Source organism: Mesorhizobium yinganensis, from assembly GCF_040081985.1.
Taxonomy (GTDB): domain Bacteria; phylum Pseudomonadota; class Alphaproteobacteria; order Rhizobiales; family Rhizobiaceae; genus Kumtagia; species Kumtagia yinganensis.
Map to the genome: position 1 here is coordinate 1 of NZ_JBEBMH010000017.1, position 57,189 is coordinate 57,189.

47 protein-coding genes and 16 pseudogenes are annotated in these 57,189 nt (G+C 61.8%); 27 read left to right on the forward strand and 36 right to left on the reverse strand.

What is annotated here, in order from left to right; genetic code table 11:
* Positions 1–260: 260 nt before the first annotated feature.
* The 7 genes and pseudogenes from ABMA59_RS24710 to zigA form a co-directional block, all read left to right on the forward strand.
* Positions 261–473 (forward strand): annotated as a pseudogene (locus tag ABMA59_RS24710) (DDE-type integrase/transposase/recombinase); the annotation flags it as partial.
* An 11-nt stretch (positions 474–484) separates the two neighbouring features.
* Positions 485–940, forward strand: coding sequence for a gp436 family protein (locus ABMA59_RS24715; RefSeq protein ID WP_349008168.1), 456 nt, complete (start codon positions 485–487; stop codon positions 938–940).
* A gap of 335 nt (positions 941–1,275) precedes the next feature.
* Complete coding sequence (gene aztA, locus ABMA59_RS24720) at positions 1,276–2,085, forward strand: zinc ABC transporter ATP-binding protein AztA (protein WP_349008066.1); 810 nt, start codon at positions 1,276–1,278, stop codon at positions 2,083–2,085.
* Positions 2,085–2,957, forward strand: coding sequence for a zinc ABC transporter permease AztB (aztB, locus tag ABMA59_RS24725; protein ID WP_349008067.1), 873 nt, complete (start codon positions 2,085–2,087; stop codon positions 2,955–2,957). The genes aztA and aztB overlap by 1 nt, the downstream gene beginning before the upstream one ends.
* A gap of 23 nt (positions 2,958–2,980) precedes the next feature.
* Entirely contained in the window at positions 2,981–3,919 is a 939-nt protein-coding gene (gene aztC / locus ABMA59_RS24730) for a zinc ABC transporter substrate-binding protein AztC (protein WP_349008068.1), read from the forward strand.
* A 70-nt stretch (positions 3,920–3,989) separates the two neighbouring features.
* Positions 3,990–5,783 (forward strand): zinc metallochaperone AztD, encoded by a 1,794-nt coding sequence (aztD, locus tag ABMA59_RS24735; protein WP_425475980.1) that lies wholly within the window; start codon positions 3,990–3,992, stop codon positions 5,781–5,783.
* Positions 5,784–5,862: 79 nt separating this feature from the next.
* Positions 5,863–7,086 carry a zinc metallochaperone GTPase ZigA gene (gene zigA / locus ABMA59_RS24745; RefSeq protein WP_349008069.1) on the forward strand — a complete coding sequence of 408 codons (1,224 nt, stop codon included), beginning with the start codon at positions 5,863–5,865 and terminating at the stop codon, positions 7,084–7,086.
* A 219-nt stretch (positions 7,087–7,305) separates the two neighbouring features.
* On the opposite strand, the pseudogene ABMA59_RS24750 reads toward zigA, so the two are convergent.
* From ABMA59_RS24750 to ABMA59_RS24765, 3 genes and pseudogenes are all read right to left on the reverse strand, one after another.
* Positions 7,306–8,614, reverse strand: a pseudogene (locus ABMA59_RS24750) (IS701 family transposase).
* 12 nt (positions 8,615–8,626) lie between these two features.
* Positions 8,627–9,486 (reverse strand): annotated as a pseudogene (locus ABMA59_RS24755) (site-specific integrase).
* 512 nt (positions 9,487–9,998) lie between these two features.
* Positions 9,999–10,229, reverse strand: coding sequence for a hypothetical protein (locus ABMA59_RS24765; protein WP_349008070.1), 231 nt, complete (start codon positions 10,227–10,229; stop codon positions 9,999–10,001).
* Positions 10,230–10,288: 59 nt separating this feature from the next.
* Between ABMA59_RS24765 and ABMA59_RS24770 the strand changes: the two are divergent.
* The 8 genes and pseudogenes from ABMA59_RS24770 to ABMA59_RS24805 all read left to right on the forward strand — a co-directional run.
* Positions 10,289–10,426: pseudogene (locus tag ABMA59_RS24770) on the forward strand (IS630 family transposase); the annotation flags it as partial.
* A 603-nt stretch (positions 10,427–11,029) separates the two neighbouring features.
* Positions 11,030–11,779, forward strand: a complete 750-nt coding sequence (locus ABMA59_RS24775) for a FadR/GntR family transcriptional regulator (RefSeq protein ID WP_349008071.1) — start codon at positions 11,030–11,032, stop codon at positions 11,777–11,779.
* Positions 11,780–11,859: 80 nt separating this feature from the next.
* Positions 11,860–13,032 carry a galactonate dehydratase gene (gene dgoD / locus ABMA59_RS24780; protein ID WP_349008072.1) on the forward strand — a complete coding sequence of 391 codons (1,173 nt, stop codon included), beginning with the start codon at positions 11,860–11,862 and terminating at the stop codon, positions 13,030–13,032.
* A 33-nt stretch (positions 13,033–13,065) separates the two neighbouring features.
* Positions 13,066–13,191 carry a hypothetical protein gene (locus ABMA59_RS24785; protein ID WP_349008073.1) on the forward strand — a complete coding sequence of 42 codons (126 nt, stop codon included), beginning with the start codon at positions 13,066–13,068 and terminating at the stop codon, positions 13,189–13,191.
* A gap of 363 nt (positions 13,192–13,554) precedes the next feature.
* Positions 13,555–14,532, forward strand: coding sequence for a phosphotransferase family protein (locus ABMA59_RS24790; RefSeq protein ID WP_349008074.1), 978 nt, complete (start codon positions 13,555–13,557; stop codon positions 14,530–14,532).
* Positions 14,525–15,820: a phosphopyruvate hydratase gene (gene eno / locus ABMA59_RS24795; protein ID WP_349008075.1), complete on the forward strand. Its 1,296-nt coding sequence runs from the start codon at positions 14,525–14,527 to the stop codon at positions 15,818–15,820. The genes ABMA59_RS24790 and eno overlap by 8 nt, the downstream gene beginning before the upstream one ends.
* An 11-nt stretch (positions 15,821–15,831) precedes the next feature.
* Entirely contained in the window at positions 15,832–16,695 is an 864-nt protein-coding gene (locus ABMA59_RS24800; protein ID WP_349008076.1) for a fumarylacetoacetate hydrolase family protein, read from the forward strand.
* Entirely contained in the window at positions 16,692–17,441 is a 750-nt protein-coding gene (locus ABMA59_RS24805; protein WP_349008077.1) for an SDR family NAD(P)-dependent oxidoreductase, read from the forward strand. Before ABMA59_RS24800 ends, ABMA59_RS24805 begins: the two co-directional genes overlap by 4 nt.
* An 807-nt stretch (positions 17,442–18,248) precedes the next feature.
* Here the strand turns inward: ABMA59_RS24805 and ABMA59_RS24810 are convergent.
* From ABMA59_RS24810 to ABMA59_RS24870, 13 genes and pseudogenes are all read right to left on the reverse strand, one after another.
* Positions 18,249–18,647, reverse strand: a pseudogene (locus ABMA59_RS24810) (phage integrase N-terminal SAM-like domain-containing protein); the annotation flags it as partial.
* Positions 18,648–18,864: 217 nt separating this feature from the next.
* The gene (locus ABMA59_RS24815) at positions 18,865–19,782 is read right to left on the reverse strand and encodes an SMP-30/gluconolactonase/LRE family protein (protein WP_349008078.1); all 918 of its coding nucleotides are present in this window, start codon (positions 19,780–19,782) and stop codon (positions 18,865–18,867) included.
* A gap of 10 nt (positions 19,783–19,792) precedes the next feature.
* Positions 19,793–20,803, reverse strand: coding sequence for a sugar ABC transporter substrate-binding protein (locus ABMA59_RS24820; protein WP_349008079.1), 1,011 nt, complete (start codon positions 20,801–20,803; stop codon positions 19,793–19,795).
* The gene (locus ABMA59_RS24825) at positions 20,800–22,359 is read right to left on the reverse strand and encodes a sugar ABC transporter ATP-binding protein (RefSeq protein ID WP_349008080.1); all 1,560 of its coding nucleotides are present in this window, start codon (positions 22,357–22,359) and stop codon (positions 20,800–20,802) included. Before ABMA59_RS24825 ends, ABMA59_RS24820 begins: the two co-directional genes overlap by 4 nt.
* A complete protein-coding gene (locus tag ABMA59_RS24830; RefSeq protein ID WP_349008081.1) occupies positions 22,356–23,306 on the reverse strand; it encodes an ABC transporter permease in 951 nt (316 codons plus the stop codon). Before ABMA59_RS24830 ends, ABMA59_RS24825 begins: the two co-directional genes overlap by 4 nt.
* A 5-nt stretch (positions 23,307–23,311) precedes the next feature.
* The gene (locus ABMA59_RS24835) at positions 23,312–24,289 is read right to left on the reverse strand and encodes an ABC transporter permease (protein WP_349008082.1); all 978 of its coding nucleotides are present in this window, start codon (positions 24,287–24,289) and stop codon (positions 23,312–23,314) included.
* Entirely contained in the window at positions 24,286–24,735 is a 450-nt protein-coding gene (locus ABMA59_RS24840) for an SDR family oxidoreductase (RefSeq protein WP_349008083.1), read from the reverse strand. Before ABMA59_RS24840 ends, ABMA59_RS24835 begins: the two co-directional genes overlap by 4 nt.
* 61 nt (positions 24,736–24,796) lie before the next feature.
* Complete coding sequence (locus ABMA59_RS24845) at positions 24,797–25,936, reverse strand: enolase C-terminal domain-like protein (protein ID WP_349008084.1); 1,140 nt, start codon at positions 25,934–25,936, stop codon at positions 24,797–24,799.
* Positions 25,937–26,173: 237 nt separating this feature from the next.
* Positions 26,174–27,184: a hypothetical protein gene (locus tag ABMA59_RS24850; protein WP_349008085.1), complete on the reverse strand. Its 1,011-nt coding sequence runs from the start codon at positions 27,182–27,184 to the stop codon at positions 26,174–26,176.
* Positions 27,185–27,208: 24 nt separating this feature from the next.
* On the reverse strand, positions 27,209–27,991 hold the full coding sequence (locus ABMA59_RS24855) for a GntR family transcriptional regulator (protein WP_349008169.1): 783 nt from the start codon (positions 27,989–27,991) through the stop codon (positions 27,209–27,211).
* 96 nt (positions 27,992–28,087) lie between these two features.
* Positions 28,088–29,035 carry an ABC transporter permease gene (locus ABMA59_RS24860; RefSeq protein WP_349008086.1) on the reverse strand — a complete coding sequence of 316 codons (948 nt, stop codon included), beginning with the start codon at positions 29,033–29,035 and terminating at the stop codon, positions 28,088–28,090.
* A gap of 101 nt (positions 29,036–29,136) precedes the next feature.
* Complete coding sequence (locus ABMA59_RS24865; protein ID WP_349008087.1) at positions 29,137–29,919, reverse strand: ATP-binding cassette domain-containing protein; 783 nt, start codon at positions 29,917–29,919, stop codon at positions 29,137–29,139.
* A gap of 43 nt (positions 29,920–29,962) precedes the next feature.
* The gene (locus ABMA59_RS24870) at positions 29,963–30,922 is read right to left on the reverse strand and encodes an ABC transporter substrate-binding protein (RefSeq protein WP_349008088.1); all 960 of its coding nucleotides are present in this window, start codon (positions 30,920–30,922) and stop codon (positions 29,963–29,965) included.
* Between the two features lie 268 nt (positions 30,923–31,190).
* Between ABMA59_RS24870 and ABMA59_RS24875 the strand changes: the two are divergent.
* Positions 31,191–31,932 (forward strand): annotated as a pseudogene (locus tag ABMA59_RS24875) (IS481 family transposase); the annotation flags it as partial.
* Between the two features lie 188 nt (positions 31,933–32,120).
* Here ABMA59_RS24875 and ABMA59_RS24880 read toward each other — a convergent pair.
* Positions 32,121–33,272 (reverse strand): IS110 family RNA-guided transposase, encoded by a 1,152-nt coding sequence (locus ABMA59_RS24880; RefSeq protein ID WP_425475983.1) that lies wholly within the window; start codon positions 33,270–33,272, stop codon positions 32,121–32,123.
* A gap of 267 nt (positions 33,273–33,539) precedes the next feature.
* Between ABMA59_RS24880 and ABMA59_RS24885 the strand changes: the two are divergent.
* Positions 33,540–33,752 (forward strand): annotated as a pseudogene (locus ABMA59_RS24885) (integrase core domain-containing protein); the annotation flags it as partial.
* A 127-nt stretch (positions 33,753–33,879) separates the two neighbouring features.
* On the opposite strand, the gene ABMA59_RS24890 reads toward ABMA59_RS24885, so the two are convergent.
* From ABMA59_RS24890 to ABMA59_RS24905, 4 genes are read right to left on the reverse strand one after another with little or no spacing between them, the layout of a single operon-like run.
* A complete protein-coding gene (locus ABMA59_RS24890) occupies positions 33,880–34,668 on the reverse strand; it encodes a transporter substrate-binding domain-containing protein (protein WP_349008089.1) in 789 nt (262 codons plus the stop codon).
* Positions 34,665–35,417: an amino acid ABC transporter ATP-binding protein gene (locus ABMA59_RS24895; RefSeq protein WP_349008090.1), complete on the reverse strand. Its 753-nt coding sequence runs from the start codon at positions 35,415–35,417 to the stop codon at positions 34,665–34,667. Before ABMA59_RS24895 ends, ABMA59_RS24890 begins: the two co-directional genes overlap by 4 nt.
* The gene (locus tag ABMA59_RS24900; RefSeq protein ID WP_349008091.1) at positions 35,404–36,045 is read right to left on the reverse strand and encodes an amino acid ABC transporter permease; all 642 of its coding nucleotides are present in this window, start codon (positions 36,043–36,045) and stop codon (positions 35,404–35,406) included. The genes ABMA59_RS24895 and ABMA59_RS24900 overlap by 14 nt, the downstream gene beginning before the upstream one ends.
* Before the next feature lie 2 nt (positions 36,046–36,047).
* Positions 36,048–36,713 (reverse strand): amino acid ABC transporter permease, encoded by a 666-nt coding sequence (locus tag ABMA59_RS24905; protein ID WP_349008092.1) that lies wholly within the window; start codon positions 36,711–36,713, stop codon positions 36,048–36,050.
* Between the two features lie 185 nt (positions 36,714–36,898).
* On the opposite strand from ABMA59_RS24905, the gene ABMA59_RS24910 reads away from it, so the two are divergent.
* Positions 36,899–37,675 (forward strand): SDR family oxidoreductase, encoded by a 777-nt coding sequence (locus tag ABMA59_RS24910; RefSeq protein ID WP_349008093.1) that lies wholly within the window; start codon positions 36,899–36,901, stop codon positions 37,673–37,675.
* A gap of 84 nt (positions 37,676–37,759) precedes the next feature.
* On the opposite strand, the gene ABMA59_RS24915 is transcribed toward ABMA59_RS24910, so the two are convergent.
* From ABMA59_RS24915 to ABMA59_RS24930, 4 genes and pseudogenes are all read right to left on the reverse strand, one after another.
* The gene (locus ABMA59_RS24915) at positions 37,760–38,749 is read right to left on the reverse strand and encodes an IS5 family transposase (RefSeq protein ID WP_349008094.1); all 990 of its coding nucleotides are present in this window, start codon (positions 38,747–38,749) and stop codon (positions 37,760–37,762) included.
* Between the two features lie 21 nt (positions 38,750–38,770).
* Positions 38,771–39,311: pseudogene (locus tag ABMA59_RS24920) on the reverse strand (Mu transposase domain-containing protein); the annotation flags it as partial.
* Positions 39,312–39,371: 60 nt separating this feature from the next.
* Positions 39,372–39,932: pseudogene (locus ABMA59_RS24925) on the reverse strand (IS3 family transposase); the annotation flags it as partial.
* A pseudogene (locus tag ABMA59_RS24930) lies at positions 39,922–40,216 on the reverse strand (IS21 family transposase); the annotation flags it as partial. The pseudogenes ABMA59_RS24930 and ABMA59_RS24925, both read right to left, overlap by 11 nt.
* A gap of 65 nt (positions 40,217–40,281) precedes the next feature.
* On the opposite strand from ABMA59_RS24930, the gene ABMA59_RS24935 reads away from it, so the two are divergent.
* A complete protein-coding gene (locus ABMA59_RS24935; protein WP_349008095.1) occupies positions 40,282–41,172 on the forward strand; it encodes an FAD-dependent oxidoreductase in 891 nt (296 codons plus the stop codon).
* 32 nt (positions 41,173–41,204) lie between these two features.
* On the opposite strand, the pseudogene ABMA59_RS24940 reads toward ABMA59_RS24935, so the two are convergent.
* The 5 genes and pseudogenes from ABMA59_RS24940 to ABMA59_RS24960 all read right to left on the reverse strand — a co-directional run.
* Positions 41,205–41,462 (reverse strand): annotated as a pseudogene (locus ABMA59_RS24940) (transposase); the annotation flags it as partial.
* Between the two features lie 170 nt (positions 41,463–41,632).
* Positions 41,633–42,787: a dihydrodipicolinate synthase family protein gene (locus tag ABMA59_RS24945; protein ID WP_349008096.1), complete on the reverse strand. Its 1,155-nt coding sequence runs from the start codon at positions 42,785–42,787 to the stop codon at positions 41,633–41,635.
* Positions 42,729–43,511: an IclR family transcriptional regulator gene (locus tag ABMA59_RS24950; RefSeq protein ID WP_349008097.1), complete on the reverse strand. Its 783-nt coding sequence runs from the start codon at positions 43,509–43,511 to the stop codon at positions 42,729–42,731. Before ABMA59_RS24950 ends, ABMA59_RS24945 begins: the two co-directional genes overlap by 59 nt.
* A gap of 17 nt (positions 43,512–43,528) precedes the next feature.
* Positions 43,529–44,719, reverse strand: a complete 1,191-nt coding sequence (locus ABMA59_RS24955) for an enolase C-terminal domain-like protein (protein ID WP_349008098.1) — start codon at positions 44,717–44,719, stop codon at positions 43,529–43,531.
* Positions 44,716–45,105 (reverse strand): hypothetical protein, encoded by a 390-nt coding sequence (locus ABMA59_RS24960; RefSeq protein ID WP_349008099.1) that lies wholly within the window; start codon positions 45,103–45,105, stop codon positions 44,716–44,718. Before ABMA59_RS24960 ends, ABMA59_RS24955 begins: the two co-directional genes overlap by 4 nt.
* A gap of 479 nt (positions 45,106–45,584) precedes the next feature.
* Here ABMA59_RS24960 and ABMA59_RS24965 point away from each other — a divergent pair, with 479 nt between their 5' ends.
* The 6 genes from ABMA59_RS24965 to ABMA59_RS24990 all read left to right on the forward strand — a co-directional run bounded on the left by ABMA59_RS24965 (position 45,585) and on the right by ABMA59_RS24990 (position 51,951).
* Positions 45,585–47,213 carry a peptide ABC transporter substrate-binding protein gene (locus ABMA59_RS24965; protein ID WP_349008100.1) on the forward strand — a complete coding sequence of 543 codons (1,629 nt, stop codon included), beginning with the start codon at positions 45,585–45,587 and terminating at the stop codon, positions 47,211–47,213.
* 71 nt (positions 47,214–47,284) lie between these two features.
* Positions 47,285–48,256, forward strand: coding sequence for an ABC transporter permease (locus ABMA59_RS24970; RefSeq protein ID WP_349008101.1), 972 nt, complete (start codon positions 47,285–47,287; stop codon positions 48,254–48,256).
* Positions 48,253–49,161, forward strand: a complete 909-nt coding sequence (locus ABMA59_RS24975) for an ABC transporter permease (protein WP_349008102.1) — start codon at positions 48,253–48,255, stop codon at positions 49,159–49,161. The genes ABMA59_RS24970 and ABMA59_RS24975 overlap by 4 nt, the downstream gene beginning before the upstream one ends.
* A 2-nt stretch (positions 49,162–49,163) precedes the next feature.
* Positions 49,164–50,168, forward strand: a complete 1,005-nt coding sequence (locus ABMA59_RS24980; protein WP_349008103.1) for an ABC transporter ATP-binding protein — start codon at positions 49,164–49,166, stop codon at positions 50,166–50,168.
* Positions 50,165–51,133, forward strand: a complete 969-nt coding sequence (locus ABMA59_RS24985; protein WP_349008104.1) for an ABC transporter ATP-binding protein — start codon at positions 50,165–50,167, stop codon at positions 51,131–51,133. Before ABMA59_RS24980 ends, ABMA59_RS24985 begins: the two co-directional genes overlap by 4 nt.
* Positions 51,134–51,204: 71 nt before the next feature.
* On the forward strand, positions 51,205–51,951 hold the full coding sequence (locus tag ABMA59_RS24990; protein ID WP_349008105.1) for an SDR family NAD(P)-dependent oxidoreductase: 747 nt from the start codon (positions 51,205–51,207) through the stop codon (positions 51,949–51,951).
* A gap of 87 nt (positions 51,952–52,038) precedes the next feature.
* On the opposite strand, the pseudogene ABMA59_RS24995 reads toward ABMA59_RS24990, so the two are convergent.
* Both ABMA59_RS24995 and ABMA59_RS25000 read right to left on the reverse strand, forming a co-directional pair.
* Positions 52,039–52,248, reverse strand: a pseudogene (locus tag ABMA59_RS24995) (DDE-type integrase/transposase/recombinase); the annotation flags it as partial.
* A 247-nt stretch (positions 52,249–52,495) separates the two neighbouring features.
* Positions 52,496–53,197, reverse strand: a complete 702-nt coding sequence (locus tag ABMA59_RS25000; protein WP_349008106.1) for an IS6 family transposase — start codon at positions 53,195–53,197, stop codon at positions 52,496–52,498.
* A gap of 53 nt (positions 53,198–53,250) precedes the next feature.
* Between ABMA59_RS25000 and ABMA59_RS25005 the strand changes: the two are divergent.
* Both ABMA59_RS25005 and ABMA59_RS25010 read left to right on the forward strand, forming a co-directional pair.
* Positions 53,251–53,709, forward strand: a pseudogene (locus ABMA59_RS25005) (oxidoreductase); the annotation flags it as partial.
* A gap of 234 nt (positions 53,710–53,943) precedes the next feature.
* A pseudogene (locus ABMA59_RS25010) lies at positions 53,944–55,020 on the forward strand (ISL3 family transposase); the annotation flags it as partial.
* Positions 55,021–55,577: 557 nt separating this feature from the next.
* On the opposite strand, the pseudogene ABMA59_RS25015 reads toward ABMA59_RS25010, so the two are convergent.
* The 4 genes and pseudogenes from ABMA59_RS25015 to ABMA59_RS25025 form a co-directional block, all read right to left on the reverse strand.
* Positions 55,578–56,015 (reverse strand): annotated as a pseudogene (locus ABMA59_RS25015) (zincin-like metallopeptidase domain-containing protein); the annotation flags it as partial.
* 68 nt (positions 56,016–56,083) lie between these two features.
* Positions 56,084–56,233: pseudogene (locus ABMA59_RS37280) on the reverse strand (DUF3991 domain-containing protein); the annotation flags it as partial.
* Between the two features lie 222 nt (positions 56,234–56,455).
* A complete protein-coding gene (locus ABMA59_RS37285; RefSeq protein WP_425475981.1) occupies positions 56,456–56,605 on the reverse strand; it encodes a hypothetical protein in 150 nt (49 codons plus the stop codon).
* A gap of 216 nt (positions 56,606–56,821) precedes the next feature.
* A complete protein-coding gene (locus ABMA59_RS25025) occupies positions 56,822–57,004 on the reverse strand; it encodes a hypothetical protein (protein WP_349008107.1) in 183 nt (60 codons plus the stop codon).
* Positions 57,005–57,189 lie beyond the last annotated feature (185 nt).

Genomic DNA, 57,189 nt, shown 5'->3' on the forward strand with positions numbered 1-57,189 from the left:
AGTCCGGTTCGGCGCGAGATGTCGCGGATCGAAAGATGGTCTCGGTAGTGCCAGCGTCGGATGACGCTCAATAACTCCATGTCGATCACTCCGATGTCCCCCACACAATCCGTGTGGGAGGAGCTTCAAACATGGGTCAATTCTCGATGGAAAAACCTCCGTCGACTGGGTCACTTCTCAGTGGAAATCAACAATCATCGCCTGCGACGGTGAAAGCCGGCTACGGGACCGCTCGCGGCGGCTCAAGCCGATCCGCATCCCGCCGGAGCCGATACCTCAACAACCGGATCGAGCAGGATCACCGGCGCATCAAGCGCCGCATCCGATCCATGCTCGGCTTCAAGTCGCAGACGAGCGCCGCCATCATTTTATCCGGCATCGAGATGATCCACATGATGCGCAAACGACAGGCGAGGTATGCCTACAATCCCAGGCCGTCGATCGCCGAACAGTTCGAAATCCTCGCCGCCTGAACGGCCCAAGTCTGCGCCGAGCGCATCTCTCGTGTGGGTTTGCGACAGAACCCGACCGGTTCGGTGAGTTGGAGTTGCTCCAGCTCACCGACCGTACCAACATGCCGCCGTCGACGGTCGACGATGTTGTGGTCGGCCGCGCGCTCACCGACGCCGACGCCGTGATCAATGGCTATGTCGGCAAGAAGTACAGCCTGCCGCTGTCGCCGGTGCCGGAAGTCCTGACAAAGGTCGCCTGCGATCTCGCCCGCTACTACCTGCATGGCGAGGCCGCGACGAAGGACGGCATCGTTGCTCGCGCCCATGATGCCGCAATCTCCTGGTTGAAGGACGTGGCGAAGGGCCTGGTCGCCATCGACCAGGACGGCGAAGAGGCGGCGCCCGCCGGCGGCGGCTCGATCCAGGCCAATCCCTCGACCCGCGTCTTCAGGCGCGACACGGTCAGCGTTCACCATCCTGAAAGATGAAGATCGCCTCGGGCTTGGTGTCCAAGAAGACGGCGCGGCGTGGCTTACCGAAGCGCAACAGATGCTCGACTTCAATCTGAAGCGCCTGGCGCATAGGGCACGATCCGGGAAGCTCGACGGTGTTCGTCTCGAACGTATTGGCCTTTGGGCTTGCGCCAAAGCCTCGCGCACGAGCTGACGATTCCGGCCGCGTCGCCGGTTCGTTGCTTCTCTAGGGGTGGTGACGGAATCATTCATGGCGTTACAGTATAACATTTTCTATTGACGAACGTAATAACATAACGTACCTCGCCCTCAACAGTGAAAGCCAAGCGGCTCCCCAAGGGTTGCATCGAATGACTGCATGCGTGAATCTTGAGAACCTGACGCTGGGCTACAACAGCCACCCGGCGGTGCATCACCTGAATGGTGTGGTGCGCAAGGGATCTCTGACCGCAGTGGTCGGGGCCAACGGGTCGGGCAAGTCGACACTGCTGAAGGGCATCGTTGGCGTCCTGAAGCCGATGGCCGGGGCGTGCACAATCGCGCCAGGCGTGAAACTCGCCTATCTCCCGCAGCAATCGGAACTGGATCGTTCCTTTCCGGCACGCGTCGTCGATCTGGTCTCGCTCGGCCTGTGGCCACGGCGTGGTCTGCTTGGTCGCCATCGCTCGGAAGATCGCGAAGCGGTCTCGCAAGCCCTATCGGCGGTCGGGATGGAAGGGTTCGAGAAGCGGGCTATCGACACGCTTTCGGGCGGACAGTTGCAGCGCGCCTTGTTCGCCCGCGTGCTGGTGCAGGACGCCGAACTCATCCTGCTCGATGAGCCCTTCAACGCCATTGACGCAAGGACGGTCACCGACCTGATCGACCTCATCAAACGCTGGCATGGCGAGAAGCGGACGATCATGGTCGTGGTGCACGACCTCGACCTGGTCCGCCAACATTTCCCGGAAGCACTGCTGCTCGCCCGTCAGCCGGTTGCATGGGGTGAAGCCCGCGAAACCCTCACACCAGACAATCTCCTAAGAGCGCGGCAGTTCCACGAAGCATGGGACGAAAACGCGCCATGGTGTGCGCCCGAAGAGGCCCACAACCACGATGGTCCGGTTCCTGTAAACAGCCGTGACCATGTGGATCGCGCCGATTGCAGGGGCGCCGCCTGATGCTTACGCTCTTTGACTACGTGATCGCGCCGATTGCAGAATTTGCCTTCATGCAAAGGGCGCTCGCGGGGGCGCTGATGCTGTCGGTCAGCGCCTGCCCGGTCGGCGTCTTCCTGATGCTGCGCCGCATGAGCCTGACTGGCGACGCAATGGCGCACGCGATCCTGCCGGGGGCTGCTGCCGGCTTCCTGCTCTCCGGCCTGCAGATTGTGCCGATGACTATCGGCGGGCTGATCGCCGGCATCGTGGTGGCGCTCGGCGCAGGTGCGGTGGCGCGGCTGACGATCCAGAAGGAAGACGCGTCCATGGCCGCCTTCTATCTGATCTCGCTGTCGTTCGGCGCCTTGATGGTGTCGCTGCGCGGCTCAAGCGTCGATCTGATGCACGTATTATTCGGCACGGTGCTCGCGCTCAACAACGACGCGCTGACGCTGATTGGTCTGGTGGCAGCCCTCACGCTCGGCATACTCAGCATCTTCTGGCGCGCGCTTGTCGCTGAATGCCTTGACCCTCTCTTCCTGCGCTCAGTGTCGCGGCTCGGCTCGCCTGTGCATTTCATCTTTCTTGGGCTGGTGGTCGTCAACCTTGTGGCGGGCTTCCAGGCCCTGGGCACCCTGCTTTCGGTCGGGCTGATGATCCTGCCCGCCGCCGCCCGCTTCTGGAGCCAGAGGGTCGGGATCATGTGCCTGCTGGCGATCGCGCTTGGAATGCTGTCGTCAGTCTGCGGCCTGCTCCTTTCCTACCATGCCTCACCGCCTGCCGGCCCGGCGATCATCCTTTCGGCAGGCGTGGCCTATTTCGTGTCGGTGGTCGCAAGCCCCCGGGGCATTTTGCTGGCACGGCGGCTACGCGCTGCCCATCGCACCGCCTGAAACCTCGAACTATCGGAATGACGATGACAAAACTGAACAGACTTGCCGCCAGCCTGATCGCCATAACATTTGCGGGGTTCATGCCGCCGGCGCAGGCCGAGACAGACAAGCTCTCCGTGGTCGCAAGCTTTTCGATCATCGGCGATTTCGCAAAACAGGTCGGCGGAGACCGGATCGAACTCAGGACGCTGGTCGGACCCGACAGCGACGCCCATGTCTACGAACCGAAGCCCGCGGACGCCATCGCGCTTGCTCGCGCCGATGTCGTGCTGGTCAACGGTCTGCTGTTCGAAGGTTTCCTGCAGCGCCTTGTCGAGGCGAGTGGGACCTCCGCCACGATTGCGACCCTGACCGAAGGCGCCGACATCCTGCATGACCCGAACGGCGGCCACTACCACTATTCCGGAGGTCAGGCGATTTTTCACGCGGCGCCAAACGATCCCCACGCCTGGCAGTCGGTCGCGAATGCAAAGGTCTACGTCCAGAATATTGCGCGCGCCTTTTGCGAGGCCGACAAAAATGGTTGCCTCACCTATGAAGCCAATGCGGCAACCTATGTCGGAGAGCTAGCCGACCTCGACGTCGAAGTGAAGCAAGCGATCGATGCCATCCCAGCCGAGCGGCGCGTCGCCGTCGTCGCTCACAATGCCTTCCGCTACTTCGAGCGTGACTACGGCATGACATTCCTTTCACCTCAGGGTGTGTCGACGGAATCCGAGGCGTCGGCCGCGGACGTGGCGTCCCTCATTCGCGAAATCCGGGAGAAGCGCGCGGCCGCGGTCTTCGCGGAGAACATCGCTGATGCGCGCCTCGTCGAGCAGATCGCGTCGGAAGCCGGCCTGACGTTGGGTGGCACCCTCTACTCTGACGCACTGTCGCCAGAGGACGGCCCTTCACCCACCTATGTCGATCTGATGCGCCACAACGTCAATACGCTCGGCAAGGCGATCAACGGCGGCTGAGGTTTCCCGAAATGCAGGGCCAGCTGAGGCTCCCGCATGTAACGTAATACCATACCAAAAGGAGAGAAGAATGAGACGATTGACCCTCGGGGTTTCTGCACTGGCTCTTGCGGCCACGCTTGGTGGAACCGCCGCATTTGCAGACGAGGATGACGTCACCGCATGGCGGCTGTTCGTTTCCGATCATGCCGAGCCGGTGGTGAAGGTGATCGATGCACTCGACGGTGACCTGCTCGACACCTTCAAGATCGAAGGGCCAGCTACGCTTCACCGTACCTCGAGCGGCGAGACGGTGTTCGCCGTGCAGGGGGCTGCGGGCGAAGTTCATGCGATCAAGAGCGGCATCGCATTCCATGACCACGGCGATCATGGCGACATCGATGTCGATGACGCGGAACTGCTGCATGTCCATATCGACGGCACCAAACCTGCCCATTTCGTTGAGCTTCAGGGCAACATCGCCCAGTGGTTCGACGGCGAGGACGAGGTTCGGGTCTTCTCGGAGAAATCGATCCTCGACGAGAAGCTCGACGTCCGCAAGGCGAATGTCGTTGCCCCCCATCACGGTGTCGCGGTTCCCTATCAGAACCATGCCGTGGTCACGATCCCGAACCCCGAAGACGCCTCCAAGCGGCCGATCGGCGCGCGCGTGGTTGATTTTAACGGCAACAAGGTCGGCGAGGACCTGGCATGCCCGGGCCTTCATGGCTCGGCTGGCTCAGGCAGCATCTATGCGCTCGCCTGCGACACCGGTCTGCTCCTCATCAAGCAGGATGGCGGCGCGCCGGTCATCGAGCATCTGCCCTATGCGTCGTCCCTGCCCGAGGATAGCTCGTCGACGTTGATCGGCGGCAAGGGGCTCCAGTACTTCATCGGCAATTACGGCGCCGACCGCATCGTCGTGGTCGCTCCATCTGAAGGCGAGAACGGCTTCCAGCTGGTCCAGCTTCCCACCCGCCGGGTTCACTTCGCGGTCGATCCTATCCGAGCGAAGTTTGCCTATGTGATCACCGAGGACGGCCAGCTTCACAAGATCGACGTGCTCGCTGGCAAGATCGCGGCTTCGCTCAAGGTGACGGATCCCTATTCGATGGACGGCCACTGGAGCGATCCGCGTCCCCGCATCGCAGTCGCGGGCGACAACGTAATCGTCACCGATCCCCTCAACGGCAAGCTGCATTTGATCAATGCGGAAACCTTCCAGGAATCCGGTGAAATCGCGGTCGAGGGCAAGCCGTTCAACATCGTCGCCGTCGGCGGCACCGGGAAGGTCCACGAGCATGAGGGTGAACAAGGTCACGACCATGCGCATGCTCATGATCACGGTGATGACCAGATCTACAAGGGCTACTTCGAGGACGCCCAGGTCAAGGATCGTGCCCTGTCAGATTGGGCGGGGGACTGGCAGTCCGTTTATCCCTTACTTCAGGATGGCACACTCGATCCTGTGATGGCGCACAAGGCGGAAGACGGCAAGCAGAGCGCCGACGAGTACAAGGCCTATTACGAGGTCGGATACAAAACTGATGTCGAGCGTATGACGATCGACGGCGACATCGTGACCTTCTTCAAGGATGGAAAGCCACTGAAGGCGCGTTATGCCAGCGACGGTCATGAGATCCTGACGTACGAAAAGGGTAACCGCGGCGTTCGCTTCATCTTCAAGAAAGTGGAAGGGGATGCGGACGCGCCGGAATACTTCCAGTTCAGCGACCACAAGATCGCACCGGGGAAAGCTGATCATTATCACCTCTACTGGGGCAACGATCGTGCCGCTCTGCTCAAGGAAGTGACGAACTGGCCGACCTACTATCCGTCGTCCCTGAGGGCGAAGGAGATCGTCGAAGAGATGATCGCGCATTGACCGCAGCGCCTCTCTTCGCACGTGCCCGGCCTTGAAGGCCGGGCGCACCTTTCCTCAATTAACACCGCCGGAGATCGCCATGCTCGACACAGCCAAATCCTCAAATCGCCTCCCTGTCACTGTCCTCTCGGGGTTCCTCGGCGCCGGCAAGACTACGCTCCTCAACCACGTGCTCAACAATCGCGAAGGCCGGCGTGTTGCCGTCATTGTCAACGACATGAGCGAAGTGAACATCGATGCCGCGCTCGTGCGCGACGGAGGCGCGAACCTGTCGCGGACCGAAGAGCAACTCGTCGAAATGACCAATGGCTGCATCTGCTGCACCCTGCGTGACGATCTCCTGCAGGAGGTGCGCAAGCTGTCGCAAGACGGCCGGTTCGACTATCTGCTGATCGAGGGGACCGGCATCGCCGAACCGCTCCCGGTCGCAACGACATTCGATTTCCGCGACGAGAACGGTGAGAGCCTGTCACACGTCTCGCGGCTCGACACGATGGTGACCGTCGTCGATGCTGCGAACCTTTTGAAGGATTATTCCTCCCAGGATTTCCTGCGCGACCGCGGCGAAGTTGCCGGTGACGGTGATGACCGTGCCCTGGTCGACCTTCTGGTCGAGCAGATCGAGTTCGCCGACGTGATCGTCCTCAACAAGGTGTCGGACACGCCGCCGCATGACCTCGATCTCGCGCGAAAAATCATCCGTTCGCTCAATCCCGACGCCGATCTGGTCGAGACGGATTTCGCAAAGGTGCCGCCCGACAAAGTGCTTAATACCGGGCGCTTCGATTTCGAGAAGGCGGAACAGCATCCGCTCTGGTTCAAGGAACTGAACGGCTTCAAGGATCATGTCCCCGAAACCGAGGAATACGGCATCCGCTCCTTCGTCTACCGCGAGCGTCGGCCGTTCGATCCTATCAAGCTGAAGGACTTCATCAACCGCTCCTGGCCGGGTGTCGTGCGGGCAAAGGGCTTCTTCTGGCTGGCGACCCGCCCGCACCATGTCGGCGAGATCAGTCAGGCTGGCGCGTTGATCCGCACTGGCAAGCGTGGTTTGTGGTGGGCTTCCGTGCCCAAGCAGCAATGGCCGGATCACCCCGAATGGCAGGCCGCAATGAAGCCCTATCTCGATCCGGTCTGGGGCGACCGCCGGCAGGAGATCGTGTTCATCGGCTGCGATCCGATGGATGAGCATGAACTCCGCGCTCAACTGGATGCCTGCCTCGTGCCGGAAACGGATTTCATGCCCGGCCGCTGGCGTGACCTGCCCGATCCATTTCCAAGTTGGGAAAGGCAAGGAGCTTGATGTCTCATCGCCTGTTCATCTCTTGTTGGTGCATCGCGAAGTTTAGGATCACACGCCGCGCCTAGCATTACAGTTGCGATTTTGATCTGATGTGGGCCTGCTGCGCGGTGACCTGATGGGCTCGTCGCCAGAGCGACCAGGCGATGATCTTGGCAGGATCGATCCTCTTTTGCGCCAGTCGTGTGGCGATGCGCCGGATTTCCTGGACCGACCAGCGGATCAATGCCGGGCTCGGCGCGTCGTTTTTGGGCGCGGTGCGGCGTTGGCGTGATGGCGGATGGCCGCCATCATGGCGAAGGCGAGCATGACCAGCGAGACATGGCGATGCCATCCATGCCAGGAGCGGGTCTCGTTGTGATCGAGGCCGAGTTCGTTCTTGGCCGTTTCGAAGTCATCCTCGATCGCCCAGCGATGGCCCTCCACTGTCACGAGCACCTCGGCTGGCTACCCTGCGGGCACCATGTGGAGAAGAAGGCGAGATCGGCATCGGCGATATTGCGGCGGATCAGCAGCCCGCGCGTCCAGACGCCGGTGAAGGCAGCATCCAAGTCGTCGGCATCGAGATCGGCCAGTTCGAGATAGACCCAGTCGTAAAGCCGTTCACCCTTGGTGCCATCACCCGCCGACAGACGCCGCCATGCCCCCTCAGGCAGGCTTTCGGCGATGTCTTTCGCGGTTCCGGCAACGGCTTGCGGCTTGGCCCACGAGCGGAAAGGATGGTTGGCGTTGACGCCCAGAACATAGCCTTTGCCGGCACGCCTGAGCCCCATCTCGATGTCGCCGACGCCGTAGACGCTGTCGGCTGCGACCCATGAGAAGGGGACATCGGCCGCGAGCGCACGTTCGATCATGGCAAGCGCAAGCGCCGGCTTGGAGGCGAAGCTGGCCTTCTCCGGCACATGCGCCTTTGCCATCCGCGCAGGATCGTCCGTCCACGCCTTGGGCAGATAGAGCGCCCGGTCGATAAAAGCATGGCCGTGCCGCGACACATAGGCTGCGAACACGCCGATCTGGCAATTGGTGATCTTGCCGGCCGAACCCGTGTATTGTCGCGCGACGCCGCACGAAGCCTTGCCCTGCTTCAGGAAACCGGTCTCATCGATCACCAGAACCGCATCGGGATCGGCAAGCGTCTCCAGTGCGCAATCGCGCACGATGTCACGAAGAGCATCGCCATCCCAGACCGCCGCCTTGTTCTGGAAGGTGATCGCCGCGATTTGCGCCGGCAGCGTGAAGACGACGTGGAAATAGGGAACTGGCAGGAGTTCGCCCTGCCGCGCAGCAAGCCATTCCCGGCAGGCCTGTCCCTGGCACTTCGGGCAATGCCGATTGCGGCAGGAATTGTAGGCGACACGGATCGCCCCGCAGGACCGGCAGCCCTCGACATGGCCGCCCAGTTCGGCGGTCCGGCACAGTTCGATGGCGCTCATCACACGCCGCTCGACGCGTCCGAGATGGCCGTCATGAGCCTGCCGATACGCCTCGCCATGGCGGCGGAAGATAGCGCCACCTCCAGTCTCGCCGACATTGGCGGAACCGGTCAGCCCGGCGGCACAACCTCAATGGTCAGCCGATCGAGCGGGCTTTCCGTCCGACGAATGAGACCGTTCGAGACCTTCGTGTAGCGCGCCGTGCTCGACAGGTTGTTGTGGCCGAGCAGCACCTGGATGATGCGGATGTCGGTGCCGTTCCCAGCAAATGCGTGGCGAAACTGTGCCTGAGCGTGTGGACCGTCACGCGCTTGTCGATGCCGGCAGCCGCACGCGCCGAGCGGCACGCCGAATAGAGAACCTGCACATCGATGGGGCGATCGACGCCGCGCCCGGGAAACAGCCAGCCCCGCGGCTTCGCCAGTCGCCAGTAGACCCCCAGGATGTGCACAAGCTGCGCCGACAGCATCACGGTGCGGTCCTTGCCGCCCTTGCCGTGATGGACGAGGATCACGCCGCGTCCGCTGTCGATGTCGCTGACCTTCAGCCCGACGGTCTCCGAGGCGCGAAGTCCCGCGGCGTAGGCCGTGGTCAATGCCGTTCGGGTCTTCAGGCCCGGCACCGCTTCCAGGAAGCGAACGACCTCGTCGGCGCTCAGAACCACCGGCAGCGTGCGTGGCGCGCGGGCATAGGTGATCCGCTCAGGGATCTCGGCATGGACCAGCGTCACGCCGTAAAAGAACCGCAGCGCGCACACCGTCTGGTTCAGCGCTGGCCACGAGATTCCGGTCGAGACCAGATGCACCTGGAAGGCGCGGACATCCTCAAGGCCGAGCCGGTCCGGGGAGCGGCCAAAGTGGTGGGAAAACTTCGCCACCGCATGCACGTAGGATCGCTGGGTTGCCGGCGACAGATTGCGGATCGTCATGTCCTCGATCATGCGCCGGCGAAGCGGGCTCAACTCGGCCATCTCATTGCTCCTGTTCTCAAGATTGCGCTTCAACAGCCGCAATCCTTCAAAACAGAAGCCTCACTCGCAAACCGACCCACCAAATGCCGCGTCAGCGGCTTCGTTCAATCCGACGCTCTAGGTGCGTAGTCCCTGGATGTGATGGTCCATCATCGAACCTGAGTCGTCAGGAGGAGGATGAGCTATGGCAAGTGTTCTTCACGGCAGCGCCCGCACGACGCCGAGTTCCAAGCGTCGCAAGAGAGCACCCGGTCCCTCGCCGCCCGCTACGCGCTGAACCCGAATACGGTGGCCAAGTGGCACAAGCGGGCCACGACGGCCGAGGACCCTGATCCAACGCATCGGCATCGAGGTCGACGAGCCCTATACCCAACTGCTGCTGGCTTCCGTTCCCGAAATGGCCGAAGGTTGGCTGGACGGCGTTATGGCCGCCCGCCAGCCTAAACAGAGATGAACTGGATTGATCTCATTAGGATGACTCGTTCCCGGCCGCACAAAGAAGCGGACACGAACTAGTCGATCCTCTGTGCATCGAAAATCGAAGCCGTCGCAGAGCGCACGGCTCCGTCTTCGGCAACATCCGACCGGCAACAACGATGATCCAGGCGGGAGCGCTCATCGACGATGGCGTTGTCGTCGAGATTGCCGCCATTGCCGTCCTCGCAAGTTGAGAGAAGCCCGATGTCGAAGGACACCCCCACCACTTGCACCGTGACCGGTAGCTTGGCGAGGCCGGAAGACAACGCCAGTTTGCCGGTGACGTCGGAGCAAATCGTCGTCTCGAGGCAGGCACGAAAAGCCCAAGCTCAAGGCGCTCCTGCGCGCCAAAGCCGAGTGAACCGTCAAGGCCCTATGGGATCCCGTCGGCTCGATCGTCGAGCTGTTCTCTCCGGCCGAACGCGAAAACTATTTCAAGGCCGCAGGATATGAACCAGATTAAACCGGACACGCTCTAGGATCACGGGCCGGTGTCGTGAGAGTGGCCTGCCTGGCTTTGACGCATGAGCGTTTCCGGTTCCGTAACGTTGGCGCCGCCCGAAAACAGATATACCCGCTGCGTTCCCCTCGCCAATAATTTACCGTGCCCTTTGACTGCCTCCGGCAACCAGCAGCGAGGTAAGATCCAAGGCGGACTTGCTCTCCAAATTCATGATCGTCTCAAAGATCTGGTCGCAAACGGCAATCGACATCGGAGCTCGCGAGTTCTGAGCGCAGTTTATGAACTTTGAGCGGAGCTGATCCTGCGTCATGGGATTCGCCGGATGCCCAAAGCCATACCGGGCCTCAGAGGCGAGGGTCTGTCCGTCCCTCAGTTTCAGTTCGAGATTGCCAGCCTCAAAACGCAACCGGTCATCGTCCTGTGAAGATTCGTATTGCCAGCGTATCCTTGGGACGGCGCGCTCGATGATGACGTCCGCCTTGGCGCCGTTGCACTGGGTCCGTCAAAGATACACTTTAGATCGTATGAATGAAAGGTTCACATAAGAATCTAACCTTTCGTACAACAGGATACAACGACTTGCTCGTTTGGGAGAGGATTTGCATGGAAACCGTTGCCCCTTCGGATGCCCTTGGTTGGATGCCCGCAGTGGATCAAACTGGGGCAAGCGTTCACAACACCGTCGTCAGTGTGCTGGCGAGCCGCATCCTGGGCGGGGAATACGTCCCGGGCGACGCCCTGCCGCGCGAGGATGAACTCTGCGCCATGTTGGGCGTCAGCCGCACGTCGGTTAGGGAAGCAGTCAAGGTCCTGTCGGCGAAAGGTCTCGTCGAATCTAGGCGGCGCGCCGGCGTACGGGTGCTACCGCGCGACAATTGGCGGCTGCTCGACCCTGTGGTGCTCGGCTGGCACCCAGCCATTCAGGACGACGAAGAGCTGGTTTCCGGCCTTTTGGAGGCGCGTCGGATCTTCGAACCCGCCGCCGCGGAACTCGCGGCTAGGCGCGCCACTGCCGCTGACCTCGCCGAAATCGAGCGCGCCCTGGTGGGCATGCGCAACAACATTTCCCACAATCTGAACGCAGTGTGCCAAGCGGATCTAGCCTTCCACAAGAGCGTCATCGTCGCCAGCCACAACGTCGTGCTCAAGGGGCTAGTCGGAATGTTGGGGATCGCCCTGCGCGCCACCTTCCTTGTCACCAACGCCAACCCATTGATGGACGCACAATCGCGCGCGCTGTCCGCCCATGTCGCGGTGCTGGAGGCAATCCGGGTTCGCGATACCGCTGGCGCCCGTTCCTCCATGAACAGGTTGCTCGACATCGCCGCGGACGATCTTCACGCTAAGGTTTGATGTTTCCGCCTTGACGTTAAATTAGATCATATGATAACTGGATAGCATATGATCTAATTGCCGTCTGGGAGGAATTGCGCTTGAGAATCGTAGCGATCACCACGCGTGTCGTGAACGCGGATATGCGTAACTGGGTGTTCGTGCGGGTCGAGACCGATCAGCCGGGCCTCCACGGCTGGGGCGAGGCGACGCTGGAATGGAAGACCCAGGCCGTGGTCGGCGCTGTGAATGATCTGGCGCCGCTGTTGATCGGCCGCGATCCACGCGACATCGAACAGGCGGTGCGCATCCTCAAGAAGCGCTCGTTCTGGCGGTTGGGCGTCATCGGCATGTCGGCTATTTCCGGGATTGAGCTGGCGCTTTGGGACATCTTCGGCAAATGGCTTGGCCAGCCGGTCTGGCGGTTGCTCGGCGGTAAGGTGCGCGACCGGGTCAAGGTCTATACGCATCTGGGCCTCGGCGACATGCGCGCCGTCTACGAGACGATGGACGCCGAGCCGCTGGTGCAGCGCGCCTCGGAGGTCGTGGCCAGGGGCTATCGTGCGCTGAAGGCTGTGTTCATCCCCTACAGCCATTACCACGCGCCGCTCGCCGAGGTCGAAAAGGTCGGCCGGCTCATGGAGGCACTACGAAACACAGTTGGGCCGGAGGTCGAGATCATGGTCGACTTTCACGGCCGTCCAGCTTCGGCCTCGACTGCGCTCGCCTATATTGATGTGCTCGCACCATACCGACCGATGTTTATCGAGGAGCCGCTGCCGCCCGGCGAGACGGTGGCGCTGGCGCAGCTTGCTGCTAAGTCACGCGTGCCGATCGCCACCGGAGAGCGGCTGATCGACCGGCCCGAATTTGACGATCTCTTCCGGGCAAGGGCGGTGGACATCGTGCAGCCGGACATCTGCCATTGCGGCGGATTGCTCGAGGCGAAGAAGATCGCGACGATGGCCGAGGCGCTATCAATCGGCGTCGCGCCGCACAATCCGCTCGGCCCGATTGCGGGCGCGGCGGCGCTGCATTTCGCCGTCTCCACACCGAATCACTTGATCCAGGAAGAGATGGTCGGCGCCGTGCCTTGGTATTTCGAGGTGGTGAAGGGCCCGATTCGTATGGTCGACGGCTGCTGGCAGGTGCCCGATGCGCCCGGGCTCGGCATCGAGGTCGACGAAACAATCGTCGACCGGCATCCCTACAAGCCGGAGGTCATGCACGCCACCAACGCCGTGCTCTCCGACGGCACAATCGTGGACTGGTGACTATGAAATCCGCGCGCTGCGGAGATGATGGGCGTGTCGACGCCCAGGATAAACCTCTCAATCTACATACTGCCGGCGCTCACCGCAGCGCTCGCCGCCCCGCTGCTTGCCGCCTGCCTGATGACGGAGCTTCTCGTCGACATCGCCAACGGCCCATAATGGAGAAGCTCCGGATGCCGGATCTGGTGGCGACGGCGGCGACATTCTCGACCGTCCAGGGCCTGGCTCTGACCGTGCGCGGCGCGTGGAGGGATTCGACGCCGGTCTTGGCGGCGCTATCCTCGCGCACTGGGGCTACCTGCAACTTATCTTCCTGGCGGCAATCATTTGGGCGCAGAGGCGTTGGACAGGCCAGCCGATGGCGGCTCGCTCCTCGCCGTCGAGATGAATGTGCCCGGACTACAGGAGCCTCGGTTCAGTTGGACCGAACGGCCCTCGATCTCGTTCCGCACCCGAACAGGTCTTTGCGCACGCGAACATATGAGAGGAACGCCTCTTGTGCTGAAAGAAAGATGCACGGCCTTGGTCGAGGACTTGGAACTGGCCACAGGCGATCAGGTTCGGGATGTGCGACCGCTCAGGGGCGGGGTCGCATCGGATATCGCGGAACTGCGTGTGGGTGATCTTCACCTATGCGTCAAGTTCGCGCTGCCCAAGCTGCGGGTTCAGGAGGAGTGGCTAGCGCCTGTCCACCGCAATAAGGCCGAATACGACTGGTTGAGCTTTGTAGGCTGGATATCGCCCGCCAATGCGCCGCGGCTGTTCGGCCGTTCGGAGCACCTGCACGGCTTCGTGATGGAGTTCCTGTCAGGAGAACGTACCTACCTGTGGAAAGACGCGATGTTCGCGGGAGAGGACGATCGAAGCGAGGCAGTGGCCGTCGCGCAAATCCTAGGCGTCATCCATGCCGCTTCGACCGCTCAGGATTTCGATACCCGCCCGTTCCAGAACTGCGACGATTTCCGGACCTTGCGGATCGAGCCTTATCTCCTCTTTACGGCGACCAGACACCCCGAAGTCGCCCAACAGTTGCATGCCCTGGCCGACCGGCTCTACGACACACGGATCGCGCTGGTCCACGGTGACGTCAGCCCTAAAAACATAATGTTCCGCAACGGGGCAGCGATCATCCTGGATGCGGAATGCGCCACAATGGGCGACCCAGCCTTCGATGTCGCGTTCTGCCTCAACCACCTGCTACTGAAGGCGGTGCATATGCCGGTCATGCGCGACCGCATGCTGTCGGACACGCTGAAATTCTGTGACGCCTATCTAACCCATGTCAGTTGGGAGGATCCGGCCGCCCTGGAGGCCCGCGTCGCGGCCCTGGTTCCGGCGCTGCTCCTTGCACGTGTCGATGGCAAGTCCCCCGTCGAATACCTTCGTGACTCCGCGCACGAAACCGTCCGCCGTCTAGCAAAGCCGCTGATCCAGACTCCGCCCGGCACCTTGGCCGATCTGGTCGCCGTGATCCAATCAGATCGGGAGCACCATGACTGAGTTCGACATCGAGAAGATCCACGCCCGTCGCGTCTGGGATAGCCGCGGTCGCCCCACGATCGAAACCGAGATCGTGTTGCGCGGAGGTGCTGTCGGCCGCGCCATCGCGCCCGCCGGCGCCTCTCGCGGCAGCCGCGAGGCGCTGGATCTGCGCGACGGCGGCAACCGGCTGGGCGGCATGGACGTGACACGGGCGCTGGCGGCCCTCCGCGACCGGATTGCCCCTGCCCTTCTGGGCAAAGACGCGCGGGATCAGCGGGCTCTGGATGAGCACATGATCGAGCTGGACGGAACAGCGCTAAAATCGGAACTGGGCGGCAATGCGACCGTAGCCACATCTCTGGCGCTTCTGCATGCCGCCGCGGCCCAGTCGAAGCGGCCACTGTGGCGCTATCTGGCCGAGACGACCGGCCGCCGACCCTCGATTCCGCTGCCCGAGATCCAAATATTCGGCGGCGGCGCCCACGCCGGGCGCCGGGTCGACATTCAGGATTTCATGGTCATGGTGCCAGGCGCTGCAGATTTTGCCGAAGCACTGGAAGTCAGCGCCGAAATCCACGCCGCGGCCGGGTCGCTGATGGCGCAGCAAGGGCGCCGAGCTGGGGTGGCCGACGAGGGCGGCTGGTGGCCGGCTTTTGACAACAACGAACAGGCGTTTGAGACGCTGGTCCGCGCCCTCGAACTGGCGGGCGAAACACCGGGCAGGCGCGTGGTCCTGTCGCTGGATATCGCCGCCTCAGAATTTGGCCGGGACGGGCACTATCGCCTAGCACTGGAGGATCGGCAGCTGGATACCAGTGGCATGATAGAGCTGCTGTCGCGGTGGCTCGACGCCTATCCCATAGCTTCGATCGAAGACCCACTAGCTGAGGACGACTCCGCGGGCATGGTTGAATTTACGCACCGATTTGGCCATCGGATCCAAATCATCGGCGACGACTATCTCGTCACCAACGCCCGTCTTCTAGACGAAGCCGCCACCAGGGGTGCGTGCAATGCGGTGCTGATCAAGGTCAACCAGGCCGGGACGTTCAGCGAAAGTCTGGACACGATGAAGGCGGCAGATTCGGCGGGTTATCGCTCGGTTGTGTCCGCCCGGTCTGGCGAGACAGAGGATGTGTCGATCGCGCACCTCGCCGTTGGGCTCGGCGCTGGACAGCTGAAAGTCGGGTCCATGACGCGATCGGAGCGGATGGCGAAATGGAATGAGGTGCTGCGGATCGCCGAAGATTCCGACGCCGGAGAATTCGTCGGCGGCGCCCCCCTGGGTGCCGGCTGGAAACGATAGGAGAACATCTGATGAAACTGATGCGCCTGGGCGGCCGAAACGAAAACAAGACCCCCTGCATGGTCGGCAAGAATGGGGAGTTGCGCGATGTCAGCGCCATCGTAACCGACTTCACCCCTGAGACTTTATCCGCCGATCTCTTACACCGCCTGGAAGCCTCCAACCCGGCTGATCTGCCCCTGATTGATCCAAAAGGCCGCCGTATCGCACCACCCGTTTCGCGACCGCGTAACATATGGTGCATCGGCCTCAACTACTCCGACCATGCCGCCGAAGCCGGCATGGGCATTCCCGATGAGCCGATCCTCTTCAATAAATCCTCGGGCACCTATTGCGGGCCGAATGACCCGATCCTCCATTCACCGCAGATGACCAAACTCGACTGGGAAGTCGAGCTTGGCGTGGTGATTGGCACCTCTGCCCTGAATGTCTCGCGCGGTGACGCCATGCGCCATGTCGCGGGCTTCGTCTTGGTCAACGACGTGTCCGAACGCGCCTGGCAATTGGAGCGCGGGGGCCAATGGGTCAAGGGTAAAAGCTTTCCCAACTTCTGTCCCACCGGCCCCTGGCTTGTGACGCCAGATTCATTCGGCGATGTCGGCGAACTGTCGATGTGGCTCGATGTGAACGGCACGCGGATGCAGACCGGCACCACTGCCAAGATGATCTTCGACGTCGCCACCGTCGTCTCCTACATGAGCGAATTTTGTCAGCTCGAGCCAGGCGACCTGATCTGTACCGGCACGCCTCCGGGCGTCGGCGCAGGTATATCGCCGCAGTTGTGGCTGAAGCCGGGCGACGTGGTGCGGCTGGGGATCGAGGGGCTAGGCGAACAGCAGCAGACCGTAATCTCAACCACCATGGTGAAGCGATGAACAGCTACGACTTCTCGGATAAGATTGCGGTCATAACCGGCGGCGCAAATGGCATTGGTGCTGCGGTTGCACAGCGTCTTGTCGCCTCGGGGGCGAAAGTCGCTGTCTGGGATATGGACATTGCGGCGCCCGATGCTCGGCTCTCGGGTCTCTCCCAAGACAGCATCATCTACGTGCGAACGGACGTCAGTAGCCTCGACAGCGTACTCCAGGCGCAAGAGGCGACCGAGGCCGCCTTGGGCAGGGTCGATGTACTGATCAACAGCGCCGGTATAGCCGGTCCAACGGCAAAGCTGGCGGAATATCCACCCGAGCAATGGCGCAGGGTGCAAGCGGTAAACGTAGATGGCACCTTTCACACTTGCCGTACGGTGGTGCCAGGAATGATCGTGCGCAACTATGGCCGCATCGTCAATATCGCCTCCATCGCTGGGAAGGAGGGGAATCCCAACGCCTCGGCCTATTCGAGTTCGAAGGCCGCAGTGATCGCGATGACCAAATCACTCGGCAAAGAGTTGGCCGGCCATGACATTGCGGTGAATTGCATCACCCCTGCCACGGCCAAGACCCGCATCCTCGATCAGGTCAGCCAAGAATTCATCGACTACATGCTGTCAAAGATTCCGCGCGGCCGGTTCGTCACCGTCGAAGAGATTGCAAATTTGGTGCTGTGGATGGCCTCGGCCGAGAACTCGTTCACCACAGGCGCGGTCTTCGACCTGTCCGGCGGACGAGCGACGTATTGAGGGTGGAGATGCGCAGGCTCCGTTCACAAAGTTGGTTGGCAAAGCCCGACAATCCGATACTGACCGGCCTCGCGCAGACCTTTGCGTGACGAGCGATAGAGGACCTCATCTTGGTCGGCCTGCGGGCCGGGATCGTCGACATACAGCTTGGCGCGTGGCGCGCGCCGAGCAGGCGCGTGCGGCGATCAGGGCCTGGTCCGCCGATGCAAGCCGTTGCGCTCGCGAATAACGATTTGGAACTCACCCTTGCTGCCGGAGTTCGGGGCGCGGGTAACGTCGCTGATCGACCGCCGCAGCGGCCGAGACTGGATCGTTCAGGGGCCATCGGTTGCATCGTCGGACGAGGATGCTATCTACGGGCCCGAGCAGGCGATCGGCTCGGGCGAGTGTTTCCCAGCGGTCTTGCCCTGCCTCGTACCCGGCCGGCGGTACGGTTCTGGGCGATCATGGCACTCTGTGGGCCGGCCCCTGGCAAATACGCGTACACACGCGCACGGCAGTCGCGACCACCTACCACGGCGATGGGTTTTGCTTCAGCCGCGGGCTTGTGCTGGACTGCGATGCAGTCACCTGCCGCTATGCTGTCAACAATGAGGGCAATGCGCCGCAGCCTTTCCTGTGGGCGCGCATTTCCTGCTCGACGTGACCGAGGCCGACCGCATCGTCCTGACAAACGGGACGCCTTGCCCCCAAAACCCATCGCAGCAATGGCGGCCCGCTTGAAAGTTCGCGCCGGCCGGGGGGCGCGTTGTTCCCATTAGATCGCATTTCATAAATCATTGTCAATCCGCATCTGCGAACTTCGCGGCCAGCAGGTCGAGCCGACACCAACGCAAGGCATTCTGATCGGCTGGCCGCTTCCAGAAAGCGCGCAAACTCGTCAGCACTCAGGATCGCCGGCAATTTGCGCGGCGTGCGCGCATAGACGCTCCGTAACCTCTGCCCGGTCCAGCGTCACGCCGTAGAAGAAACGCAACGCACAGACCGTCTGCTTCAGTGCCGGCCAATCCCCTGCGACACCAGATAGACCTGGAACGCATGGACATCCTTCAACCCCAGCCGATCCGGCGACCGGCCGAAATAACGGCAGAACTTCGCCATCATATGCAGATAGGATTGTTGCGTCGCGGGCGATAGGTTGCGCAAGCTTATGTTGTCGATTTTTCGATGGCGCAGCGGGCTTACCGCTGCCGTGGCTTCTGCCATGGGATGGTGGCCTGGTCAGGGTTGGTCTCAGCAACCAAACTTCCCATCTGGAGGCCATTCCAGCCAATTGCACACGCCAATCCCGCGTCAGCGGATTCGTCCATCGCCAGATCGAGACTTATTTCCGGCAATATCGGTTGCTTCGACCCTGCCAAAATCGCGTTCCAATGGCTGTTCTTCACGGCCAACGAATTCCTGACCGTCATTCCGAAGCAGGTCACTCACTCTTCAAATTCCACGAACCAATAGCCCCCGCATAATGCAATTGTGCTCGGCCTTTACCCAAACCTTCGATCGCGAAGATACCGCCAGCAAGCGGTGCGGCACGACGTTGATCGTCCAGTCCCCAACATGCCGTGGTAACGACAAGTATGTCGAATTGCTCGCCGGCAAAGCAAGCAGAGGCGACGTTTCCCCCCGGAATTGCAACCGTGTCGACAACGTCGCCTCGCCGATCAATCCCGAGCAACACACCTCCGTCCCAGCGTGCGTTCCAAAGGGTGTCATTCACATCAATCGCGGAGCCATCGGGGAAACCCGGGTCACCGGGTCCCCGGTGGATGCTCCTCTCGCCGAGCGAGCCAGTCTCGGCGTCAAACGGATAGGCATAAATGGTGGATCGCAGCGTGTCGCCGAAGAACATGCGGTCGTTGGCGTTGCTCCAAAGCAAAGTGTTGGGTATTCCAAAGCTCTGTTCGGCACGGCGTATCGAGCCGTCAGGTTCCATGCAGAATAGAGCCCCAGCATCCGGAAGAATCTCCGGGTGGACGAGATTGTCGTCCATAGTGGAGAACCAGAAACGCCCTTTAGGATCGACTCCCACCTCGTTGCATCGGTTACCAGGGCGGTCGAGGCCGCGGAGCGCTATCAGCATGTCGTAGCGGCCGATACGTGGATTCAGGCGCAGCAAACCACTGCGTCCCGCCACGAGCACGTTGTCGTCGGCTGTCAGCGCCAGGCCCGTGACGGGTTCCGGCGCCTCCCAGAAATCCGGTGCCGACTGACTCCAGGCGAGCCGGAAGACCCCCGCGGGCTCGACCAGGTTGACCCACCAGAGGCAATTGCTGATCGGGCACCAGACGGGGCTTTCGGCCAGCATCATGTGGCCATCGAAAAGGCAGCGAACTTCCGTCATGGCAGCCTCCTCACGGGCAGCTCAGGTATTTCTCGTCGAAGGTGGCAAGGACAGCCTTGGTCGCCGCGCGCTGTTTGCCGGTGGCCTGGTCAATATTGCTGGCGTCGACATAGGCCGAACCGCTGTCGATGAAGTGTTTGGTCTGCGGCGAGGCGATCCAGGCAGCGTCGTCCTTGAGCGTGCAGCCATTCGCCAGCTTCGAGAGGATGTAAGTGCCTAGATAGACTTGCCCGTACGGGTTCTGGAGCATCGTGCCGAACAGGTAGCCGTCCTTGACTGCCGAAACGACAATCGGATCGTCGTTGAAACCGATCATCTTGATGCGCCTGTCTCCGATGTTGCGAAGTGACGTCGCCGCCACCACGGCCGGTATCCAGGCCGTTGCGATGATGCCGTCGACCTTTGCGGCGTTGCCGCCGAGATAGCCGTTGATGGTGCGGTCGGCAGCGCCTTGCTCGTCGATGTCGGCCAGCGTCTGGATCAGCGTAACCGCGCCGTTGGTCTCCGACACAGCCTCTTCTACTGCCTTGACGCGCAGCTGGGTATTCGGGTCGATCAGCGCACCGGCGACGTGAACGATGTTGCCCTTGCCGCCCATTTCGGCGATCAGGCGCTTGGTCATGTCGTAGGCTGATGCGTAGCTATCGGTCGTCAGGCACAGCAACGCCGGCGTCGGATCGTTGGTGCAGGCGCCGAGCGCTATGCTGGGAATGCCGTCGTCAGCCAGGTCCTTCAACGTGGCATTGGTTCCATCCGCGTCGTTCGCGAACACTAGCATCCCGTTGAAGCCTTGTGCGACCATGCTCTCGATGAGCTGGTTCTGTTGGTTGAGATCCCACGCCTGAGGCACCCGGTAGTCGGTGATCACGCCGAAATCCTTGGCCGCGTCGGCGGCGGCCAGCGGCCATGAGGCAAAATATGGATGCGGTCCGCCGGCAACGACGCCGACCTTCGTTTCGGCATGAGCTGCGGCCGAGGCGATCAGACAGATGCCGAACGTGGCTATGGATGCAATTTTCATGAATGCTCCTCCCTGTGTGGTTGATGTGACCATGATGCCGACGACCACGCGGTCGCGGCCTGGATCGCGCGCATGGCGCGAACGGACATGTCCGCATAGTCGCCGCTGTTCTCGAGAAGGCCGACGATGCGGAAATTGGACATGATGGAAATACGGTCGGAAAGCGTGATGACCTCCGCCAGGTCGCTGGAGATCAGCAGCACGCCGCATCCATCCTCGGCGAGCTTGCGGATGTGTCGGTGCAAGGTCTCCTTGGCGGCCACGTCCACGCCGATCGTAGGCTCGTCGAAGATCATCAGTCGTGGGTCGGCGACCAGCCACTTGGCGACGCTGACTTTCTGCTGGTTGCCACCCGACAGCGTCGCGGCCGCGAGCGAAAGGTCGCTGGTGGTGAGGTCAAGCTCGCGAAGCGGCCCGGCCACCGCGTCTTCCTCATTCTGGCGCTCCACCCATCCCCATCGCGAAGCAATCCGGCGCCAGGCTGCCGCGCAGGCGTTGGCGCGGATTGGCTGATCGAGCGCCAGGCCTTCTCTCTTGCGATCCTCGCTGACATGACCGATGCGGAAGTGGCGGACAGCCTCCGTGACGCTTTCCGGCGGCCCATCGCGCTCGGCAAAGACGATGCTTCCAGCCGTCACCTTCACGTCGCCCAGGACGGCGTGTGCAAGCTCCGTGCGCCCCGAGCCCACGAGGCCATAGAGCCCGTGGATCTCGCCGGGCCGAACGGCCAGATCGATGCCTTTATGGCCCAACTCGGTCGCAACGCCGGCGAGTTCAACCAAGGGTGGACCCGCGACATGACGCGGGCTCGCGCGACGGCCAGCCTCGATCGAACGGCCGACCATGGCCTTGACGAGATCGTCGACTGGAAACTCGGACAGCGGCCTCGCCCGTTCCACCACGCGGCCGTCGCGCAGGACCGTGGCCATCTCGCAAAGCGCGTAGACCTCATCGATCTTGTGGCTGACAAACAGGATCGCGACGCCAGCTGCGGCAAGCTTCCTGAGCAAGGTAAAGAGCTGATCGGCCTCGACCGGAGTCAGCGAGGCCGTCGGCTCATCCAGGATGACCACCCGGCTGGTGCCGTGCAGCACCCGGGCTATCTCGACCTGCTGCTGCTGGGCGGCGCTCAGCGTGGCGACGTCGCGATGCGGCGCAATCCCGATCCCCAGACGATCGAGCAGCTTCTCCGCGATGCGGTTGGCGGCGGAGAAATCGATCAGCCCGGAACGCGTCAACGGCATCTCGTTGAGCAGGATGTTCTCGGCGACCGAGAAGTCCGGGATAAGATGACGTTCCTGATGGACGATGCGGATGCCGGTGCGCGCCGCGACCTTGGGGGACGGCAGCAAAGACGGATGCCCGTCGATGAGGATCTTTCCGGCGTCCGGCTGATAGATGCCACCGAGAAGCTTGATGAGCGTCGACTTGCCAGCGCCGTTTTCGCCCATCAGCGCGTGGATGCGCCCCGCTTGAAGCTCGATGTCGGCGGCATCGAGCGCCCGGAACGCGCCGAAGCTGCGGGTCAGGCCGCGACCGGCAAGGACGGCGCTCATCGAGCGAACTCCGTGCCGCGACTACCTGTTGCGGTGGCAACCACGGTACCGAACAGCAGCGCGCCGATCGCAAGCTGGAACCAGTAAGGATCGACCGCGTAGAGGATCAGTGCGTTCTCCGCCAGCGCGATAACTGCCACCCCGAGCGCCGCGCCGACGACAGAGACCTTGCCGCCGGAAAGCGCCGTGCCGCCGAGAATCGGCGCGGCAAACGAGGTGAGCAGCCAGGTGTCGCCCACAGTCGGCCAGGCCGACTGCAGCCGGGCAGCCGTGACTATCCCCGCTAGTGCCGCGAGCAATCCCGACAGGACGTGACAGAACAGGACGACGCCCGCCACCGGCAGCAGGCCGAGCCGGGCCCCCTGCTGGTTGGCGCCGGTCGCCAGCACGGCACGGCCGAAGCGCATGCGACCGAAGAACACGATGAGCCCCACGAGGATGAGAACGACCGGTACGAACATGACCGGTACAGCACCCCAGCGGGCGATGCCGAACTCTTTGAAGCCCTCCGGCAGGCCGTAATAGGGCTGCGCTTCGGTGACCGCATAGACGAGGCCGCGGTAGATGGCGAAGGTCGCCAGGGTAACGATGAAGCTGTTGAGGCGTGTCAGGTTGACGACCACGCCGTTGACGGCGCCGGCCAGGCCGCCTGCCACGACTGCCGCACTGCAAGACCAGAACGGGGCGACCCCCAGTTCCTGCATGAGCCCGCCAGCGATGATCGCGCCCAGCGCGCCGATCGATCCTGTCGCCAGGTTCGTCTGGCCAATGGCGAGCACGATGAGTTGGGACAGCGCCACCAGCATGGTGATCGAGAAGCCGGCGAGCAGGACATAGAGATTGTATGTGCTGCCGAAGCCGCGCCCGGATAGCAGCATGAACAGGACGCCGGCGAGCAGAAGCCCGGCGAGCGCGAGGGGCTGGCGCTGCAGGTGTTGGATGGCCATGGTATTCATCCCCGCCACTCGTCGCGCGCGGCCGCCATCTGCCCGGCGACGACGGTCGCGAGCAGCAGCAGCCCGAAGATCATCTGCAGAAGGAAGTCGTTGATGCCCGACGTCAGCAGACCGCTTCTGAGGACAGCAAAGAGCAAGGCTCCGCCGATGCATCCCGCCACCGACGCCCTGCCTCCGAACAGACTGGCGCCGCCGAGGATCGGAATGATGAAGGAGGATAGCAGCCATTCCTGGCCGAGATTGCCGGCCATGCTGGGAATTGCCGCATTGTTGCGCAGCATAAGGACGATGCCAGCAATCGCCGCCAGCAGGCCACTCGCGGCATGGCAAAACACGACGAGCTTCCGTGTAGCGATCCCCGAGGCGTGCGCGGCACGGGGGTTGGCGCCCGTCATCAGAATTTCCCGACCGGTCACCGTCCTGTTCAGCACAAGGAAGACGAGGCCGCTCGCCAACAACGCTATGGCGAAGAGCGGGGTCACGTAACCACCGGCCAGCCGCAGGCGGGCAAACGCGGTCAGGTCTGTCGGCAGCCGGTTGAAGCCGGTCGCCTTTGTGGCCACCACCATCGCTCCAAAGACGATGGTGGTCATGGTCAGCGTGATGATGAAGCTGTTGGTGCGGGTGCGCACGACGACATAGCCGGATGTGGCTCCGATGGCCGTCCCCAGGAGGAGCGCCGCCGGCAAGGCGAGGAGCCAGGCGGTTCCGGCCTCCTGCATGAGCCAACCGGCGGCCATGGCTGCCGCCACGCCGGTTGCGCCGACCGCGATGTTGACGCCGCCGATCGCGAGCACCGCGAGCTGCGCCAACCCTATTATCAGCTCAACCGCGACGGATCGCTGCAACGAGATCAGGTTGGCGCGATTCAAAAATTCCGGCGACAGCAGCGCAAAGGCGGCGGCGAACGCGCCGGCAAGACAGAACAGGATTGCCGGGAGAGACAACCTGCCTTTCAGCCGCCATGTACTCATTCCGATCGACCCTTCTTCACTGGCCCGCGATGCCGGCCGCTTCCCAAAGGCCCCTTCTCAATAGGTCGCCCACCCACCCGAGATGTCGAGGACCACGCCGGTGGAGAAGCTGTTCTCCGCCGAACGGTGCGCGCGCAATGGAACTTGACGCTGAGATTGATGGAGAGCATGCGGTTCCACTCGGCCAGCGGACAGGACCAGGTCGGCGCATTCATGCCGGCAATCCCGGCACAGGTGACCAGTATGCCGACCTCGGGAATCCGGTCGGCCGCCTCCCGCACGGATTCGGCATTGGTGACGTCGACGGCATCGAAGTCGGCCCCTCGGGCCTTGACCGACACGAAGCGTTCGTTTTTGCCCGGCGCGAGATCCCAGATCCGCACCGGGCCCTCCCTCAACAGGCGGTCGGCGACGGCCAAGCCGATGCCTTGAGCGCCGCCGGTCATCACCCCTATGCGCTTCGCCGGGGTCCTTATCATGAGAACACTCCTAACGTTGTCATGCGAGTCACCAATCTCGTGGCGTGCCGTCGCTGCTCCATTCGGAGAGGACGGGCACGCGTGCCGGATCAAAAGCCAGCCGGTCCGGCCTGACCCCAAGACCGAGACCGGTACGCTGGGGAAGAGGAAACGCGCCGTCGGCTGCCATGTCGTCCGCCTCATGCGTGTAGATACCGTCCTCGCGATCGCGGCTCGGACGGAACTCCAGCGCGCCGAACGTCTGTGCAATGGCACTGGCGTGCAACGAGGCGGCCGTATGGACGAGGCCGTTGGGGCTATGAGGGTTGAAGACGACGGAACTCGTCTCCGCCATGTCGGCGAGCACCCGCATCTCGGAAAGCCCGCCGGCATTGCCGACGTCTGGCTGGATGATGTCGGCCAGGTGCAGTTCGAGCACACGCTTGAACTGCCAGCGCGTATAGAGCCGCTCGCCAACCGCCATCGGCGTTTGGAAATGGCGCCGGGCCTCTGCCAGCGCGGTCTCATCCTCGACCGGGACCGGTTCCTCGATCCATAGCGGCTTGAGATCACGTACCGCGCGTTCGATGGCGACAGCGGCGTGCGCCTGCGGCCGGCCGTGGAAATCGAGCGCGAAGTCGACATCCGGCCCGATTGCCTCGCGCACGGCGGCGCAGCAATCATAGACCTGTGAAACGAGCTGCGTTGCGGGCTGGCTCTCCGTCGGCGGCAAAGGATAAAATTTGACGATGCGAGCGCCGGTCTGAACCGCCGCCCGAGCCCGCCGCGCAAGCTCGTCCGGATCGGTACTCAGGCCGCAATTGGCGTAAGTCCGGATCGAGCTGCGCACCGCACCGCCGAGCAAACTATGCACGGGCACTCCAGCGATCTTGGCCGCGATATCCCAGAGCGCGATGTCGATCCCTGACAAAGCCGATGTTTCGACCGCCCCGCCGCGCCAGTAGCCATGCCGATAGGCGCGCTCCCATATCTGACGGATCGAACGCATGTCGGCGCCGAGCACCAGCCGCGCAGCATCGCGCACAGCGCCCATGACCGCATAGGGCTTGCCGGGGAGCGTACATTCGCCCCAGCCCCAGATTTCGGGATCGTCGGTCCGTACCAACACGAAGACGAGTTCGGAGAACTGGCCCGAATGCAGATGCGCTTCGATGGATTCGATCTCCATTGCTGCTCACCAGTCCACGATCGAGCCGTTGGGATCGACCGCGGCTTCGGCAGGCAACAGGTAGATCATAATGTCCGCGATCATCATCGGCTGAATCTCCACCGGATAGGAGGGCTCGGCGCTACCCGAATGAGCATCGCCAATTGTACTACTACCATATTACTATACTAGGATATTTTAGGCAGCAAGCGTGAATCGTGACGTTGACGCCGCGCCCAGCGGGAAACCGCTGCGTCGTTAAAGGTCGGTGATCCCGATCGAATAGCTGGTGGCGAGACGACCACCTGCGGGAAGACGAACCGTGGTCGGGATGCCCGCCCGCCGCCATGGATTTGTGGGATCGGCCGACGCCTCCAGGCCGAGATCGAAGGCGGCGCAGGCTGGTTCTATACCGAGCGCCTGGAACCGGCCATTCCAGGGGTAGTCTGCTCTTCCACAATTGGCGATCCAGAGCATCACAGTCGGAAACAATCCGGATTCATACTGCAAGCTAGTGACGTAGCGTTCCGCCAAATTGCGCAACACGACACGGCCGGCAGTCGCGGCGACTTGCAGCAGATCCTCGTTTGGTGCCTCGAGAGGAAGACGGCTAAAATCGATGGTTCCGGTGCCGATGGCCGGCACGGCGTCAAGCTTTACAAAGGCGGCATCAGGCCGCGCCTTGGAGCTTGGATCAAGAGGGACGGGAAAACTCCTACCACCGACGGCGCCTTCGATGATCACCTCGGCCTGTCCGGCTGCAGGGGGTAGGCGAAACACAGGATGCAGTCCAAGAGGGAGATCGGCGGAGGAGCGCATTTCGACCTTTAGATCAATCTGTAGTTCCGCTTTGCCGCGCACTCCTCGAATGCTGCGGCAAAGGCTGCTTACTGGATGGGTGGCAGGGTATTCGATGGCAAGCTCGATTTCGTTGCCGTCGTGAGCTACCAGCGACCACTCATGATTTGAGCCATAGCCGTGCGGCCACGGATCGGAGGAGGGTAAAGAACCGCCGCTCCACGCAGCCGAGAGGTCTGTCCGGCTTGGTACGCCGAACGGCACGCAGGGCCATTCCCCGCGAAGCCGTCGAAGCAGGCCAGGCAGCGCGGCGCGTTCCGGTGTATCGTCATCGCCCCATTCACCGACGGCAAGGGGCTGGATACGCCGCCCGTCCGGCAGCAGGAATTCCGCAGGACCAAGCATCGCCCCAAGCGACTGAACTGTCGCCATTCCGCAGTCCCACGTAACACGCCATTCGTCCTGCCGCATGTCCGCCTCCAGGAGATCGTCCGGTTACCCAGGCATACGAGGCGGCCTTCTGCGCCCAGTCTGGGTAGCCTTACCTGTCGAGCCAGACGGCTCCTGCTCGAAGAAGGATCCATGCGCCGCGATCAGCCCCTCGATCGAGTGAAACACGTCACGCAGGTGTCGACGAGTTGCTGCCTCGGCAGCCCTCTTGTCTCGCTTGGCAATGGCGTCGACGATTGCCTGGTGCTGCGCGACCAAGGCATCCAGGTCGGCCGCACTGTTCATGTTGAGATAGCGGACACGGTCGAGTTGCACCTTCTCTGCAAGTGCAATTGTCCAAAGCCGGGGAAAGCCGGAGGCTGCTGCGATAGAGGCATGCAACTTCTCGTCAAAGAGATAGAAGGTCTCGTAGTCACCCTCGTCCGCGCAGCGCAACTGCGTGCGCATGATATCGGCGAGTATGGCGTCATCCTCCTCGGTCGCGTTCTGCACAGCCGCACCCGCTGCCGCGCATTCGAGCGCCTCGCGGATGAACTGCGCCTCGCGTACCTTCGATAGGGCGATCTTAGTTACAAAAGTCCCGACCTGCGGATAGATGATGACCAAGCCCTCCTCGGCAAGGCGCAGCATCGCCTCTCGAATTGGCGTTCGGCTGACGCCGAAGCGCTGCGACAGGCTCTGCTCGGAAAGCTGAGTACCAGGTTGAAGCGCACCGTTGATGATATCGTGGCGAAGCGAGAGAAAGACCTGCGCAGAGACCGTCGCGCCGCGATTGATCATCACTTCCCGTCCGCCGTTCGACGTGCTGGCCGTAGGTTCCTTCACCATCAAATATCTCCAATCAATTATCAGAGAAATTGTAGTATACCAGAGCGCTCGAAGTCTCCAGCACGAGGATCGGCCAATCCGTTCTGTCCATCAACACTACCGGCCGCTGCTTCGAGCCCGCTGCAACTGGTCGAGTCCGACCGCCGCCACCAGCAGCACGCCGATGATGACGCTCTGCCAGAAGGGCTGCACGCCATTTATGATGAAGCCGTTCTGCAGCACCGCCGGGATGAAGATGCCGACCATCGTGCCGAGCACCGTGCCACGACCCCCGAAGAGGCTGCCGCCGCCTATCACCACGGCGGCGATTGCCGCAAGGTTGTCGGTAGCATGGCCGCCGAGGCTGGTCGTCGTGAAGCGCGCGACGTCCACCAGTCCTGCGACGCCGGCGAGCACGCCCATCCAAACAAACACGGAGATCTTCACACGTACGGTGTCGATACCGACGCGCCTTGCCGCCTCCTCGTCCGAGCCGATCGCGTAAACGTGATGTCCGAAACGGGTGCCGGCCAGCACGATACCGAAGATCACAGCGATCGCGCCCGCGAGCCACACCACGGCCGGCAGCCCCAGCACCACCCTGCCGCCGAACCATGACTGCACCTCGAGCGGAACGTAACGGACATTGACGCCGCCAGAGATGATCTGCGCGAGCCCGAGCGCGCAGGCCAGCGAACCAAGCGTAACGACAAAGGAAGGGATGTTCGCGCGCGCTACGAGCACACCGTTCACGTACCCCCACGCAGCGCCCGACAGCAGGCCGGCCGCGGCGCCGGCAGCGAGGCCAAGCGCCAGCTGTGGATAGACGCCGGCCGCGACCTCCTGCGTTGTCCCGGCAATCGCCACGCAGGTCTGCGAAGCCACGACCGAGCTGAATATCAGGACGGACCCGACCGAGAGATCTATCTGCCTAGCGATAACGACGAAGGTCATCCCGACCGCTAGGAGGCTCAGCGAGGCGGCATCCAGGAGAATATTGCGGAAGTTGACAAATGACAGGAATGCGTTGCCCGGACTGACGATCGAGAACAGGGCCACGATCATCACCAATGTCACAAGAATGAAATTGCGTGAGATATATCGCGCTACACTGACCCGGCTCACAATTGCAACATCGCCTTCATGCAAATTTGGTCTCATCGTCCTCACCCCCCGGCTAAAAACCGATCAGCACCGGTAATAGCGGCCACCAGCTGATCGATGCTGAAATTGCCGGCCGTGAATTCAGCTGCCTTGGCGCCGAGCCGCAGCACGACGACGCGGTCGGCGACACTGAGCACGTCCTGCATGTTGTGGCTGATCAGCACGACGCCGAGCCCGAGATCGCGCACGCGTCGGACAAGTTCAAGTACCTGGCGCGTCTGCGCCACGCCGAGTGCCGCGGTCGGCTCGTCCAGAAGCACTATCTTGGAGGCCCAGGCGAGTGCACGCGCGATCGCGACGGACTGGCGCTGCCCTCCAGAAAGAGCGCGCACTTCCGTGTCCACGGATTTCAATCGGATATCTAGGCGCGCCAGCGTCGCGTCAGCCCCTCTGCGCATGGCGCCATAGTCGAGGAAGCCCAGTCGCCCAGCCAGGCCGGGCCGGCCCATCTCGCGGCCGAGATAGATATTGGAGGCGATCGACATGTCGCCCGCCAGCGCGAGATCCTGATAGACCGTCTGGATGCCGTGGGCCGCGGCGTCGCGCGGCGAGCCGAACGTCAAATCGGCGCCGGACATGGTTATCGCCCCGGATGTTGGCATGATCGCCCCGGAGAGTATCTTGACCAGCGTCGACTTGCCGGCGCCGTTGTCGCCGACGAGTGCCACGACCTCGCCGGCATGGATGTCCATATCCACGCCGGCCAACGCGGTGACATGGCCATAACTCTTGTGGAGCCGCCGCGTGGAAAGCAGCGGAGATCTCGATGTTTCCGTCACGGACATTCCCCCGCCTAGCTGCGGTCGACCGACCAAGGTGCTCAAGGGTTCAATCGCAGGACGCGACATACTGGGCGGCCTTGCCTTCGGGCGTATCCAGATTGTCAGCCGAAAGCATGAAGGGGTCCAATTCGCGGCGGCGCGGAAAGTCGCGCTTTCCATCCAGATACGCGACAGCGTCGGCCACGGCGGCCACGCCGAGCTCGCGCGGGTTCTGCGAAATAAGGGCATCGATGGTGCCGTCGCGGAGCGAATTTGCCAGCGTCGGGGAGGCGTCGAAGCCGACGAGTTCGACTTTGTCGGCGACACCGGCCTGACGAAGCGCCGCGGCGGCACCCTGAGCGGTGATCAGATTGACGGCAAAGATGCCCGCGAGGTCGGGATGGGCCTGCAGGGTGGCTGAAACGACCGCGGCTGCCTTGTTTTGATCATTGTCGGTGTACTGGACGCCAAGATATTGGAACCTCTTATTGTCCGCGATGCGCCGCTCGAAGCCCTGCTGGCGCTGGTCGGTCGAGGAGATGCCCGGTTTCACGCCCACCACGAGGAGCTTGCCGCCGCTGGGAAGCTTGCCGATCATGCGATCGGCCGCCATCTCTCCGCCGCGAAACTGGTTCGCGGCCAGGAAAGTGAAGGGGATTTCGGCCTCGATGTCGTCGCCGACCGTCATAACCGGGATACCCGCCTCTGAAGCCGATTGGATCGGCGCGATCATGGCGCGGGAGTCGGTCGCATCGATGATGATGACATCCGGCTTGGTCTGGATAACCGCCCGCAGGACTGTGGACTGCTTGCCCGCGTCCCACTCCGCCGCCCCGGATATCGTCGCCTTGACTCCGGCTTTCTCGGCAGCTTCCAGCACACCGCATTCTTGCGTCGTGTAGTATTCGTCGCCCGTGTAACCTTTCACATAGGCGACCACCCGGTCCTCCGCGTGTGATGCCGGCACACCGGCCATCATCGCCGCCACGCTCGCGGCCATTGTAAGTTTGCGCAGGTGCTTGTCCATTCGCTCCTCCTCCCGGAAATCGTTACGGTCGGCTTCGCCCAACTCTTTTCCTGGTATGTCGGAGAGCGAAGGGCCAGCTTGTTATATGGTAGTAGCCTACAGTATCATGGGTGTCAACGTGGCTGGAGTTGGTTGTACCGCACAGAATGGTGGAGGGATCGATGCGGGCGAGTTAGCTCGCTAGCTGTGAGCTTTCGGGAGGTTGTCCATTCGGACCGGACCGAGGAGACTGGAGTTACCAGGCTTCAGCACTTGTCGGAGGGTCCGAATGAACATCCACAAGAATGCCCGTCTCACGCCGCTGCGTCGAGAGGAGATGGCGCTGTCGGTGATGGAAGGCGCTTTTTCCAAAGCCCATGCGGCGCGTTTACGGCGTGTCTGCCAAGATCGTGGCGCGCTGGGTCGAGCGTTATAGGGCCGAAGGGGCGGGTCGGCATGGCCGACCGTTCCTCTCGGCCCGCCCATATGCCACAGGCCGCTGCTGCGTCGATCGCCGAACGCGTCGTGGCGCTGCGGCGGCAACGTTGGACCGGCAAGCACATCGCCCATGAGGTCGGCGTCTCGCCTGCCACCGTCAGCCGGGTTCTCAAGCGTGCTGGACTGTCGCGGCTGAGCGATATCGAGCCGGCCGAACCGGTCCGGCGCTACGAGCGCGAGCATCCCGGCGAGATGATCCACATCGACATCAAGAAGCTCGGTCGTTTCGAGCGCATCGGTCATCGCATTACCGGCAAGCGCACCGGCAATGCCAGCTCGCGCGGCAGCAGTTGGGAGTCCATGTCTGCATCGACGACGCTTCCCGCATCGCCTTCTCACAGATCCTGCCCGACGAGAAACAGGAGCGCGCCATCGCCTTCCTCAAGGCGGCGGTGGCCTATTACGCCAGCCTCGGCGTCGAGATCGCGCGCGTCATGACCGACAACGGCTCCTGCTACAGATCGAAGGCCTTCGCCAAGGCCTGCCGCGATCTCGGCCTCAAGCATGTCAGGACAAGACCCTACCGCCCAAGACCACTGATGTGATCGACAAGAGCCTTTTTGATAAATCTGCGCTATTCTCCTGTCGCGCACGGACGACCGCGTGGCGAAGAGCAGGGTCCGAGGTGAGAGCCCTGCCGCGCAGCTTCTATCGTCGCACCTCGTTTGCGGCATCCGTGCGCGCCTTTCTCGGACCTCGCGGGTTCCAACCGGCGACGATGTCAAGCGAAGCGGGCATAGGCGCCCTCGGCCTGCTCGACCCAGCGGCGCTCTTCTTCCCGGTGGCTCTTGATGTTGTAGGCGTGCGCGGCCCCCTTTTGGCCGCGCAAAGCCTTGCTCCCGGCCCTGAGTTCCACATCGCGCAGCTTCTTGGCATATAGGGAGGGTCGAACCCACGGGTAACTCTCGCCCTTCATCAACAGATGCCAGATCACGACAGCGAGTTTGCGTGCGGTTGCCACGGCCGCGACATGCTGGCCGCGCCGGGCCCGCACGCGCAGGAAGAAGGCTCGCAACGGTCCGGGAGCACGAGCGGCCGCCCAGGCCGCCTCGACGAGCATGCCTCGCGCATGACCACGGCCCTGCTTGGTGATCCGCCCATGGTAGGCCGGACCTGGTCCGGACTGTCGGACGCTTGGATTCAACCCGAGATAGCTGACGAGCTTCTGCGGATCGTCGAAGCGTGACACGTCGCCGATCGCCGCCTTCATCGCCAGCGCGACGATCATATCGACGCCGGGAATGGTCATCAGCCGCTTCACGCCTTCATCCGCGAGAGCCGCGCGGGCAAGATCGCGCTCGATCACCTGAAGATCGTCGCCCAGCCGGTCGAATTCGCGCAGATGCCGATCGATCGCGAGGCGCTCGTCCTCCGGCACGATCTGCCCACTCAACCACGACCGGCCCTTGGCGCCGCACAGGTCGGCATGCGGGCAGGACGGGATCAGGTGGCTATGAAGAATCGACTGGATGACGTTCTTCAATCGTGATCTCTGCCGTACGATCTGATTGCGCCGTGTCACCTGTCGACGCAGAGCCTGCGTCGGCTCATCCGGAATCCAGACTTCCGGCAGGAAGCCGCTGGCATAGAGCTGCGCCAGAACGCTGGCATCGATCGTGTCCGTCTTGATCTTGGCATAGGCGATGATGCGCACCTGCTTGGGGTTTGCGATCACCACTTTCTTCAAATGCGGCGCGACAACCGCGGCGGCCGAGGACGCGTTGCCCGTCGCCTCGATCACCACGACATCATCCAACGACAGCTTTGCGGCGAAGGCATCCAGCAGATCACGTCGCATGTCGACACGACCCAGCCGCCTGAGCCTGCCGTCCTCCCACGCTACCGCCTCGGCGAAGGCGCGATGGATATCCAGTCCGATGATGCGCATGCCCGTTCCTCCTTCTTGGCTCGGTCAAAGACGGGAGCTGGCGGGCAACACGACATCTACTGATCCGCGCTCGCAGCGCATCCGGGAAAGTCGCGAGGGGCGGCCATGTAACGAGCTCGGGCTCTCAGCCCATGGTCTAAAGACGGCCTGCCCGCACCTTCGTGCTCCCGGTGCCCCACGTCCCGGATGGGCTCACCATAAGGCCGTTCCAAAACAAGAACAGCAGGACGAAAAGGCACCAAAGATCACATACCGGATAACGGCAAGACCGAACGCTTCATCCAGACGGCGCTTACGGAATGGGCTTACGCAATCGCCTATCCAACCTCGACGCATCGAGCTGCCGAGTTGCCAACCTGGATGCACCGCTACAATTGGCATCGTCCACACGGCAGCCTAAAGTCCAAAACACCTATCAGTCGCCTCGCCCTAACCGAGGACAACCTGTTGAGGCTCCACAGCTAGCCATGTACACGACGGGCATCCGGCCCATCTGAAATACCCATCGTTGCCTCTGCTACGGCATCCCCGTTTGATTGCAGTATCCGGTCGGTTATGTGCACCGGTAAGACACGCCCATGGTGAGTTGGCACTACCAGACGGGGAGCTCGGGCAGCGGAGAGCTTAGCCACTTTCGGTGGATGGCATCGAGCTGCCCAGAGAACTTCAGGAAGGCGACGAACTCGTTCATCCACTGCAGCACCTCGGTTTCGCCCTTGCGCACGCCGATGCTGTAGGGCGACTGTCGCACCGTGAACTTGATCTGAAGGTTAGCCCCGTCATTGCGCTTTATGAGTTCGCTCGCCCAATGGCTGGCGGCGATGATTGCGTCCACCTGGCCGGAGAGCAGGGCCTGCCCGACGGTGGCGTCGTCATCGAAGCGAACGATCTCGGTACTTGGATCGGCGATCGGCGTAAACGAGGTGTCCTGCGTGCCACCTCGGACCACGCCGACGCGCATATTGGCGAAGTCGGCTGGGCCGATGGCAGCCTTGTCGTCGTGCGCAACGGCGACCACGTCGACACTACCATAGGGAATACTGAACCACACTTGGTTGGCCCGCTCCGGGCTCATGCTCAGCGTCGCCACAACGATGTCTACCTGATTGGTCAGCAAAGCAGGAATTCGACCGGGACCGGCAACCTGTACGAACTCGACCTGCACGCCCAGCGCCTTTGCGATGGCGTTTGAGACGTCGGCGTCATAACCACTTGGCCGCGTGCTGGTGTCGGTGAAGCCGTAGGGCGGGATCGTCTGGTCCATGCCGATGACGATTTTGCCACGCTGCTGGATGGCCTCGATCGTTTGTGCCGCGGCGGGCAGCACGCCGATAGATACGAGCGTTAGGGCCGCCACCACAATGATCCTAGATAGTCTCATACCCGATCCTCCTTGGGGTTCATTCTCTTGCGACCGAGGAAGCGAACTAGTTCCTCGGTTTGGGGACGCGACAGGAGATCGGTGGGTTTGACCTCCTCATGGATTCTCCCGGCATGCATGAATACAATGCGGTCGGCCACGCTTGCCGCAAACTGGATGTCGTGGGTGACAATGAGCATCGTGTTGCCCTGCTCGGCGAGTCCGCGCAGGACGTTCGTTACTTCCTCGACCAGCTCGGGATCGAGTGCTGACGTGACCTCGTCGAGCAGCATGATTTTGGGCTTAAGTGCGAGAGCGCGGGCAATCGCCACGCGCTGCTGCTGGCCGCCAGACAGACGGGCCGGATAGACATCGGACTTCTCAAGCAGGCCGACCGTCCGCAACGCTTGGGTGGCGCGTTCGGCGGCCACGGGTTTCTTCAGCTTCTGCACTTGGCGCAGTGCAATCGTGACGTTGGAGAAGACGGTGAGGTGAGGGAAGAGGTTGAATTGCTGGAAGACGATTCCAACGTTGCGAAAGTAGTCCTTGCCTGCGACCTGACCGGCAGTGAGCGCCGCGTCCCCGCACATCACCTCACCGGCCTGGAACACTTCGAGGCCGCCCACACACCGCAGTAATGTGCTCTTGCCCGATCCCGACCGGCCGACGATGGCCACGACCTCGCCAGCGGCAATCTCGGTGCTCATTCCATCGAGCACCGGCAGTTGGCCATATTGCTTGGAGAGATTTCGAACGCTAACGAGCGCCATGCTGGAGCCTTTCGAGACGCCGGGAGAGAAGGGACAAGGGCCAACACAAGGCGAAGTAGATCGCCGCGACGATCCCGTAGACGAGCATCGGCTCGAACGAGAGGTTGGCGACCATCGTGCCGGTCTTGGTTAGGTCGACGATGCCGATAATGGAGGCGAGCGACGTGGTCTTGAGCAGTGAGACCAGGAAACCGACAGTCGCCGGCAACGCGATCCACAGCGCCTGCGGCCCAACCAGCAAGACCATTGCATGCAGGCGACCAAAGCCGAGACTGCGCGAGGCGTCCCACTGAGTCCTCGGAACGGCCTCCATCGCACCGCGCCAGATCTCGCCCAGAAAGCCGGAGGCAAAGATGGCCAACGCGACGACGGCCGAAATCAACGGGGGGAGCCGCAGGCCCAAAATGGCAAGACCATAATGGACAACGAAGAGCTGCAGCAGCGTGGGCGTGCCCTGAATTACCGACACAATTAGCCGTGCAGGGATGCGCAACAGCGGATGCGCGGTATGAGCAACGGCGATCGCAAGACCACCGGTGGCACCGATCAATGCGGCGGTGATGAAGAGCATCAGCGTGATGCCCGTGCTGGCGAAGATGGCCGGCAAGTAGGCGATTACGGTTTCCATGCTCAGGCCCACCGCGCAAAGAAGAGGCGCCAGATTAGTGCGAAAACCACTTTGAAGACGGCCACAATGACGAGGTAGATGCCAGCGGTGACGATGTAGACCTCGAAGCTGCGGAAGTTCAATGATTGGATATAATTCGCCATGGCAGTGAGGTCGTTCGCCGAGATTGCAGACACCACCGACGATCCAAGCAGTAACAGGCAGAATTGACTGGTGAGTGAGGAATAGGTGTTCCGTATCGCCTGCGGCAAGATAATGCGCAGGAAGATTTGTCCAGGCGAAAAGCCGATCGAGCGGCCCGCCTCCCACTGAGGGATTGGAATGGCCTGGATGCCGCCCCGAAGAATCTCAATTGTATAGCCCGAAAAGTTGATCACCATGGTGATCACTGCGGCCTCATTGGCGGAAAGCCGCAAGCCGATCTGGGGCAATGAGAAGTATATGAAGAAGAGCTGCACGAGAAATGGAGTGTTGCGTACTGCCTCGACATAGCTGCGCGCAATCCAGGCCGTCGGCGTCACGTTCGACAGTATGGCGAAGGCACCCAACGCGGCAATGACGAGTCCGGCTCCTGCAGCGTTGACCGTTAGCAGGATGGTCAGCCAGGCGCCTTCGGCTAGATCGCCTAGAAACGGCCAGACGTGAAAGAACTGCAAACTCACATTCATGCAAACCGACCCGAGCCGCACCTCGGCGGCATTTTAGAAAGAAACCGCTCGGCTTGACCCAAACGGCTCTTTTCCTGGTATGTCGGAGAGCGAAGGGCTAGCTTGTTATATGGTAGTAGCCTACAGTATCATAAGTGTCAACGTTGCTGGTACGGGTTGTACCGCACAGGATAGTGGAGGGATCGATGGCAAGAACGGCAGGGCGCCTGGCCAACAAGGTGATCATCGTGACGGGCGCGGCAAAAGGGATCGGTAATGCGATCGCGCGGTGCGTATCTCGCGAAGGCGCTACGGTCGTTCTGACGGACATCGATGGAGAACGCGCCCGCGACGCGGTCGTACTCTTGGGTGATGGTTGCATCTTCATGGAGTTGGACGTCGCCGATCAGGGCCGTTTCGATAGCGTCGCAGCAGAGACGCTCACTCGGTTCGGTCGCATCGACGGATTGGTCAACAACGCGGGCATCAACGTAAAATACGAGCCGCTGGCCATGCCCGACGCGGAGTGGCACCGCTGCCTCAACATCAATCTGAAGGGACAATGGAATGGGTGCCGCGCCGTGCTGCCGACAATGGTGCGCCAGCAAGCCGGCGCAATAGTCAATATCTCGTCGGTGCACGGCCATCAGATCGTCCCGGCGAGTTTCCCCTATCCGGTGTCGAAATCTGCAATCCTCGGACTTACGCGGGCCCTCGGCGTCGAGTATGCGCCGAATAACATCCGCGTGAATTCGATTTCGCCCGGATATGTCGATACGGACCTGCTTCAGGACTATTTCAACAGTCTGCCAGATCCGGACAGCGCGCGTCGGTCCACGGACGAACTGATTCCTGCGCGACGCGTCTGCCGCCCTGACGAGGTCGGCATGACCACCGTATTCCTCCTATCCGACGAGGCTCCATACATTGCCGGCAGCGACATTGTGATCGATGGTGGGCGGCTGGCGATGTACCATAACTAGCGGGTTTCCATCCATAAAACGGCTGATTTGTGGCTTTGGTGCATGGATCGGGAATTTGTCTGACGCGGTCTTTGATGTTTTCGTCTATGCGGGGGCCGTCATGCGACGGACGGATTTCGGGCGTGCACATGCCAACATGCGATTGAGGGAGGCGCAGCCGATGGCGACCTCAGTCTGTTGCGCCCCGAAGGATCGCGCCCGCAGGCGGCGACCGATGATCGACTTGTATCTGCCGATCGCGGTCTCGACCAGCGAACGCTTGCCGTAGCCGGTGTCGGCTTGCCACCGCATCCGGCCGTCCATGTTGATCGCCGCGATATGACGGCTTCGTTGACTGGAGGGCCTGGTGTCCGATCCTTCCACCGCGTTGGCGCGCGGCGGAATGACGACCGCGGCGCCGGCGGTGTGGTTGCTGACGGTATCGTAGGTCGGTTTGCCGTCATAGGCACCGTCAGCGGTAAACTGACCGATCGAAACGTCGACCTGGTCGAGCAGTGGCTCCACCTGCGAGGCATCGCCTGTGTCCTGGTCGGTCATGACGTGGGCGATGATCTCGCCGCTGTCGGCATCCAGTGCCAGATGCAGTTTGCGCCAGCTTCGCCGCGACATGACGCCGTGCTTTTCCTCCAGCCACTGGCCGGCGCCGTAGACTTCAAGCCCAGTGCTGTCGACGAGAACGTGCATGGGTCCTTCTCCTGGAATCCTGCAACCTTGCCGTCTGTCAGACGATCGCCATGTGCTTGCCCGCCGGCTAAGCGTGGTATGATCGGGCACGGCGAGAGCCAACCCCATCAGTTGCAACACCGATGTCAGCAAGCCCTCTGTCTGACGCAACCGCAGGCCGAACACCAGTCCCAGCGTCAGAGCGGTCTCGATTGCCAGATCGGAGTAACGCGGCTGCCCCCCGCGGGTCGTGCGCTTCGGCGCTTGCCACTGCGACAAAGCTTCCGCGGTCACCCACAGCGTCAAGCTGCCGCGTCGGCAAAGGCCAGCCTCATACTCCGGCCAATTGGTCACCTTGAACTTCATCTTGCCGATGCGATGGCGGCGGGCGGCATTGTGTTTGAAGGGCATGAAGCTGACGAACCGAATATCTCAACCACCGCGCGACTGCATCATGACCGCTGAACGATCCGTGCACCAACGCTCCGCCGAGGTCGTCTTCACGTTGGTCTTCGGCAGATGGGGATAGGCGCTCAGATCGAGCCGCGCGGGACGGCGTTCGATGCGGGCCAGCGCGATGCTTGACCGCATCGAAGCCGATCGCGCCGAGCCGGATCGCTTCGGTGACGGCGTAGGCCACGACCTCCTTCGGGAGCGCCTCCATCAGCCGCAGAACCTGGATGAACTCCCGCTTGCCGCGATTGCCCATGCGGGCCTCCATGAGATGACCCAGGGGCTGGAACGTCTCGGGAAGACCCCAATCCTTCAACGGCGCCGCCTGATCGAGCGCGTTCGGCTTCGTCTCGATCAGCGCCAGATAGTGCAGCGGGTCGAAGACGAAGACGCCGGACCCATAGGAACGCTGATGTCGGGCGATCTCTTCGCCGCGGCACAGGATGACGACCTCGTCCACGAACCCCTTCACCATCACCTCCTGGAAGCCATGGCTGGTCGGAACCGAGTAGTCGTTGCCGCTGACCTGAGCCCCATATCTCCTCCGGTTTGAGGGAGAGTCCTAGTTTTGTTTGTGGCCTCATGCGGCCTGTTTTTCCAGCGTAGATTTCATTGCGAACTCGGCGGGCGGGACGTTGCCGAGGGCCGAGTGCGGTCTGTGGCGGTTGTAGTCCTCCTTCCATGAGGTGATGGCGCTACGGGCTTCGGATAAGGATGAGAACAGCGTGTCATTGAGGCACTCGTCCCTGAAGCGACCGTTGAAGCTCTCCACGAAGGCGTTTTGCATGGGCTTGCCCGGCGCGATGTAGTGCCATTCCACGCCGGTCTGCTGGCACCACCGCAGGATCGCCGTCGAGGTCAGCTCGGTGCCGTTGTCGGAGACGATCGTGTCCGGCCGGCCGCGCCAGCGGATGATGTTATCCAGTTCGCGCACGACGCGCAGGCCCGACAGCGAGGTGTCGGCGACCAGCGCCAGGCACTCCCGCGTATAGTCATCGACCACGGCCAGCACTCGGAAGCGACGACCGTCGGTGAAGGTGTCGGAGACGAAGTCCAGGCTCCACCGGGCGTTGGCGCGATCCGGAACGAGCATGGGCCGACGCGTGCCCAGCGCTCGCTTGCGGCCACCGCGCCGGCGAACCCATGCTCATCGCGCAGCCGTTCAAAAATCCGCTTCGCCGTATGCCGCTGCTTCACCGGACCCACGCGATCCGTCTCCAGAATCGCGTCGATCACCGAAAGCAGCGCACCCAGCTTCGGCCTCGCGACAGGCTTCGTTCGCGTATAGCCCGGTGGCAAAGAGAACACGCACATCTTCGAAACCGTCTCCCGGCTCAGCCCGAATATCCGCGCTGCCTCGCGACGGCTGTTCCCCTCGACAAAAACGAAATGTCGGACGGCGGCATACACTTCCACGGCAAACATCCCGGCCGACCCCCAAAGGGACCAGCCTAGCCACTGGACGGCTTTTACTCCGCCGCACCGCCAACATGACCGCGCTCCAATGGTCTACTTTGTCACCGCCCTGCACAGGAGACGCAGATGTTTGTGCACTCGCCGGGGCTTCGTTTGAATTGGCCGGAGAAACGGGAGAGGCCCAGGCACTCACCACAACATTTCGCCTGGCCGGCATAAATCTGGATGCGTACAAGCAAATCCCAAAAGACAGGATTAGGCAACTACTACGTCAAGCCCAAGCTGGCAGTGAATATGACTTGCCTCATGACGATGGCTTTATCGGAACAACGTTTTTCCAGGGCGGAGGGCAAGCCATCACGACCCGAATTTCCGGGTTGAACCCAACTAACCCGCAAGATCTGACGACCGCCGAGATTCTCGGTCGAAAACAGGCATACGAGTACTACCGCTTCTACAGGGACAATGTTCCAGGCTTCCAACATTCCACGCTCGTAGCGTTCAGCACTCAAATTGGAGTGCGCGAGGGCCGCCGCGTTTTCGGGGAATATCGCCTGGAGTTGTCTGATGTGATGGAAGCGAGGAAGTTCAGCGACGTCATCGCGCAATCCGGCTCTCCGGTAGAAGAGCAAGGAGGTTTGGGTGTCAAATGGACCCATATTCTTAACGACGGCGTCTACGACATTCCGTTGCGATGCCTGATCCCCAGGGATTTGATCAACGTGCTTGTTGCCGGGCGGTGCCTATCGGCAAGTTATCACGCGCATGCAAGTTGTCGTCTGCTGGCTCAGTGCATGGCGATGGGCGAGGCGGCAGGCACTGCTGCCGCGCTTTGTCTGGAGCACGGGCATAATGTCCGCGATCTTGATGTGAACAAGCTGCAATCGGTGCTCATCGCCAATGGTGCGATCCTCCACGACGCGCAGCACTGCCCGGGCGGCGGCGTAGGCCGTCTGGGCCATTGAGCGGCGCGCCGCCGCCGAGCCCCGCTCCGCCCGCGAACCCGTGCCAGCAAGGCCGCGTCTGACCACGGCGCCTGTCCCACCAAATGCAGCAGAGACTGATGCTTGGCCGCCACCCGCGTTGGCGCCGTGACGGCCGCCAACGGCTCCACGCTCTTGCGCTCCATCGGCATCAGAAGTCCCAGACAGTAATCCTTCAGCGGCTCAGCGCGGTCGGCGTGGCCGATCACCCCGATCAAAGCATCCACATAAGCGTCGAATGCGGCTTCACTCTCGGCTGTCCAGTCGGGCATGGCAGTGCGCTTCCCTGATCACCAATCAGCACACTAACAAATCCCCGACCAGCGCGAATCCCCCCTCATCCGCGACTTTCTGACTCAGTAAGATTAACTCCCAATGCGAAAACTACTTCAAGGCTGCTGGATATGACGCGGATTGACCGAACGCGCCCTAGCATGCGTTCTCAAGCGCAGACCGGATAGGGCGCTGACGTCGGGACGATTCCGGCGATCAGTTCGTCGATTTCGCTCTGGGTGATCGGATCGATCGCTACGGTGGGGCTTCGCACATGGGCCGTGCGGATCACTCCGCGGCGCACCAGCAGCTGCTTGTGGAGGTGGAAGAAGATGTCGCTGCCCTGCGTTGCGAGTCGATTGACCCCAGTGAAGGATATGTCGAACACTTTTCGCGCTGCCGCGAGATCGCCCTTCTGGAACAGATCCCACACGTCGACAAATTGCCTGGGCTGGCTGCAGAACGGCATAGTGCCCCGCGCCCCGCGTCGCAGTTCCTCGACGAAGTAGCCGCCACCCGCGCCGCCGAAGATCACAAGTCGATCCTCGACCACCGTTGCCATATCCGCTACCTTGACAGTGACCGGCAGGGTCTCGACCTTGATATAGCGTACATTTGGACATTGGTCCGCGATCCGAAGCGCCAACCCCGGTGGAATAGGCGCCTGCGGGATATCCTGGAGGATCAGCGGCAGATCTACCGCGCGCGAAACCCTGCGGTAGTACTCTAGGATCTCGTCGGCCCCGATCGGCCAAAAGCTTGGTGGCATAATCATCAACGCGTCGGCGCCGAGGTCAGCTGCCATATGCGAATAGTGCGCTGAGAGCTCCGTTCCGTTTGCCCCCGAATTAATAACCACCGGCACGCGGCCGCGCACATGCTCCACCACGCAGCGAATCACTTGGGCCCGCTCGGTCTCGGTGAGCTTGAACACTTCGCTCCCGAGCGCCACGCCGAGCCCATGGACTCCCGAGCTGATGTTAAAGTTGATAAGAGATGCGAGGCTTTCTTCATCAATGCGACCATCCTCAAAGAAGGGCGTCAGGAGAATAGGAACCACGCCCTCAATCACAGGGGAATTCATCGGCTCGTCTTTCTGTTCAGGTTTCGGATGCACGAAATGGAACATCTCCTCGACCGCTACTGGATCGGCGAGAAATTGGGATTGATATTTTCGAGCTAGATCTCGTTGTGCTTCTGGTCGCGTATCGTCCCGTTGCCGGCTCAGCTTCATCATCAGGTGATGCGAACCATAGAACAGCTCCTCAGACGGTGGGCCCGTGGCAAGCCGGCGCGGCGGCAGGCCAAGCGCCGGCGAAACCAAGGCGACGGCTCACGTGTTCACAGGCCTCCCAGAGCTGTTCTACGACCGGGATGATTCCGGCGCCTGGCTCCTTCACCGAGGGACCGGTAACGCTGATGGCGCCCGCGGAATGACCGAAACGGTCGAGGATCGGCACGGAGACGCAATAGACGCCTATCACTACTTCCTGCTCATCGATCGAATAGAAGCGTTCGCGGATGCGATCGATTTCCTCGCGCAAGCGGTGCGGGTCGGCAATGGTGTGGTTGGTGAACACGGGAAGCGGCATGGCATAGACTTCCTCGCGCTTGTCCTCGGCCATAAAGGCAAGCATAGCCTTACCGGCGCCGCCGCAACTGAGCGGCCCGCGCGAGCCGATGCTCAAGTCGAGCTGCATACCCTCGTTACCGCGCACCTTGTCAACGCAGACGCCGAAGTGACCTGACAGCACGTTGACGTTGACTGTCTCCCCAGTTGCCTCGGCAATACGCTCGGCAAAGGGGCGGCAAAGGCGCGGCAGGTCGATGCGCTCGAGCTGCAGCCCGGTGATCTCGAGTAGGCGGAAGCTAAGCTCCCATTCGCCGCTCGGGGTGCGATCGACGACCCCCGCTTCGGCGAGGTCGAGCAATACTCGGTGCAACGAGCCGAGCGGCAACTTGAGCTGCTGGGCAACGGCACGGACACCTAGCGGGCCTCTGCGGGCCAGCAGATCCATGACTTGTACGGATCGGATGACGCTCGACATGCGCCTGGCGCTCCGGGTCACCAGTGGGTCTTCTTGGTTGTGGCGTTGGGCTCGATCAGGTTGTCGTTAATGTAGTCCCACTCGATCTCGTAGCCCATGCCCGGCCCCTTGGGCAGGTGCACGTAACCTTCGGCATCGATCTTATCGACGACGTTCTTCAGGTACGGGTGCGGCTTGTCATAGTCGACGCCCGGCGCGAGCAGGCCCTTCTCGTAATACTCGGACGTATCTTCCGGGGTCGCACCGCAGACCTGGAGATTGCCCCAGCCTGCCATGTGCATTTCGCAGCGTAGCCCATAAGCCTCGGCAACAATGGCAGTCTTTCGGGCGCCGGTGATGCCGCCGCGCACCACGTCGATGCGGCTCATGTCGCCCGCACCGCGCAGTATCCATTCGGCGCGGGAAAAGACGCCGCCGGCGACGATCTCGGGCGAAAGGATCGGGATGGTGAGTTCGCGGCAAAGGCGCACATAGCTCTCGACCCGGTATTCTGGCATGGGATGCTCGTACCAATAGTAGTTGAGCTTTTCGAGTTCGCGTCCGACCTGGATGGCTTCCTCAAGAGACATGTATGTGCCCCAAGGGTCGTACATCAGCACGTAGTCCGGGCCGACGGCCTCGCGCACGAGGTGGATCGTTTCAATATCAGCCTTGATGTTGGAAGGGCGTCCAGGCGTAGGCTTGCCGGTCTCGGGATTCCAGAAATAGTGCGGGTGGATCTTATAGGCGATATAGCCTTCGTTTTTGCACTGAAGCGCATGCTCGGCATAGATACGAGGCTTGCCGATATTGGGATAAGTAGAAGCGTAGGCCTTCACCTTATCGCGGGCCCCCCCCATGAGCTTATAGACCGGCAATTGGGCGTAGCGCCCGGCGAGATCCCAGAGCGCATTGTCGATTACGCTCGCGACGTTTTCTTGGACGTTGGCAACCCAGAGCCACTTCCAGATCATCTCGCGGTCCATCGGGTCTTGGCCAATGAGCAGATCCTTGATGCGCCACAGGATCAGTTGTTGGTCGACGACGTTCAGACCTTCGTTGTCGCCATGCGAGCCGCCGCCGAGATAGTGGCCAAACACACCCTCGTCGGTATGGATAGTGAGCACCGTCTGCATGAGCTCAATGTCGGGCAGCGGCAGGGCATGGCCCACATCCCATCGGTCGGCGGTGGTTTTGAACGTCTTGATGGTGATGTCCGAGATTTTCACGGCACGGGGTTCCTTGAGATGTTGAATACTTGTAGGCGCCGCCGGCGCGGAGCCGGTCGACGAGGGCGGCGGGCAAAATAGTCGAGCGTCACGATCATGCGATTGATCATCAGGGTGTTGGCCGCGCCCCAGGGCGTGCCGGCGAGGACGCCGACGTTCACCACCCCGAGCGCGGCATACCACCTTCGAAGAGACGCGCAGCGACAGGGCTCGCAAGCATCATGTCGGCAAGAAGGCAGGTCAAAGAAGCCGCTGTTGTTGCCGGTCAACCGCAGCTCTTCGCGCAGGTAGAGTTTCAGCGAAGAAGCGGCGACTTCCACAATGGGCACGAAACTGCAAGCGCTATTGCCAACGTGAAGCACGGGCGCAACGGCCGCGTTCCCCATGAAGTCCCTCCCAACACTCTACTGATTTGTTCCAAATATGGAACGACCGTTTCATATTGGGGACAGCTAAGCACTGACAAAGGGGCAAGTCAACGGGTGAGAATTCGACTCTCTGACGACCTCGGGCTCGAAGGCGCGAACGAGCCAAGACATCTTGCAAACCCGAATCCAATTTAGGCTTAGCTCGGTTCACAACAGCCCTACCGGTCGTGGATCGGCCATGGCCAGCATCTCAGCTGTTGGCTTGCGTGGAGAACGCCGTGACGGAAGCATCCGCGATCTTCATTGCCTCCTTCCCTCAGTGGCGCCTCCCGGATCGGCGCCTCCTCAAATGTGAGGCGCTTCCTCCGGAGCAACTTGACGCGCCGCTGTTTCTAGGCAACAATCAATATCGGAACATTCGTTCCATATATGGAACAGGCGATGGGATGGCTCTTCATGGGCTAACGGAGGATCGCCGTCCGAAGGGAGGGTTTGAGATGATCCTATCAGGCTTGGCTACGAGGCCATGGCGGACAATTGTTGCCGGAGTAATACTCGCGGGCCTGTTCGCGGTGGTGCCGACCGTGGCGGAGGAGAAACTGCAAGGCGGCACGCTGGTGTTCGCCCACGAGCAGGAACCAGGCACATTCAACCTGTTCCATCCGAGCGGGCAAAGCGGCGCCGTGGCAGCGGCCAGTGGCCTAATGCAGGTTGGAACCTACAGGTTCCCGCCCGACGGCGTGCCGGTGCCTTTCATCATCGAGAAAGAGGCCGAGGTCACCGACAATCCGTTCACGGTTACCTACACGATCCGCAAGGATGCGAAGTTCAATGACGGCCATCCGATCACGGCCGAGGACTACGCGTTCACCTATGAGACGATTGTCAATCCGAAATGGACGATCGCCAACCGGAAGCCCTATGATCTAATTACCGGCTACGAGATCATCGACGAGCGCACGATCAAGTTCAGCTTCTCGGCCGCGGTTCCCACCTACAGGCAGCTCTTCCACATCGTGCTGCCCAAGCACGACCTCGAAGGCAAGAACTGGGATACGGCCTGGCAGGATCGCGTCCCGGTCTCGAACGGTCCGTTCAAGATGGAGAGCTGGCAGCGCGGCCAGCAGATCACTTTCGTGCGCAACGAGCACTTCTTCGGTGGCGGTCCGCACCTCGACCGTATCGTGATGCGCTTCGTGCCTGAAACCAATACTCTGCTGGAACTGCTTCGCTCCGGCGAGATCGATGCTTCGGATCCGCAGCCGCAACCCGAGATCATCTCGACCGCGGCCAATCTCGACGGCATCAGGATCGACGCCAAGACGGGCCTGCTGAACGAGTACATCCGCTTCAATTTCAAAACGCCCGGCCTCGACAAGAAGTATGTGCGGCGCGCCATCATGATGGGCATCGACCGCCAGGCGATCGTCGACCAGCTGATGAAGCCCGTCGATCCGAATGCGGCGCCGCCGCAGAGCTGGGTGTTCGCGCCGTCGAACCCCCATTTCCAGCCGAAGTTCGAGTCGCTCGGCTACAATCCCGAAGGCGCCGTCACGCTGCTCGAAGACAATGGCTGCAGGCGCGGCGCCGACCAGATTTTCGTGTGCGACGGGGCAAAGCTCGACTTCGGGTTCGTGACCACCGCCGGCAGCGAGCGACGCGAGCTGACCTTCGAGATCGTCCAGGCCTATCTGCAGGCGATCGGCATCAGCGTCAGAGCCGACTTCTCGGAAGCCGCCGCCCAGTTCGGCACGCGCGGGCCGCAGGGCCAATACGACCTTTTCGTCCAGGGCGGCCTCTTCGACGACCCTATCTCACTGATGCCGTACATGGGATGCGAGGGCAAGATCAATGCCTCCGGCTACTGCAACCCCGAACTCGACGCGGTGATGAACGAGATCACCGTGGCGGCCGAGCCGGACAAGCGGGCCGAGCTCCTCAACAAGATGGACTCGATCCTGGCCGACGACCTGCCGTTCTTCCCGGTGTTTGGCCTGTCGCGCATGGTAGTCTACAACGCCAACCGAGTGGGTGGATTCAACGTGAGCCCGTTCACCGATGGCGTAGTTTCGACCGGTGGCTGGTACTGGAACTGGAATGCCCAGGACTTCTACCGCGTTCAGTAATCCTTCCGTCCGGGGCCGGCGAATTGACGTTGGCCCCCGCGTTCCCCGCCTACCGCCACGGGAGTTTTCAGTTGCCCCGGCTAATCGCAAATCGGATGTTCTTCAGCCTGTTCGTGCTTCTTGCCGCCACGCTGGTTATCTTTTTCGGCATTTCGTCAATCAGCGATCCGCTCGGCGAACTGCGCAGCGAACCCAATATCAGCCCCGAGTCGTTGCAGCGGCTGATCGACCGCAAGCATCTCGAAGAGCCGCTGGTGGTGCAGTACGGCTACTGGGTCAAGGACATGGTGACCGCACAGTTCGGCAACGATCTGAAGTTCGACCGGCCGATCTGGCCTGAACTCAGCCGCGCGCTGGTCAACACCGTACAACTCGTTATCTTCGCCGAGCTCTTTGCGATCGTACTGGCAGTCATCATCGGAGTGATGGCGGGGCGCTTCCAGTACTCGGTCTTCGACTATGGCACGACCATCCTGAGCTTCATTGGCTACTCGATCCCGATCTTCTGGTTCGCGCTGATCCTCCAGATCCTCGCTGTGAATTTCTATCAGACGACAGGCGTAAGGGCGGTCTACATCTCGGGCCTCTCGTCGGTCGACGCGCCGACAGGCCTCATGTTTTATGTCGACCGCATACAGCATCTCATCCTGCCGATCCTTGCACTCTCAGTCACCTCAATCGCCGCCTATTCGCGTTATCTGCGCGCCTCGATGATCGAGGTGATCAACGCGGACTATGTCCGCACCGCCCGCGCCAAAGGACTCAGCGAGCCTAAGGTGGTGCTCCGGCATGCTTTGCGCAACGCGGCCGTACCCCTCGCTACGGTGGTGGGCGTCAATCTCGGAACCGTGTTCAGCGGCACGATCATTATCGAGACGATCTTCTCTATGCCCGGCATGGGGCTGTTCTTCTTCAACGCGCTCTCTACGAGAGATGTCTATTCTATCATGGCTTGGCTCATGGTCACGGCTTCGCTGACGATGCTGTTCAACTTGGTCACCGACATCGTCTATGGCCTGCTCGACCCCAGGACCCGTACATGACCTGCTCCACTTCGGCTGCGGCCCGGCGCGAGGGCTCGATGATCCGGCATCGGTCGCGGCTATGGCGATTCCTGTCCCGCTTCGCGCGCCATCGCGTAGCGGTGGTCAGCCTCGTCATCCTCCTTGCCATCATGATGGCGGCACTGAACGCCGGAGGGATCAGCCCCTACAACTATGACAGCATGAACTTGCCGGCGGCGAACCTAGGGCCAACGATGGAAGGCCGGCACTATTTCGGCACCGATAAGCTTGGCCGCGACTATTTCACGCGCGTGTTTTACGGCACTCGTACGACGATCTTCGTTGCGATGACCGTGGCGCTGCTTTCGACTCTGATCGGGACGATAGTTGGCGCGGCGGCGGGCTATTTCGGCGGCCGGATCGACAATCTACTGATGCGCCTCACGGACCTGGTGATCATCCTGCCGGGCCTCGCGCTTCTGATGATCCTTACCACCTTCCTCGGCGAGGGTACGCCAATGCAGGTTGCGATCCTGCTCTCATCGCTGCTGTGGACGCTGGTCGCCCGTATCGTACGAGCACAGTTTCTGTCGCTCAGGCGGCGCGAATTCGTTGAGGCCGCGATCCTCGCTGGGGCATCGCCGTGGCGAGTGATCTGGCGTCACATTCTGCCGAACACGCTCGGCCCGATCATCGTCAATGCGACATTGACCATCTCGACCGCCATCCTCATCGAGTCCGCACTCTCGTTCATCGGTTTCGGCGTCAAACCGCCAACGCCGGCGCTGGGCCAATTGATCAGCCAGGGGCGCGGTTCGATGCAGACGCAGTGGTGGCTGGTGACCTTTCCAGGGCTGATGATCGTGACGATCTGCCTCACGATCAACTTTATCGGCGACGGCTTGCGCGATGCGCTCGATGCCCGCCATGCGCGGCGGAGCTGAGCATGGACCGCAGCGGCCCGCCCCTTCTTTCAGTCGAAGACCTGATTACCGAGTTTCACACCGCCGACGGGGTCGTACACGCCGTCGACGGGGTATCGTACGAGCTGTGGCCTGGCGAGACGCTGGCCGTGGTCGGCGAGTCCGGCTCGGGCAAGAGCGTGACAGCCATGTCGATCCTGGGCCTCGTGCAGCAGCCGCCCGGCCGGATCGTGGGCGGCCGGGTGATGTTCGAAGGCCGGGATCTGCTGCGGCTATCGCGTCGGGAGATGCGGGCGGTCCGCGGCCGGTCGATCGCGATGATCTTCCAGGACCCGATGACGTCGCTGAACCCAGTACTGACGGTCGGCTTTCAAATCACCGAAGCGATACTTGCGCACGACACGGACCGCGGCAAGGCCGAGGAGCGGGCGATCGCTCTGCTCTCGACTGTGGGCGTGCCCAACGCAAAGGAGCGCTTCAGCCAATATCCGCACCAGTATTCGGGCGGCATGCGGCAGCGCGCTTTGATCGCGATGGCGATCGCCAACGGACCGCGGCTGCTCATTGCGGACGAACCGACAACCGCGCTCGACGTGACCATCCAGGCCCAGGTGTTCGAGACACTGAAGTTAGCGCAGCAGGAGACGCAGGCGGCGATGATCCTGATTACGCACGATCTCGGCCTCGTCGCGGAAATGGCAGACCGGGTCGCCGTGATGTATGCAGGACGGGTGGTCGAGACGGCTGGGGTGCGCGAGCTATTTCACGCGCCACGACACCCTTACACGGTCGGGCTAATGAGGAGTCTGCCCAGACTCGACAACCGGAGCGGGCACTTGATGCCGATTCCGGGCTCGCCGCCCAGCCTAATCCAACCGCCGCCTGGCTGTCCTTTCCATCCGCGCTGCGCGTCCTATGCCGGACGAAGTCGCTGCCACACGGAACGTCCCGCGCTGCGGCAAGTGGAGCCCAACCACGCTTCGGCCTGCCACTTCGCTGAAGACCTTGCGCGAAAAGTGCCTACATGACCCGTTCTAGCTCCGAAACTCCACTCCTCACCGTCGATCGATTAACCAAGCGTTATGGCAGTGACGTACGCGCAGTTGACGCCGTGAGCTTCACACTCCAGCGCGGCGAAACGCTCGGCCTTGTCGGCGAGTCGGGTTGCGGAAAATCAACGACGGGCCGCTGCATCATAGGCCTTGAACGGCTGACAGCTGGGACTGTAGCATTCGAGGGGCACGATGTCGGCAGCGCGAGACGCGCCGAGCTGAAGTTAATCCGGCGCAACCTACAATACGTCTTCCAGGATCCCTACTCCTCACTGAACCCGTTGATGACGATCCAAGCGACGCTGGAGGAGCCGCTACTCCTAGCCGGAGTGCGCCGAAGGGAGCGGCGCGATCGGGTGGCCGAGCTGATGCAACTCGTGGGCCTTGCACCCGAGCACGCCAACCGGTTTCCGCACGAGTTCTCAGGCGGCCAGCGACAGCGCATCGGTATCGCGCGCGCCCTGGCGCTCAACCCCAAGCTAATTATCCTCGATGAGCCTGTTTCGGCTCTCGACGTCTCGATTCAGGCGCAAGTGATCAACCTGCTCGAGGATCTGCAGGATCGCCTCGGGCTAGCCTACCTCTTTGTCGCGCACGACCTGTCGGTGGTGAGCCATACCTGCGACCGCGTGGCAGTTATGTATCTAGGCCGCATCGTCGAGATTGGCACCCGGGACGAGATCTTCGACCATCCCACGCATCCTTATACGCAAGCGCTGCTTTCGGCGATACCGATCCACGACCCAGACAAGCGCGGGCAGCGGCGGCGTATCGTGCTGTCGGGCGATCTGCCGAACGCGGCTAATCCACCATCGGGCTGTCGCTTCCGGACCCGCTGCTGGAAAGCGTCCGAGATCTGCGCCGCGACCGAACCGATACTCGAGCCCAAGGCCAGCGGCCAGCAGGCGGCGTGCCATTTCGCGCCTTCGAAGGCGGACTAGGGCATCGCCTTGGGGAGATAGCTTGTCTCAGGCTACTAAAGCCGTTCGCATGTGAGCAATAGAGAGGGTGAATGAACCAGATTGATCTCAAGGGCCAAGTGGCCGTCATCACTGGCGGTGCACAAGGCATCGGCTTCGCCATCGCGCGACGGCTCGTTGCCTCGGGCGCCAAGGTCAGCCTCTGGGACTTGGATACCGAGCTGCTGGCGAGCGCCAAGGCCGAACTGGGCGAAGCCGCTTCGATGATCGCAGTCAATATCACTAACTACAATGCGGTCGCGGCCGCCGTCGTTGAGATCGAAAGAAGCCTGGGTAGTCTCGATATCCTAGTGCACTCGGCGGGTATTGCCGGCAAGAACGCACCGCTCGACGAGTACGAGCTCGACGAATGGCACCGAGTGATCGAGATCGACCTTAACGGCGCGTTCTACGTCAACCGCGCCGTGCTGCCCGGGATGAAGGCCCGCAACTATGGCCGCATCGTAAACATCGCCTCGATAGCCGGCAAGGAAGGCAACCCGAATGCCTCGGCCTATGCCGCAGCCAAGGCTGGCGTCATCGGCATGACTAAGGCGGTCGGCAAAGAGTGCGCCAAGTATGACATCGCCATCAACGTCATTACCCCGGCGACCGCCAAGACCCGTATCCTCGACGAGCTCAAGCCCGAGTTCATCGAGTACATGCTGAATCGTATCCCCCGCGGCCGCTTCCTCGAAGTCGACGAAGCTGCCAACATGGTGGCTTGGCTGGTAAGCAAAGAGAACAGCTTCACTACTGCGTCGATATTCGATTTGAGCGGCGGTCGCGCGACCTACTGAGGGCGGATGGAAGTGAAGGCACAGACCTCGCCAATCGGTTCCGTTGCAAATTCTTATCTCGGCACAGAAACCGCTGGGCGACAGCTTTCAAATCGCAGCGAAGATTTTAAACTTTTCGGCGCCGGACAGATGAGCATTGTTGGCGTACCTCGCCTGTCGATTGCGCATCATGCGGATCACTTCCATCCCGAGCAGAGTGGCGCTGGCGCTTGCGAATGACTTGAACGCGAGCATTCGGTATACACGGCGCTTGATACGCCGGTGGTCTTGCTCGATGGGGTTGTTGAGGTAATTGGCTACGTGGTAGTCGACGGCAATGTTCTCCAACGGGATACGGCGAAGCGAGGCTGGCGCTTGGAAGATGGACAGCGACGACGGTGCCGGCGCTTTACCTGCTCGACGACACGAGGAGCATCATCGGCCGTTCGAGCTCTTCCTCCAGCGCCGACGCTTGCTTGATCTGTTCTATGGACGGGGCGAACTCATCAATCGGCGATGTCACGTTGTCTGCATATAAACGCGTTGAGACCTGCGGCCGCTGATGTCAGCTGACCACGGTCACAGCTTTCCATTCCGCCATGACCTGCAGGCGGTGAATATGTGTGGCGAGAGCGGAGCGTTTTGAGCAGGGCGGGACGAAGAGATTGCGCAGCGCCGAGAAGATCGAAACGAAGCGTTGAAGTGCTCCTGGTGATCGGAAGCCTTGCATGGTCCGCTCCCGTTTTCGCAGCGGCACATGGGAATTCTCCGCCCAATTATTCAATCCCTTGTGCGACCGATGCTCGACATCCGGCATCACCTGTCGCCTGGCTGCTCCATAAGAGCGCAGCTTGTCGGTGACCATGCGCTTCGGCGCGACACCTTGCTTCTTCAACAGCCGCGTCAGCAAGCGCTTGGCCGCCTTGGTGTTGCGGCGGTTCTGGACGATCTCATCGAGCACGTAGCCATCCTGGTCGACGGCGCGCCACAACCAGTGTTTCCTGCCGACGATGGTGATGACGACCTCGTCCAGATGCCAGACATCGTTTCGGTTGGGCTGCTTGCGGCGCAAGCGGCGAGCGTAATCCGGACCGAACTTGATGCCCCACCGGCGGATTGTCTCATACGAAACCACGATCCCGCGCTCCAGCAGCATTTCCTCGACCAGACGCAGGCTCAAGGGGAACCTGTAGTAGAGCCAGACGGCATGGGCGATGATCTGCGGCGGGAAACGATGACGCTTGTAGCTGACCGTCGCGGTGTTCATGCATGTGCGTCTACCCTGCCAGCCCCTCACAAGCTGTTAACGTGACATCACCCTTAAACCTGCTGGCCACGGTTCGTCTTGATCGTCTCCTGATCCCGCAGATGATCGCGCGGGGCGCCGGCGCGGTGGTGCATGTCACCTCCATCCAGTCCGTCCTGCCGCTTCCCGAGGCAACCACCGCATACGCCAGCGCCAAGGCCGCGCTCCGGACGTACAGCAAGTCCATCTCCAAGGAACTCGGTCCCAAGGGCGTGCGGGTCAACGTCGTCTCCCCCGGATGGATCATGACCGAGGGGACCGGAGTGTTTTTGGAACGTATCCAAGCCGCCAACGGCGGCACGCTAGAGGACGCGCGCCAGCTCGTCCTGGACGGCCTTGGCGGCATTGCCATCGGGCGCGGAGCCGAACCATTCGAGGTCGCTGAAGCCATCGCCTTCCTGGCCTCGGATCGCGCCTCTTCGATCCATGGTTCGGAGCTCGTCGTCGACGGCGGCACTGTCCCGACTGTCTGATCACACGGACACGTCCACGCTTGGCCGAGCTGGCCAGGCGTGGACAGACGCATGCCATAGCCTGATTGTCCCAGCGTCTGCTCGCCGGCCTTAGAGCGAATGTCCGCTGCTCTGGCCCATCGCGACATATTGCGCTACCGCCCGAAGTCGGTCGCTATAGGGGCAGAGCAGACATTGCTTTAGTCGCATCACGCCGCCGGGTTTATGGGTACACGGCCCAGTCAAAGCGGGTGAGATTCAAGCGCGTATCGCCGTAACCATCGCTACGGCACGATCGTCTGCGATCTGGAGCGACGGCGGATTGTGACGTTGTTGCCCGACCGTGAAGTTGCCACCGTCGAGGCTTGGCTTGCTGATCACCCTGAGATCGAAACCGTCTCGCGCGACCGCGGCGGCGGTTACGGCGAAGCCACCGCCAAGGCATTACCGAATGTGGTTCAGGTCGCAGACCGCTGGCATCTCATGGAGAATGCGAGCGCGGCTTTTCTCGACGCCGTTCGCAAGTCGATGCGGATAAACCGAACTGCGATCGGCGCTACGACGATCAACCCGGGCCTGCTCACCTATGCCGAGAAACTGCAATACGAAGGCTATCTGCGGCGTGAGGAGACAAACGCGGCAATCATGAAACTTGCCAGCGAAGGCATCCCCATCAAGGAGATCGTGCGCCGCACCGGTCACAGTCGCAAACTCGTGCGCCAAGTGATACGTGGCTAGCGAACCGATATTTTCCGCGTCCGGCAGAGTTCGCTCGAGGCATGGTTGCCGTTCCTGGATGGGCAATGGATATCGGGCTGCCACAATGCAAGCGAGCTCTGGCGGCGGCTGAAGACAAAAGGCTTTCGGGGACGCCCGGGCGTCGTCAGCGAATGGGCAAGGCGACGGCGTCGCGCCGAGCAGGCATCCGATCAGCAACTCCACAAGGTGCCGTCAGCCAGAACGATCGCGCGGCTGATGACGACGGCCCGTGATCATCTGAGCAAAGCCGACACGGTCATGATCGCCGCCATCGAAGCGGGTGTGCCCCTGCTGGTGGAAGCACGCAACCTGAGCGCCGGTTTCCATTCCATGATCCGTAAGAAGCTTGCCGATGATCTCGAGCCGTGGATCGCCGACGCCGGCAAAAGCCTCATCGCGTCCTTCGCCAAGGGCATCATTCGCGACCATGCTGCCGTCCGCGCCGCGATCACCGAACCATGGTCCAACGGTCAAACAGAGGGACAGATCACCAAGCTCAAGCTTGTGAAACGGCAGATGTATGGACGCGGAAAGCTCGACCTCCTGCTAGCCAGGCTGATCGGTGCCGTATGATCCCGAACTTCATCGAGAGTGCGTCAGACTCCTTATTCCACGCCGAAACACACTCTGGGCGCTGGTTCGTCAAAAGCGACGGGCAGGTGGATCAATTCGCACCATCCGTCATGCGCATTGCACCGCGACAGGCAGTTTGGGGCGAAAGGGTACGTCCGCTCCAATCGCCGGACACAACAGATTGCTAGTGGAAACCGTTGAGCCGTAGTCTGCTATATCAAGCAGGCGAGGTCATTTCTCGGCCGGGAACTACGCTAACGAACCAGAAGACACCGGAGAGCTTGTCGATTTGGCCAGCAGCCAGACCGACCGACGCCTCTCGGGAGAGCTGCCCCATGGCGGAGCCCCAGGCGTCGATTGACGGCATGTTGCTGCGACTGGCTCCCATCCCATATCTGAGAAGATCGCAAACTCCCGGAGCCAAAATGAAAATGAGCCCTCCATCATGCGTGGTTGACTGAACCTGTGCGTCGAGTTTGAGCGCGCGCAGAAGGATTTGGGATGGCCGAACGTCATCCCGTTGATCGGTGGGCGCAACATCACGCGGCCTCCGCCACCTATGTCGTCTGTGGCTGGAGATCATGCAGATAGTTGACCGCTCGCTGGGCATGGGCTGCCGCGGCAAAGATGAAACGCCTCTCGTTTTTGAGTATGTCGAGCCAGCTCGCGAGATAGCTCGCGTGATCAGGCCTCGGCTCGAGCTCGGGGACGATGCCGAGATCAGCCGCCAAGAAGCAACCACCCAGATCGGCCACGAGTTCCTCGTAGGCCCTGCAGGAACGATCCTTGTGATATCGCGAGAGATCGCGATCAAGCCGATGCTCAGCGCCAGCCCAGTGGGTCAGCTCGTGACCGAGTATCGCATATTAACTGGGCGCGTCGCGGAAACTCTCGAACGCAGGCACTTGCACGATATCGAGAGCGGGATTGAAATAGGCTTGATGCCCGCCATGCCGGATGACCGCACGTGTGTTGGCAATGAAGATATGCGCTGCGCGTCGACTGGGCCGAGACCGAACAGCACCTTTGCACCACCCGTGGAAAAGCCTCGCCATTGCGGACCGCGTTCCTCCCAACCGGTGACGCCCTCGCCGTCCCTATGGGCGGCCCACAGGCTTCCACCCGGGCCTTCGCGCAGAAGACTGTGCGAGATGGCAGCGCGAAGAACGCTCTCCGGAAGGTGACGCTCGCCACGCAGGTAGCGCCAGGTCATCGAACCCGGCCACGGCTTGCGGCGCTTGGCCCATCGGTCGGGAACCGAAGAGGTCGGTTCGATCTCACGCGCGGGCCGCCTCCAAACCGGCTCTGCGGGAACGAACCCGTCCAATGAGGCCACGCGAGCGAGGGCCTCGACGAAGGTTACACCCTCCAGATGCTCGACCAGGCTGAACACGTCGCCCTTGGCATCGGACAACGGATCGAACCATCCATAACCCTAGTGAATAGCGATGATGATGTCACCGTCGCGTCGATATTTGACCGCCCTTCTGGTGCTTTCCTTCAGATCGATGGCAAATCCCGCCCGCTCCAGCGCGGCGGCGCTTCTCACACGATCGCGCAGTTCTTCCAGTTCGTTCCAATTCATGTTCCTTGCCGGCGCGCACGCGCATCCGCCTTTCCTTCATGTTGCCTTTTCCGCACCTTGCCGGATCGCTTCGCGAAGCCGCGAAGGGCAAAAGGAGGCAAGGGCGCGGCTGGCAAGACAAGGTCTTTCACCTCGCCGACCGCCACGCGCCGGCCTCGGCACAGCTTCCCCTGCCGCCGCTGCTCGCGAGCGCCACCTCTGGATGTGGAAGCCGGCTCAATGAGCCGGCCCATACTGGAAGGGATCGAACTCGGCGATGGTTTCGACCTCGTCGTCTTCGAGTTCGTCGCTCGGCAGGACGCCGAGTTCACCACCGGACCTGAAGAGTGTGACGGGGACCATGAGGGTGCGAGCAAGGTGAAAGGCGTGGTTCTGCGCAAGGGAAAGGTCTTGGGACATCCGAGGGCTCCATCTTTGGAGCGGGCCAATTCCCGCTCGATGGCTCCGTCAGTGTCTGGCCCCGGTCGCGATCACCGCGAATGCGAAGCCGAGCGGCGGCAGCTTGCTAGCCGACCCCTCGCGGGTTGATCGTGGAAGGTCCGGGGACGGACCGGGAAGCCATCACCGGAGAGCGGGATTGGATC

Coding starts and splice junctions, on each gene's coding strand:
- ABMA59_RS37285 (WP_425475981.1), bottom strand. CDS start 56,605: ATGAATTGGAACGAACTGGAAGAACTGCGCGATCGTGTGAGAAGCGCC.
- ABMA59_RS24915 (WP_349008094.1), bottom strand. CDS start 38,749: ATGCCCTTCAAACACAATGCCGCCCGCCGCCATCGCATCGGCAAGATG.
- ABMA59_RS24860 (WP_349008086.1), bottom strand. CDS start 29,035: ATGATCGTGGCCCTGTTCTCGATCGTCAGTCCGGGCAACGCATTCCTG.
- ABMA59_RS24850 (WP_349008085.1), bottom strand. CDS start 27,184: ATGCGGCAGGACGAATGGCGTGTTACGTGGGACTGCGGAATGGCGACA.
- ABMA59_RS24870 (WP_349008088.1), bottom strand. CDS start 30,922: ATGGACAAGCACCTGCGCAAACTTACAATGGCCGCGAGCGTGGCGGCG.
- ABMA59_RS24985 (WP_349008104.1), top strand. CDS start 50,165: ATGACCCGTTCTAGCTCCGAAACTCCACTCCTCACCGTCGATCGATTA.
- ABMA59_RS24950 (WP_349008097.1), bottom strand. CDS start 43,511: ATGTCGAGCGTCATCCGATCCGTACAAGTCATGGATCTGCTGGCCCGC.
- eno (WP_349008075.1), top strand. CDS start 14,525: ATGACTGAGTTCGACATCGAGAAGATCCACGCCCGTCGCGTCTGGGAT.
- ABMA59_RS25025 (WP_349008107.1), bottom strand. CDS start 57,004: ATGTCCCAAGACCTTTCCCTTGCGCAGAACCACGCCTTTCACCTTGCT.
- ABMA59_RS24980 (WP_349008103.1), top strand. CDS start 49,164: ATGGACCGCAGCGGCCCGCCCCTTCTTTCAGTCGAAGACCTGATTACC.
- aztC (WP_349008068.1), top strand. CDS start 2,981: ATGACAAAACTGAACAGACTTGCCGCCAGCCTGATCGCCATAACATTT.
- ABMA59_RS25000 (WP_349008106.1), bottom strand. CDS start 53,197: ATGAACACCGCGACGGTCAGCTACAAGCGTCATCGTTTCCCGCCGCAG.
- ABMA59_RS24840 (WP_349008083.1), bottom strand. CDS start 24,735: ATGACCGGCGGCGCTCAAGGCATCGGCTTGGCCGTCGCCGACCGCCTG.
- ABMA59_RS24805 (WP_349008077.1), top strand. CDS start 16,692: ATGAACAGCTACGACTTCTCGGATAAGATTGCGGTCATAACCGGCGGC.
- ABMA59_RS24865 (WP_349008087.1), bottom strand. CDS start 29,919: ATGTCCGTGACGGAAACATCGAGATCTCCGCTGCTTTCCACGCGGCGG.
- ABMA59_RS24855 (WP_349008169.1), bottom strand. CDS start 27,991: ATGGTGAAGGAACCTACGGCCAGCACGTCGAACGGCGGACGGGAAGTG.
- ABMA59_RS24845 (WP_349008084.1), bottom strand. CDS start 25,936: ATGGAGATCGAATCCATCGAAGCGCATCTGCATTCGGGCCAGTTCTCC.
- aztA (WP_349008066.1), top strand. CDS start 1,276: ATGACTGCATGCGTGAATCTTGAGAACCTGACGCTGGGCTACAACAGC.
- ABMA59_RS24965 (WP_349008100.1), top strand. CDS start 45,585: ATGATCCTATCAGGCTTGGCTACGAGGCCATGGCGGACAATTGTTGCC.
- ABMA59_RS24990 (WP_349008105.1), top strand. CDS start 51,205: ATGAACCAGATTGATCTCAAGGGCCAAGTGGCCGTCATCACTGGCGGT.
- aztB (WP_349008067.1), top strand. CDS start 2,085: ATGCTTACGCTCTTTGACTACGTGATCGCGCCGATTGCAGAATTTGCC.
- ABMA59_RS24815 (WP_349008078.1), bottom strand. CDS start 19,782: ATGACGGAAGTTCGCTGCCTTTTCGATGGCCACATGATGCTGGCCGAA.
- ABMA59_RS24895 (WP_349008090.1), bottom strand. CDS start 35,417: ATGGCGCTCGTTAGCGTTCGAAATCTCTCCAAGCAATATGGCCAACTG.
- ABMA59_RS24900 (WP_349008091.1), bottom strand. CDS start 36,045: ATGGAAACCGTAATCGCCTACTTGCCGGCCATCTTCGCCAGCACGGGC.
- ABMA59_RS24825 (WP_349008080.1), bottom strand. CDS start 22,359: ATGAGCGCCGTCCTTGCCGGTCGCGGCCTGACCCGCAGCTTCGGCGCG.
- ABMA59_RS24975 (WP_349008102.1), top strand. CDS start 48,253: ATGACCTGCTCCACTTCGGCTGCGGCCCGGCGCGAGGGCTCGATGATC.
- ABMA59_RS24910 (WP_349008093.1), top strand. CDS start 36,899: ATGGCAAGAACGGCAGGGCGCCTGGCCAACAAGGTGATCATCGTGACG.
- ABMA59_RS24960 (WP_349008099.1), bottom strand. CDS start 45,105: ATGGGGAACGCGGCCGTTGCGCCCGTGCTTCACGTTGGCAATAGCGCT.
- ABMA59_RS24830 (WP_349008081.1), bottom strand. CDS start 23,306: ATGGCCATCCAACACCTGCAGCGCCAGCCCCTCGCGCTCGCCGGGCTT.
- ABMA59_RS24935 (WP_349008095.1), top strand. CDS start 40,282: ATGACCGCGCTCCAATGGTCTACTTTGTCACCGCCCTGCACAGGAGAC.
- ABMA59_RS24905 (WP_349008092.1), bottom strand. CDS start 36,713: ATGAATGTGAGTTTGCAGTTCTTTCACGTCTGGCCGTTTCTAGGCGAT.
- ABMA59_RS24835 (WP_349008082.1), bottom strand. CDS start 24,289: ATGAGTACATGGCGGCTGAAAGGCAGGTTGTCTCTCCCGGCAATCCTG.
- zigA (WP_349008069.1), top strand. CDS start 5,863: ATGCTCGACACAGCCAAATCCTCAAATCGCCTCCCTGTCACTGTCCTC.
- ABMA59_RS24775 (WP_349008071.1), top strand. CDS start 11,030: ATGGAAACCGTTGCCCCTTCGGATGCCCTTGGTTGGATGCCCGCAGTG.
- ABMA59_RS24890 (WP_349008089.1), bottom strand. CDS start 34,668: ATGAGACTATCTAGGATCATTGTGGTGGCGGCCCTAACGCTCGTATCT.
- ABMA59_RS24800 (WP_349008076.1), top strand. CDS start 15,832: ATGAAACTGATGCGCCTGGGCGGCCGAAACGAAAACAAGACCCCCTGC.
- aztD (WP_425475980.1), top strand. CDS start 3,990: ATGAGACGATTGACCCTCGGGGTTTCTGCACTGGCTCTTGCGGCCACG.
- ABMA59_RS24820 (WP_349008079.1), bottom strand. CDS start 20,803: ATGAAAATTGCATCCATAGCCACGTTCGGCATCTGTCTGATCGCCTCG.